52 protein-coding genes (2 of these 52 only partly in view) are annotated in these 54862 nt (G+C 69.0%); 12 read left to right on the forward strand and 40 right to left on the reverse strand.

What is annotated here, in order from left to right:
- The 3 genes from AC07OH_RS00755 to AC07OH_RS00765 form a co-directional block, all read left to right on the forward strand.
- A protein-coding gene (locus tag AC07OH_RS00755) for a tripartite tricarboxylate transporter substrate binding protein (protein ID WP_495299243.1) crosses the window boundary here: on the forward strand, nucleotides 1–917 show its 3' portion. The gene continues 67 nt to the left of window position 1, outside the view; only the last 917 of its 984 coding nucleotides appear in the window; its start codon lies off the left edge, out of view; the stop codon is at nucleotides 915–917.
- A 31-nt stretch (nucleotides 918–948) separates the two neighbouring features.
- Complete coding sequence (locus tag AC07OH_RS00760) at nucleotides 949–2283, forward strand: Rieske 2Fe-2S domain-containing protein (protein WP_495299244.1); 1335 nt, start codon at nucleotides 949–951, stop codon at nucleotides 2281–2283.
- Nucleotides 2284–2366: 83 nt separating this feature from the next.
- Complete coding sequence (locus tag AC07OH_RS00765) at nucleotides 2367–3011, forward strand: phosphoribosyltransferase (RefSeq protein ID WP_495299245.1); 645 nt, start codon at nucleotides 2367–2369, stop codon at nucleotides 3009–3011.
- A 1-nt stretch (nucleotide 3012) separates the two neighbouring features.
- Here the strand turns inward: AC07OH_RS00765 and AC07OH_RS00770 are convergent, their stop codons facing one another.
- The 8 genes from AC07OH_RS00770 to AC07OH_RS00805 all read right to left on the reverse strand — a co-directional run bounded on the left by AC07OH_RS00770 (nucleotide 3013) and on the right by AC07OH_RS00805 (nucleotide 9023).
- Nucleotides 3013–3813, reverse strand: a complete 801-nt coding sequence (locus tag AC07OH_RS00770; RefSeq protein WP_495299246.1) for a hypothetical protein — start codon at nucleotides 3811–3813, stop codon at nucleotides 3013–3015.
- Between the two features lie 8 nt (nucleotides 3814–3821).
- Nucleotides 3822–4748: a hypothetical protein gene (locus AC07OH_RS00775; RefSeq protein ID WP_495299247.1), complete on the reverse strand. Its 927-nt coding sequence runs from the start codon at nucleotides 4746–4748 to the stop codon at nucleotides 3822–3824.
- Nucleotides 4749–4890: 142 nt separating this feature from the next.
- On the reverse strand, nucleotides 4891–5238 hold the full coding sequence (locus AC07OH_RS00780; protein ID WP_095744544.1) for a DOPA 4,5-dioxygenase family protein: 348 nt from the start codon (nucleotides 5236–5238) through the stop codon (nucleotides 4891–4893).
- 7 nt (nucleotides 5239–5245) lie between these two features.
- Entirely contained in the window at nucleotides 5246–5863 is a 618-nt protein-coding gene (locus tag AC07OH_RS00785; protein ID WP_495299248.1) for a DUF4166 domain-containing protein, read from the reverse strand.
- On the reverse strand, nucleotides 5860–6906 hold the full coding sequence (locus AC07OH_RS00790) for an SRPBCC family protein (protein WP_495299249.1): 1047 nt from the start codon (nucleotides 6904–6906) through the stop codon (nucleotides 5860–5862). Before AC07OH_RS00790 ends, AC07OH_RS00785 begins: the two co-directional genes overlap by 4 nt.
- Nucleotides 6907–6929: 23 nt before the next feature.
- Nucleotides 6930–7871, reverse strand: a complete 942-nt coding sequence (locus AC07OH_RS00795) for an SAM-dependent methyltransferase (protein WP_495299250.1) — start codon at nucleotides 7869–7871, stop codon at nucleotides 6930–6932.
- Nucleotides 7872–7921: 50 nt separating this feature from the next.
- On the reverse strand, nucleotides 7922–8353 hold the full coding sequence (locus AC07OH_RS00800; protein ID WP_495299251.1) for a thiol-disulfide oxidoreductase DCC family protein: 432 nt from the start codon (nucleotides 8351–8353) through the stop codon (nucleotides 7922–7924).
- A 67-nt stretch (nucleotides 8354–8420) separates the two neighbouring features.
- Entirely contained in the window at nucleotides 8421–9023 is a 603-nt protein-coding gene (locus AC07OH_RS00805; protein WP_495299252.1) for a GbsR/MarR family transcriptional regulator, read from the reverse strand.
- Nucleotides 9024–9157: 134 nt separating this feature from the next.
- Between AC07OH_RS00805 and AC07OH_RS00810 the strand changes: the two genes are divergently transcribed.
- Together AC07OH_RS00810 and AC07OH_RS00815 are read left to right on the forward strand one after the other, a co-directional pair.
- Complete coding sequence (locus AC07OH_RS00810; RefSeq protein WP_062476694.1) at nucleotides 9158–10252, forward strand: PA0069 family radical SAM protein; 1095 nt, start codon at nucleotides 9158–9160, stop codon at nucleotides 10250–10252.
- A gap of 87 nt (nucleotides 10253–10339) precedes the next feature.
- Nucleotides 10340–10846 carry a gluconokinase gene (locus AC07OH_RS00815; RefSeq protein WP_489057524.1) on the forward strand — a complete coding sequence of 169 codons (507 nt, stop codon included), beginning with the start codon at nucleotides 10340–10342 and terminating at the stop codon, nucleotides 10844–10846.
- 52 nt (nucleotides 10847–10898) lie between these two features.
- On the opposite strand, the gene AC07OH_RS00820 is transcribed toward AC07OH_RS00815, so the two are convergent.
- The 6 genes from AC07OH_RS00820 to gnd form a co-directional block, all read right to left on the reverse strand.
- Nucleotides 10899–11696, reverse strand: a complete 798-nt coding sequence (locus tag AC07OH_RS00820) for a YfaP family protein (RefSeq protein WP_492681200.1) — start codon at nucleotides 11694–11696, stop codon at nucleotides 10899–10901.
- Complete coding sequence (locus AC07OH_RS00825) at nucleotides 11693–13414, reverse strand: DUF2300 domain-containing protein (protein ID WP_495299253.1); 1722 nt, start codon at nucleotides 13412–13414, stop codon at nucleotides 11693–11695. Before AC07OH_RS00825 ends, AC07OH_RS00820 begins: the two co-directional genes overlap by 4 nt.
- A 22-nt stretch (nucleotides 13415–13436) precedes the next feature.
- A complete protein-coding gene (locus AC07OH_RS00830) occupies nucleotides 13437–18143 on the reverse strand; it encodes an MG2 domain-containing protein (RefSeq protein WP_495299254.1) in 4707 nt (1568 codons plus the stop codon).
- 2 nt (nucleotides 18144–18145) lie between these two features.
- Nucleotides 18146–18823 (reverse strand): DUF1175 family protein, encoded by a 678-nt coding sequence (locus AC07OH_RS00835; protein WP_492681194.1) that lies wholly within the window; start codon nucleotides 18821–18823, stop codon nucleotides 18146–18148.
- On the reverse strand, nucleotides 18820–20472 hold the full coding sequence (locus tag AC07OH_RS00840; RefSeq protein WP_495299255.1) for a DUF2138 family protein: 1653 nt from the start codon (nucleotides 20470–20472) through the stop codon (nucleotides 18820–18822). Before AC07OH_RS00840 ends, AC07OH_RS00835 begins: the two co-directional genes overlap by 4 nt.
- Before the next feature lie 137 nt (nucleotides 20473–20609).
- Nucleotides 20610–22031, reverse strand: coding sequence for a decarboxylating NADP(+)-dependent phosphogluconate dehydrogenase (gene gnd / locus AC07OH_RS00845; protein WP_495299256.1), 1422 nt, complete (start codon nucleotides 22029–22031; stop codon nucleotides 20610–20612).
- A 128-nt stretch (nucleotides 22032–22159) separates the two neighbouring features.
- Here gnd and AC07OH_RS00850 point away from each other — a divergent pair, with 128 nt between their 5' ends.
- Nucleotides 22160–23146, forward strand: coding sequence for an AraC-like ligand-binding domain-containing protein (locus tag AC07OH_RS00850; RefSeq protein WP_495299257.1), 987 nt, complete (start codon nucleotides 22160–22162; stop codon nucleotides 23144–23146).
- Nucleotide 23147: 1 nt separating this feature from the next.
- Here AC07OH_RS00850 and AC07OH_RS00855 read toward each other — a convergent pair whose 3' ends face one another.
- Genes AC07OH_RS00855 through AC07OH_RS00880 form a run of 6 tightly spaced genes read right to left on the reverse strand, consistent with a single transcriptional unit; the run spans nucleotide 23148 to nucleotide 28605 of the window.
- A complete protein-coding gene (locus tag AC07OH_RS00855) occupies nucleotides 23148–23933 on the reverse strand; it encodes an SDR family oxidoreductase (protein ID WP_495299258.1) in 786 nt (261 codons plus the stop codon).
- On the reverse strand, nucleotides 23930–24523 hold the full coding sequence (locus tag AC07OH_RS00860) for a cysteine hydrolase family protein (RefSeq protein ID WP_495299259.1): 594 nt from the start codon (nucleotides 24521–24523) through the stop codon (nucleotides 23930–23932). Before AC07OH_RS00860 ends, AC07OH_RS00855 begins: the two co-directional genes overlap by 4 nt.
- Entirely contained in the window at nucleotides 24520–25005 is a 486-nt protein-coding gene (locus AC07OH_RS00865; protein ID WP_159277630.1) for an aromatic-ring-hydroxylating dioxygenase subunit beta, read from the reverse strand. Before AC07OH_RS00865 ends, AC07OH_RS00860 begins: the two co-directional genes overlap by 4 nt.
- The gene (locus AC07OH_RS00870; protein ID WP_495299260.1) at nucleotides 25002–26357 is read right to left on the reverse strand and encodes an aromatic ring-hydroxylating dioxygenase subunit alpha; all 1356 of its coding nucleotides are present in this window, start codon (nucleotides 26355–26357) and stop codon (nucleotides 25002–25004) included. The genes AC07OH_RS00865 and AC07OH_RS00870 overlap by 4 nt, the downstream gene beginning before the upstream one ends.
- Before the next feature lie 23 nt (nucleotides 26358–26380).
- Entirely contained in the window at nucleotides 26381–27346 is a 966-nt protein-coding gene (locus tag AC07OH_RS00875; RefSeq protein WP_495299261.1) for a PDR/VanB family oxidoreductase, read from the reverse strand.
- Complete coding sequence (locus AC07OH_RS00880; RefSeq protein ID WP_495299262.1) at nucleotides 27343–28605, reverse strand: dienelactone hydrolase family protein; 1263 nt, start codon at nucleotides 28603–28605, stop codon at nucleotides 27343–27345. Before AC07OH_RS00880 ends, AC07OH_RS00875 begins: the two co-directional genes overlap by 4 nt.
- Before the next feature lie 188 nt (nucleotides 28606–28793).
- Between AC07OH_RS00880 and AC07OH_RS00885 the strand changes: the two genes are divergently transcribed.
- The gene (locus AC07OH_RS00885) at nucleotides 28794–29990 is read left to right on the forward strand and encodes an ABC transporter substrate-binding protein (protein ID WP_495299263.1); all 1197 of its coding nucleotides are present in this window, start codon (nucleotides 28794–28796) and stop codon (nucleotides 29988–29990) included.
- Between the two features lie 10 nt (nucleotides 29991–30000).
- On the opposite strand, the gene AC07OH_RS00890 is transcribed toward AC07OH_RS00885, so the two are convergent.
- The 5 genes from AC07OH_RS00890 to AC07OH_RS00910 all read right to left on the reverse strand — a co-directional run bounded on the left by AC07OH_RS00890 (nucleotide 30001) and on the right by AC07OH_RS00910 (nucleotide 34240).
- Nucleotides 30001–31026, reverse strand: coding sequence for an AraC family transcriptional regulator (locus tag AC07OH_RS00890; protein ID WP_495299264.1), 1026 nt, complete (start codon nucleotides 31024–31026; stop codon nucleotides 30001–30003).
- A gap of 147 nt (nucleotides 31027–31173) precedes the next feature.
- Nucleotides 31174–31893, reverse strand: a complete 720-nt coding sequence (gene arsH / locus AC07OH_RS00895; RefSeq protein WP_495299265.1) for an arsenical resistance protein ArsH — start codon at nucleotides 31891–31893, stop codon at nucleotides 31174–31176.
- On the reverse strand, nucleotides 31877–32308 hold the full coding sequence (arsC, locus tag AC07OH_RS00900) for an arsenate reductase (glutaredoxin) (protein ID WP_495299266.1): 432 nt from the start codon (nucleotides 32306–32308) through the stop codon (nucleotides 31877–31879). The genes arsH and arsC overlap by 17 nt, the downstream gene beginning before the upstream one ends.
- Nucleotides 32309–32337: 29 nt before the next feature.
- Nucleotides 32338–33624, reverse strand: a complete 1287-nt coding sequence (locus AC07OH_RS00905; RefSeq protein ID WP_495299267.1) for an arsenic transporter — start codon at nucleotides 33622–33624, stop codon at nucleotides 32338–32340.
- Between the two features lie 298 nt (nucleotides 33625–33922).
- Nucleotides 33923–34240, reverse strand: a complete 318-nt coding sequence (locus AC07OH_RS00910) for an ArsR/SmtB family transcription factor (protein ID WP_495299268.1) — start codon at nucleotides 34238–34240, stop codon at nucleotides 33923–33925.
- Between the two features lie 168 nt (nucleotides 34241–34408).
- Between AC07OH_RS00910 and AC07OH_RS00915 the strand changes: the two genes are divergently transcribed.
- Nucleotides 34409–35137, forward strand: a complete 729-nt coding sequence (locus tag AC07OH_RS00915) for an alpha/beta hydrolase (protein ID WP_495299269.1) — start codon at nucleotides 34409–34411, stop codon at nucleotides 35135–35137.
- A 10-nt stretch (nucleotides 35138–35147) separates the two neighbouring features.
- Here the strand turns inward: AC07OH_RS00915 and AC07OH_RS00920 are convergent, their stop codons facing one another.
- Genes AC07OH_RS00920 through AC07OH_RS00935 form a run of 4 tightly spaced genes read right to left on the reverse strand, consistent with a single transcriptional unit; the run spans nucleotide 35148 to nucleotide 37073 of the window.
- Nucleotides 35148–35768, reverse strand: coding sequence for a 3'-5' exonuclease (locus tag AC07OH_RS00920; RefSeq protein ID WP_495299270.1), 621 nt, complete (start codon nucleotides 35766–35768; stop codon nucleotides 35148–35150).
- Complete coding sequence (locus AC07OH_RS00925) at nucleotides 35765–36151, reverse strand: TfoX/Sxy family protein (RefSeq protein WP_495299271.1); 387 nt, start codon at nucleotides 36149–36151, stop codon at nucleotides 35765–35767. The genes AC07OH_RS00920 and AC07OH_RS00925 overlap by 4 nt, the downstream gene beginning before the upstream one ends.
- On the reverse strand, nucleotides 36148–36543 hold the full coding sequence (locus AC07OH_RS00930) for a VOC family protein (protein ID WP_489057503.1): 396 nt from the start codon (nucleotides 36541–36543) through the stop codon (nucleotides 36148–36150). The genes AC07OH_RS00925 and AC07OH_RS00930 overlap by 4 nt, the downstream gene beginning before the upstream one ends.
- A 26-nt stretch (nucleotides 36544–36569) precedes the next feature.
- Nucleotides 36570–37073, reverse strand: a complete 504-nt coding sequence (locus AC07OH_RS00935; protein WP_495300950.1) for a GNAT family N-acetyltransferase — start codon at nucleotides 37071–37073, stop codon at nucleotides 36570–36572.
- 121 nt (nucleotides 37074–37194) lie between these two features.
- Here AC07OH_RS00935 and AC07OH_RS00940 point away from each other — a divergent pair, with 121 nt between their 5' ends.
- Together AC07OH_RS00940 and AC07OH_RS00945 are read left to right on the forward strand one after the other, a co-directional pair.
- Nucleotides 37195–38604 carry a serine hydrolase domain-containing protein gene (locus tag AC07OH_RS00940; protein WP_495299272.1) on the forward strand — a complete coding sequence of 470 codons (1410 nt, stop codon included), beginning with the start codon at nucleotides 37195–37197 and terminating at the stop codon, nucleotides 38602–38604.
- 97 nt (nucleotides 38605–38701) lie between these two features.
- Nucleotides 38702–39697 (forward strand): AraC family transcriptional regulator, encoded by a 996-nt coding sequence (locus AC07OH_RS00945; RefSeq protein ID WP_495299273.1) that lies wholly within the window; start codon nucleotides 38702–38704, stop codon nucleotides 39695–39697.
- A 23-nt stretch (nucleotides 39698–39720) separates the two neighbouring features.
- On the opposite strand, the gene fghA is transcribed toward AC07OH_RS00945, so the two are convergent.
- From fghA to AC07OH_RS00975, 6 genes are read right to left on the reverse strand one after another with little or no spacing between them, the layout of a single operon-like run.
- The gene (gene fghA, locus AC07OH_RS00950) at nucleotides 39721–40599 is read right to left on the reverse strand and encodes an S-formylglutathione hydrolase (RefSeq protein ID WP_495299274.1); all 879 of its coding nucleotides are present in this window, start codon (nucleotides 40597–40599) and stop codon (nucleotides 39721–39723) included.
- On the reverse strand, nucleotides 40596–41525 hold the full coding sequence (locus tag AC07OH_RS00955; RefSeq protein WP_495299275.1) for an alpha/beta fold hydrolase: 930 nt from the start codon (nucleotides 41523–41525) through the stop codon (nucleotides 40596–40598). Before AC07OH_RS00955 ends, fghA begins: the two co-directional genes overlap by 4 nt.
- A gap of 19 nt (nucleotides 41526–41544) precedes the next feature.
- Entirely contained in the window at nucleotides 41545–42651 is a 1107-nt protein-coding gene (locus tag AC07OH_RS00960; protein ID WP_070059685.1) for an S-(hydroxymethyl)glutathione dehydrogenase/class III alcohol dehydrogenase, read from the reverse strand.
- A gap of 52 nt (nucleotides 42652–42703) precedes the next feature.
- Nucleotides 42704–43354, reverse strand: a complete 651-nt coding sequence (locus AC07OH_RS00965) for a glutathione S-transferase family protein (RefSeq protein ID WP_495299276.1) — start codon at nucleotides 43352–43354, stop codon at nucleotides 42704–42706.
- Nucleotides 43351–44196, reverse strand: coding sequence for an aromatic ring-hydroxylating dioxygenase subunit alpha (locus tag AC07OH_RS00970; protein ID WP_495299277.1), 846 nt, complete (start codon nucleotides 44194–44196; stop codon nucleotides 43351–43353). The genes AC07OH_RS00965 and AC07OH_RS00970 overlap by 4 nt, the downstream gene beginning before the upstream one ends.
- Before the next feature lie 19 nt (nucleotides 44197–44215).
- Nucleotides 44216–44899: a Rieske 2Fe-2S domain-containing protein gene (locus AC07OH_RS00975; protein ID WP_495299278.1), complete on the reverse strand. Its 684-nt coding sequence runs from the start codon at nucleotides 44897–44899 to the stop codon at nucleotides 44216–44218.
- Between the two features lie 170 nt (nucleotides 44900–45069).
- Here AC07OH_RS00975 and AC07OH_RS00980 point away from each other — a divergent pair, with 170 nt between their 5' ends.
- Together AC07OH_RS00980 and aroQ are read left to right on the forward strand one after the other, a co-directional pair.
- Nucleotides 45070–46065 carry a LysR family transcriptional regulator gene (locus AC07OH_RS00980; RefSeq protein ID WP_495299279.1) on the forward strand — a complete coding sequence of 332 codons (996 nt, stop codon included), beginning with the start codon at nucleotides 45070–45072 and terminating at the stop codon, nucleotides 46063–46065.
- A 46-nt stretch (nucleotides 46066–46111) separates the two neighbouring features.
- A complete protein-coding gene (aroQ, locus tag AC07OH_RS00985) occupies nucleotides 46112–46552 on the forward strand; it encodes a type II 3-dehydroquinate dehydratase (RefSeq protein ID WP_062470706.1) in 441 nt (146 codons plus the stop codon).
- 162 nt (nucleotides 46553–46714) lie between these two features.
- Here aroQ and AC07OH_RS00990 read toward each other — a convergent pair whose 3' ends face one another.
- The 5 genes from AC07OH_RS00990 to dnaK all read right to left on the reverse strand — a co-directional run.
- The gene (locus AC07OH_RS00990) at nucleotides 46715–48292 is read right to left on the reverse strand and encodes a SpoVR family protein (RefSeq protein WP_495299280.1); all 1578 of its coding nucleotides are present in this window, start codon (nucleotides 48290–48292) and stop codon (nucleotides 46715–46717) included.
- Complete coding sequence (locus AC07OH_RS00995) at nucleotides 48289–49581, reverse strand: YeaH/YhbH family protein (RefSeq protein ID WP_099796127.1); 1293 nt, start codon at nucleotides 49579–49581, stop codon at nucleotides 48289–48291. The genes AC07OH_RS00990 and AC07OH_RS00995 overlap by 4 nt, the downstream gene beginning before the upstream one ends.
- Before the next feature lie 84 nt (nucleotides 49582–49665).
- On the reverse strand, nucleotides 49666–51588 hold the full coding sequence (locus AC07OH_RS01000) for a PrkA family serine protein kinase (protein ID WP_101492107.1): 1923 nt from the start codon (nucleotides 51586–51588) through the stop codon (nucleotides 49666–49668).
- 656 nt (nucleotides 51589–52244) lie between these two features.
- Nucleotides 52245–53384, reverse strand: coding sequence for a molecular chaperone DnaJ (dnaJ, locus tag AC07OH_RS01005; RefSeq protein ID WP_495299281.1), 1140 nt, complete (start codon nucleotides 53382–53384; stop codon nucleotides 52245–52247).
- Between the two features lie 100 nt (nucleotides 53385–53484).
- Nucleotides 53485–54862: the 3' portion of a molecular chaperone DnaK gene (gene dnaK, locus AC07OH_RS01010; protein ID WP_495299282.1), read on the reverse strand. 563 nt of this gene lie beyond the right edge of the window; the window shows 1378 of its 1941 coding nt (coding positions 564–1941); the start codon falls outside the window, past its right edge; its stop codon occupies nucleotides 53485–53487.

The raw sequence follows: 54862 nt of genomic DNA on the forward strand, positions 1-54862 counted from the left end.
CGGCGCTGGCGCAATCGTGGCCCGCGAAGCCGGTCACGCTGGTCGTCGCCTACCCGGCCGGCGGCGACACCGACGCCATCGCGCGCACCTACGCCGAGAAGCTCGCGCAGCGCCTGGGCCAGCCGGTGCTGGTCGACAACCGCCCCGGCGCGAGCGGCATGATCGGCAACGCCTGGGTCGCGAAGGCGCCGGCCGACGGCTACACGCTGCTCTTCACGCCCAGCACCTTCCCCATCGCGCAGCACGTGCTCAAGGCCGGCCCCGGCGTGGCGCACGACGTGGTGAAAGACTTCACCCCGATCGTCAAGACCGGCAACATCCCGGTGCTGATGGTCACCGCGCCCACGAGCGGCATCCAGACCGTGGCGCAGCTGGTGGCCGGCGCCAAGGCCGGCAAGGCCTTCACCTACGGCACGCCGGGCGCGGGCTCGCCGATGCACATCGCGGGCGAGCTCTTCAACAAGGACGCCGGCGTGGCCATTGCACACGCGCCGTACCGCGGCGTGGCGCCGGTGGTCAACGACACGCTGGGCGGCCACGTGAGCGTGGGCTGGATCACGCCCGGCGCGGTGGCGGCCCACATCGCCGCCGGCAAGCTGGTGCCGCTGGCCGTGGCCGAGCGCCAGCGCACGAAGCTCATGCCCAACGTACCCACCTTCCTGGAGCTGGGCTACCGCGACATGGACGTGAGCGCCTGGATGGGCCTGCTCGGCCCGAAGGCCCTGCCGGCCGAGGTCGTGCAGACGCTCAACCGCCACGTCAACGAAATTTTGAAGATGCCCGACGTGCAGGCCCGCATGGCCGCGCTCGGCATCGAGCCCGTGGGCGGCGAGCCGGCCGTGCTGGCCCGCCAGATCGCCGACGACGACCAGCGCTTCGGCAAGCTGGTGCGCGAGTTCGGCATCCGCGCCGACTGACCCTACACACCCGCAGACAAGGAGACGATGCATGTTGAGCGAAGAAAAGAACCGCCTGCTGACCGAAGTGGGTCCGGGCAAGCCCATGGGCGATTACCTGCGCCGCTACTGGCACCCGATCGCCGGCGCCAGCGAGTTCGACGACAAGGCCGTGAAGCCGCTGCGCATCCTCGGCGAGGACCTCGTGCTCTACAAGGACCTGAGCGGCAACTACGGCCTCGTCGACCGCCGCTGCCCGCACCGCAATGCCGACATGTCGTACGGCTACGTCGAGAAGTGCGGCCTGCGCTGCAGCTACCACGGCTGGCAGTACGACACCAGCGGCCAGTGCATCCACCAGCCCTTCGAAGAAACGCTGGACCCCGACGCGCGCATGCGCAAGAACACCAAGATCAAGGCCTACCCCGTGCAGGAAAAGGCCGGCCTGCTGTGGGCCTACATGGGGCCGCAGCCCGCGCCGCTGCTGCCCGACTGGGAGCTCTTCAACTGCAAGAACGGTTTCGCGCAGGCCGTGTTCGCCGAGATTCCCTGCAACTGGTTCCAGTGCCAGGAGAACTCCATCGATCCCGTGCACTTCGAATGGACGCACAACAACTGGACCACGCGCCTGCAGGGCGACGAAGGCCCCTACGTGCCCACGCACCTGAAGCTGGCCTTCGAGGAGTTCGAGCACGGCTTCGTCTACAAGCGCCTGCGCGGCGGCGAGCGCGAAGACAACGTCATGTGGACCACCGGCCGCGTCACGCTGTGGCCCAACGGCTTCTTCCTCGGCCACCACTTCGAATGGCGCGTGCCCATCGACGACCACCACACGCTGAGCGTGCTGTGGGTGCTCAGCCGCGTGCCCACCGAGCAGGAGCCCTATGTGCAGGAACGCATTCCCTCGTGGTACGGCCCCATCAAGGACCCGGCCACCGGCCGCTGGATCACCAGCCACGTCGCCAACCAGGACTTCGTGGTCTGGGTCGGGCAGGGCACCGTGACCGACCGCACGCGCGAGAAGCTGGGCCAGAGCGACAAGGGCATCGTGATGATGCGCCGGCGCTTTTTCGAAGAACTCGAGTCGATGCAGTCCGACCCGTCGCACGAGCCCAAGGGCCTGATCCGCGACCCCGGGAAGAACCGCGACGTGTTCCTGCCCTCGGCCTGCCGCGACGAGATGCTGCACGGCCTGCCGCGCGAGGAGCTGGCCGCGCATCCGCTGCTGGGGCCGTACCTGAAGGACTTCTTCGGGCAGGCCGGGCAGCCTGACGACGTGCGCGCGGCGTATGAGCAGGCCATCGGGCAGAAGGTCGAAGGGGCGCAGTTCTTCAAGGTCCACGGCGGCACATCGGACGCCGAGGTGGAAGCGCAAGAGGCTGCGTAACGCACGCCACGATCCGGGTCTTTGCGCCGGGGCTCGCCTCGACGCGAACGGCGTGTGAACATCCCCTATCGGGAGCACACGCCGTGAAGTTTCGTGATCGCGCACACGCCGGCCGCCAGCTCGCTGCGTTGCTGCAGCGGCGCGGCGGTTTTGCGGACGCCGTGGTGCTGGCGCTGCCGCGCGGCGGCGTGCCGGTGGCCTTCGAGGTGGCCCGCGTGCTGCGGCTGCCGCTCGATGTGCTGGTGGTGCGCAAGCTGGGCCTGCCCGAACAGCCCGAGTACGCCTTCGGCGCGCTCGCGGGCGACGGCGTGCCCGAGATCGACGAACACCTGGTGCGCACGCTGGACCTGCGGCCGTCGGAGATCGATGCCGTGGTTCGTGCCGAGCGCGCCGAGTTGGCGCGCCGCACGCAGGTCTACCGAGGCGATCGCCCAGAGTGCGAGGTGCAAGGCCGCACGGTGCTCGTGATCGACGACGGACTCGCCACTGGCGCCACCATGCGCGCGGCCGTTCGCGGGCTGCGACGGCAGAGCGCCGGCAGCGTCATCGCCGCCGTGCCCGTGGCGTCACCCGAGGCCTGCGAGGCCTTGCAGCGCGAAGCCGACGATGTGCTGTGCGTGCGCTGCCCCACGGTGTTTCGGGCGGTCGGTGCCTGGTATGAAGATTTCTCGCAGACGACCGATGAAGAAGTCTGCGCGCTGCTCGCGCAGGCGCGCGGCGAACCTTGAATCAGAGCGTGGCTTGCAAGGCCTTCAGCATCACGGCGGCACCGCACTGCTGAGAGACGCTGTTCGGATCGAACACGTGGTCTTCGACGAAACGACCCTTGGTGTAGTGAGTCGAGAAGCTCCAGAGGTACGCAGACGGAACACCACGGGGCCGGTAGCCGAAGCCGTTGTAGGCCTCCCAGCGGTAGAGCATGCGGGCCGTGCTCCAGTCGGACTGCTGGTCGAAGCCCTTCATGCGCAGCGCATCCTTGGCGCTGGCTTCCCAGGAAAACGGAGGGTCTCCCTGCACCGGGCGGCCGGCCGGCACGCGGACCGTTCGCTGGGTGAGGGGATCGCCGTTGTGCAGGTGCTTGCCGAAGTGGAAGTTCGACTCCAGCGAATGGATGATCCCGATGAAGAACCAGGGAATGCCTCCCAGCGCGTTGCCCACCGCCCTGTAGATGGCTTCCCCCGCCCGCAGCTTCTGCAGGCGCGCGTCGACGAGCAGGCGCTTGTCGGGGCGGATCGTGCAGCTTTCGAAGTAGGCCAGGTACTCGCCCGACAGGTCCGCGAACGCGGTCGAATTCCGGGGCGGCGGCATGGCTGTGGACGGCGCGATGGCCGCAACGGCAGCGGTGACCTCCGCAGGGTTCTGCGTGGCGAATGGCGAAAGATGCACCGGTTGGTCGAAGGTCGCGATCACCGTGAACATGTTCCCGCCCTGGGGAACGACCTGGGTGGTGGCACCCAACGCATGGAAGTCTTGCAGCACCTGTTCAAGCTTGTTGAACGGGATGTCTCGAAGTTGCTCTTGCGTGCTCATGGCGGCTCCTAGAGGGGAAGGCTCAGAAACGCGATGGCGCGCTGGCGCTCATCGGCGAAGGCGGCGTCGTTCAGGAAGCTGGCGATGCTGACCTTGATCTGGCGCGCCTGCAGATAGGCCTCGAGGCGCTTGCGGTTCGCGGCATTCGCAACGCCCCCGGGCAATGCGAACGTGCGCAGCACGTCGGAGCTGTTGTCGCTTCCGAAGCGGCCGCTGGGCGCCGCGGCGGGGATCGCGTTGGTCACGGAGGGCGGCTGCCCCTTGGCGGGGTCGGCCGCGGTAGTGCCGGGGACCGCCTTCTTGACCGAGAGGTTGACCTCGGCTTCGATGTTGGCGGGAACGCACAGCACCGAGTAGCTGCGGATCACGGCGGAAGCCGCCGGCCAGTTGGTATAGCCCTTCGGGTTGGCCTGGCGAAACTTGCTTTGAAGCTCCTTCACCAGGGCGCGCACCGACGACGGATCGAGGTCATACAGCAGGTTGCTGCTGAGCGTGTCCACCGACGAGCCCGCGAGGCCGAAGGCGATGGCGACCATCGAGACGTCCTTGGCCGCGGATTTGGCCGCGGCCATGAGGCCTGCCGCCGCGCCCCCGAGCAGGCCAATTTCCGCGACGACGGTGTGGCGGTTGCGGTTCAAGCGAAACAGCGACTGCATGTAGGCCTCGCAGCGAGAGTCGGCGTAGCCCATGCCGGCTTCGATGATCTGGTCCCAGTCCGCGGTGCTGTTGGCCGCACTGCCTTGCAAGGCCAGTGATCGCAGTGTGGTCTGTACCAGGGCCTGGTCTCGCGCAAACGCCGCCACTTCGGTGGGTGCAATGTCGACGCCGGGACCGGACTTGAGCCGGGACATGCTCTCCAGCGTCGAGCATGCCGAGAGCAGGCACGCAAAACCCAGCAGCACCCCGCGGGTGCCGATCCGTCGCAACGAAACCATGGTGATCCTCCTCGTTGGCGACCTTCTCGCCTGACGCTTCGAGCGAGCGGTGCGGAGGCCACAACGATGATGCGCCGCGTCGGGCGCTTTGAGAACAGCGGGCCGTCAGATGTTCTCGGGAGGACAGGAGGCTTCTTTTCTGCTATCGCCGGAACATCCGCAGGTCGAGCGCGCTCTCTTCGCCCAGCCACATCGCATGCGCCGTGTGGTCCGCGAAGTCGTCGCCGGTCACGCCGTGCACGAACACGTCCAGGCCGTTGCGGTTGGCGTCGAGCCAGCCGATGACCTCGTCGAACTCGGCGGCGTCGAAGGCGAGCTGGCAGCTCCAGTGCGGGTGCGGGCCGACCAGGCGTTCGTGCACCCGGCCCACCACCACCATCAGCTCGCGGCCGGCGCGCTCGCTGAGCTCGCGCGCCTGCGCCAGTGTGGCGGGGGCGAAGTAGATGTGGGCGTGGTACTGGGCGTAGAGGTTTTCGGGGCGGCGCGGCATGGTGGGCTCATTGTGAACCGAGGCGGAAGCGTCCGCTGTAGCGAAACACATCGCCGAACCAGCGGTGGCGCAGCAGCATCTTCATCGTGAAGTGGTCGGGGTCGGACGGATCGGGCCGCTCCTCGACGTAGGCGGTGCCCAGAAAGAGGCCCAGTGGCAGCGGAATGCGCAGCCCCGCGACGCGCCAGATGTAGCCCCGGTCGCGAAACACCAGCGCGCCGTCTTCCGCGCTCACCGCCAGGCGCATGCCGATGCCGAAGCGCACGTATTCGATCACCTCGCTGCCTTGCGCCGCGTCGTGTTCCATGTGCGAGCGGAAATGAAAAGGCGGCCTGCCCGGGAAGTGGAAGACGCGGTCCCAGTAGAGGTGGGCGTTGTCGGGGCGGCAGCGGTAGTGCACCTCGATCGGCACGTGGGTACCCTGGTGCGGAACCAGCGCGCCGAACAGCCGGCCGAAGGGCATCAGCAGCGCGGCCCAGGGGGCGTGCCAGACCTCGCTCATCGCGCCGCGCACGCAGACGTAGTCGTCGGAGAACGGCGCCATCGTGTAGTGCCGGCGAATCACGTCGCCGAGCCGGTCCCATGCGGCGCCGAGCGCCTGCTGGAAGACGGGCGGCGCGCTCATCCCGCCACCGCCTGGGGGGCTTCGCTGCGCGCCTTGTAGAAGCGCAGGATGTTCTCGGAGGCGTCGCCCAGCAGGAACTGCATGACCGGGTCCGCATACCAGTTGAAGCGCGTGCTCAGCCGCCACGACACCGCGACGCGCAGCTCGGTGCCGCCGTCGCGCGGGGTCAGGGTGTAGGTGGCGTCGCGCAGGTCGAAATACTGGCCGCCGATCATCACGTGGTCGTCGAGCGCGCCGGAGGGGAAGGAGTCGGGCGTGAAGCGGAAGCGCCACTTCAGCAGGCGATCGGGCTGCCACTCGGTGACGATCTCTTCGAAATGCACGTTCTTCTGCCACTGCACCTGGCGCACGCGGCCCTCGGGCGTGTCGACGGTCACGCCCGACACCGGCATCGGCACGCCGGCGCGGTAGGCCCACGCGTCGCCGACTTCGCTGGGGCGGATGTCGCGCGCGGCGTTGAGCTCGTGCCACACGCGCCCGGCCGGTGCCGCGATGAAGAGCGTGCGCGAGGTGTTCGAGAACTGGTCCGGGTTGGGCCATTGCGGCTCGATGCCGCCGAGCAGCAGCGGCACCAGGGCAAAGCTGTAGAGCGCGGGCTTGGGCCAGTTGGTGATGCGGCACACGATGCCCATGGCCAGTCCGCCGACGCTGCCCATCACCGCGAACAGCGGCACGATGAAGGCGGCGCAGATGATGCCCTCGATGAACACCATCAGCGTGCCGCCGACGAACAGCGCGGTGGCCACCCACGGCGCCCAGAGGTAGTAGCCCCAGCTGCGTCGCTCGATGCGCTCGGCCATGTACACCGTGACCGCGCCGCACGCCGCGGGCGCGAAATGGACGAAGGAGCCCAGCATGGCCGAGAAGGGCTGGCCGGGGCCACCGCCGAAGACGATGCGCAGCACGAACGCGATCGCCGCGCCGGCGAACATGGGCCAGAACCAGCCGAAGGGCATGCCGCGCACGGGCTTGGGGGCCGGCACTTCATCGTTGGCTGGCAGGGCGGCGAGTTTGCTTTCTTCGGGCTCGGTGCGCATGGACATCGCTTCTCCTCTTCTTGTGGGTCTCAGCTGGCGCTGCGCCGGGCCGTCACCATGGCGTAGTCGAAGTCGCGCCAGAACATGCCCAGCGCGAGCGCGCAGTAGCTGGCCACGATGTGCTTGCGGCGCCAGGGGCTGAGCCTGCCGCGCGCCTTCCACAGTTCGGCCAGCGTGAAGCGGGTGGCCAGCACGGGGATGTGCAGCGCGCTCGGCGCCACGCGCCAGCGCAGCGAGGTGAACGCGATGTCCTCGAAGCCGTGCGCGCGCAGCGCGGCCGTGAAGTCTTCGCGCACCGCCAGCGTGGGCACGGCCCAGCTGTCGGCCCACAGGCGGTGCAGCCAGCCCGCGAGGCGGCCCGGCCGGCGGCGCAGCAGGAAGCCGTCGACCACCACCAGCCGCGCGCCGGGCTTGAGCAGCCGCGCGGCCTCGCGCACGAAGTCGGCCTTGGCGGTGCCCTCGGCGTAGCAGGCGCTTTCGAGCGCCCAGGCACCGTCGGCCTGGGCGGCGGGCAGTCCGGTGCGGGTGTAGTCGGCTTCGACGTGCGCGACGCGGTCGGCCACGCCGGCACGGGCGTCGAGCCGCGCGGCGATGCCGTTCTGCACCGGCACGTTGGTCACGGTGACGGCATGCAGCGCGGGGTCGTCGCCGACCAGCGTGCGCGAGGTGGCGCCGGCGCCGCAGCCCAGGTCGAGCACGCAGCGCGGGCCGGGTGTGGCCGTGTCGAGCCGCAGTGCGCGGCCGACGGTGCGGTTCATCTCGATCAGCATGCCTTCGCGCCGCAGCGGGTTCAGGCCCAGGCGCCAGAAGCCGAAGTGCATGTTGTAGCTGGGGCTCCAGGCGCGGTAGTCGTCGGCGACCTCGGTGAAGTAGTCCTGCGTGTCCTCGCGGCTCACGTGGCCTTCGACGGCAGGCGGCGCAGGCCGTGCGGTGCCGGGCAGGCGGAAGTCGGGCTGGAAGACGTCGGGCATCGAAAACTCCTTCAGGCGTGAGCGGGTGATGTGTGACAGCGTGAGTTTCTTTAGAGCTTGCAGTGGTCGTCGGCACAACTGGCCGGCGCGATCGCACCGTGCCCCGCGAGCCGCAGGACCAGCCAGCGCGGCAGCCGGTAGCGGTTGCGGGCCAGCACCGCATACGCGCGGTCGGCCAGCCGGCCGACCACCGGCAGGTCGAGCACCGCGCCGCCGGCCGGCAGGCCCACCGCGGCGCGGCAGGCGCGGATGGCGTCGACGCCCACGCGCAGCCGGCCCGCGGCATCGACCGCGTGCAGCGAACGCATCAGCGCCTCGCGCGGCGCCGGGCCGCTTGCGAAACCGGCGGGCGAGCAGTCGATCAGGCGCAGCCGCTTCGCGGCGTCGCGCGCTTGCATAGCGCCCATTTCGGCCGTGCACAGCGGGCAGGTGGCGTCGAAATAGACGGTGAGCGGGTAGGTGGCGGGGGCGAAGCGGGGCATGGTGCTTTTGGTTCTCGATATTTCAGTCAAAACAGAAATAAGAAGGCAAAAAAAGATGCGGCCTTTCTCAGATCATGGGCAGGCTGGCGTGGTGTGCGTCGGGGTCGTCGCCCTTGCCGGCGCCAGGAGGGGCGGGTGGCGGTGCGGTGTCGCCGCGCACGAACTTCTGCACGCTGGCGCCGAGCGTGAGCACCTTGTCGAGCGTGCCGGGCGACAGCCGCAGCATTTCGTCGGCCCAGGTGGCGAGCTTGGTCATGAGGTCCATGGTGGAGCGGATGCGGTCTTGCGCGTCGGGCGGCTCCTTCTGGAAATCGGGGCTGGAAACGATCTCGCGCAGCACGCGGATGGTGGGGTCGAACTCGCGCTCCTTGCGCTCGCGCACCACGGTGCGGAACAGCTCCCACACGTCGACGCTGGTCTCGAAGTAGTCACGCCGGTCGCCCAGCGTGTGGGTGACGCGCACGAGGTTCCAGGCCTGCAGTTCCTTCAGGCTGTTGCTGACGTTGGAGCGGGCCACGCCCAGGGTTTCCGACAGCTCTTCGGCGTGCATCGGCTTGCCGTGCGCGAAGAGCAGGGCGTGGATCTGCGAGACCGTGCGGTTCACGCCCCACATGGAGCCCATCTCGCCCCAGTGCAGGACGAACTTGCGTTGAATGTCGGTGAGTTCCATGGCGCCGAGTTTAGGAATTCCTGAATTTCTGTCAATGCAGAAATAAAAAACTGTGCATGCCGGGATCAAAAGTGAAATACTGTATGAATAAACAGTTGTTAGCCTTGTTTCCTGTTTCCTTCCAAGGACTCGCCATGCCCGCCGCCCAGGTTCCCATCCACATCATCAAGGGCCGAGGCGCGGCCACGCGGCTCGCGCACCGGTTCTCCAAGGACGAGCGCAACGCCTTCGACGACGGCTGGGGCACGCTGGAAGAGGGCGAGGCCGAAGCCGCCGAACTGCTGCCGCTGGCCACCGAGGTGCGCTTCGAAGACGTGAAGTCGGTGCTCAGCAGCAACGAGTCGCCCGATATCCCGTTCGACCGTTCGCTCAACCCCTACCGCGGCTGCGAGCACGGCTGCATCTACTGCTTTGCGCGACCCACGCACAGCTACCTGAACCTCTCGCCCGGCCTCGACTTCGAGACCAAGCTCATCGCCAAGCGCAACCTCGTGGAAGTGCTGCGCGCCGAACTCGGGCGCAAGGGCTACCGCCCCAGCAACCTCGCCATCGGCACCGCCACCGACTGCTACCAGCCCATCGAGCGTGAGCTGCGGCTCACGCGCGGCGTGATCGAGCTGCTGAGCGAGGTGCGGCATCCGTTCGCGCTCATCACCAAGTCGAGCGCGGTCGAGCGCGACCTCGACCTGATCGCGCCCATGGCCGCCGACCGGCTCGCGGCCGTGTACGTCACGATCACCACGCTCGACGGCGAACTGGCGCGCAAGCTCGAGCCGCGCGCCGCCGCGCCGCACCGGCGGCTGCGAACCATCCGCACCCTGGCCGAGGCTGGCGTGCCGGTGGGCGTGAGCGTGGCGCCGCAGATTCCGTTCATCACCGAGGACATGGAACAGGTGCTCGAAGCCGCCTGGGAGGCCGGTGCGCGCAGCGCCTTCTATACCGTGGTGCGCCTGCCGTGGGAGGTGGCGCCGCTCTTCAAGGAATGGCTCGAGCTGCACTACCCGCAGCGCGCCGAGCGCGTGATGGCGCGCATCCACGAGATGCGCGGCGGCAAGGACTACGACGCCGACTTCGCCACGCGCATGAAGGGCAGCGGCCTGTGGGCCGACCTGATCCACCAGCGCTTCCAGAAGGCGACGCACCGGCTGGGCTTCAACCGCGAGCGGATTGCGCTGGACACCGGTGCGTTCCGCCCGCCCGGCGCCGTGGGGCAGGGCAGCCTGTTCTGAACACCGCGCAGACGCGGTAGATTCGTGGCCGTGCCGGCCTCGGCACGCATTCGGCATCGGCTGCTTCAAACAAGGTCAAGGGCGCGCATGAACAGGGTCTGGCTCGTGGTGATGGGGGTTTCGGGCTGCGGCAAGTCCAGCATGGGCGCGGCGCTGGCCACCGCGTTCGGGCTGCCGCTGATCGAGGGCGACGACCACCACCCGCCCGCGAACGTCGACAAGATGAGCCGCGGCATCGCGCTCACCGACGCCGACCGCACCGGCTGGCTGGCCACCTTGGGCCGCGCCCTGGCCGACGCGCCGCAGGGCGCCGTGATGACCTGCTCCGCGCTCAAGCGCAGCTACCGCGACCAGCTGCGCGCCGCCGCGCCGGGCCTGCGCTTCGTGTTCATGCAGATCGACCGCGCCGAGGCCGAGCGCCGCGTGGCCGCGCGCGCGGGCGCTGGCCTGCACATGTTCCCGGCCAGCCTTGTGGCCAACCAGTTCGCCACGCTCGAATCGCCGGTCGGCGAGGCGGGCGTGCTGGCGGTGGATGCGACGGTGCCGCTGGGAGTGCTGGTCGGGCAGACGACGGACTGGCTGGCCGCGGGCTGATCTCCCGTTCCGGGCGTGCCCGTGTCGCCGCGATGCGGCGTTCTCTCCCCGTTCAGGGAACGAGGAATGAATGCACCAGCGTCAGCTCGCCGGGCTTGCGCAGCGGCACGCGAAAGACCTGCTGCTTTTCCTTGGGCGTGCCCTCGTCCTGCAGGATCGCCACCTGCGCGGTCGTGACCTCCTCGCGCTGTTCGCCCGCGCCGAAGTAGTTCACGAACACGTGGTACGCCCCCTGCACCGGGCTGGGCGTGGCGAAGATCTCGGGGCCGAAGCCGGTCGTCACGTCCACGTCCAGCGCGCCGCCGTTCGGTGCCACGCGGGCGCCGTAGAACACATGCTGGCCGTCGGGCGAGACCACGTGCAGGTCGAGGTCGGTGCTGTCGCTGTCCCAGCTGAGCACGACACGCAGCTTCACGGGCACGCGGCTGGCCTGCGTCTCGTAGAACTGGGAGCGCGCCACCTCGCCGTTGGGCGAACGCACTTCCACGCCGTGGCTGCCGCTGCCGAACGACCAGGGCCGCGCGAAATTGCCCTTCTCGTCGGTCAGCAGCGGAATGGCGATGCCGTCCACGATGAGGCGCGCGGGCGTGCGCGGGGCCGTGTCCTTTGTCTTGGGCGTGGCCGCGATGCGGCCACGGATCAGCGAGGCCTCGGAGCGCCCGTTGGCGTTCACGCTGCTGGCCGGGTAGTGCACTTCCTGCACGAAGTCCTGCTGCCGGGCCGGGGCGTTGCGCCAGCCGCCGCGCGGCGTGTCGAGCGTGGTCTGGGCGTGTGCTGCGACGCCGGCAAGGCAAGAGAGCAGGCCGATGGCCGCGAAGGCGGCGCGGTGCGCCAGAAAAGAGTGGTTCATGAGTCTGCCAGTTGCTGCGCAAGCCGTTCGATGAAGGTTTCGTCCTGTCCGTGCGGATGGTCGCGGAAGGCCAGGTGCAGGTATTCGTGGATGAGCGAGACGCGGCCTTCGCGGCTGTGCCACTCGCGCACCCGGATCACCAGCCGCCGCTGGTCGGAATGGGGCACGCCCATGGCGAGCTGGCACACACGCAGCGTGTCGTCCACGGGCTGGAAGCCGGCCTCGGCGCGCAGCACGCGGCGCCAGCGCTGCTGGCGTTCGGCCAGCCATTGCTGCGCCTGCGGCAGGGGCGTGCAATCGGCCTCGGCCCGGAACGACGCCAGGCTGCCGCGCGGGTACGCCGTGCGCAGGATGGCGGCAAAAGGCTGCCCCTGGCGCCCCGCGGCGACCGCGGCCTGCCACGACATGACGCCGGGCGAGGCCTGGTCGCCGTGGTAGCGCACCGCCTGTCCGTCGACCACCAGGCCCTCGGTGAAAGCGGCCACGGCACGCGCCGACGCGCTCGGCGGGTTGGGGCTCACGCGCTGCGTGCGGCTGTCGTCGGCGATCTGGCGGCAGCCGCCGGTTTCGGTGGCGTTCTGCAGCACGTAGGTGCGCGCCGCCACGGCGAGGGCGCGGGCGGCTTCGGTTTCGCGTGCATCGCCTTCGCGATCGAGCACGCGCGCCACGTAGTCTTCCAGCGGCAGGCGCGCGGCGATGCGCGGGCCGTCCGCGCCGTAGCGCAGCACCTGGGCCGGCACGGCTTCCATCACCAGCTGCGAGCCGTTCTGGAACGCGATGCGGTAGCGCCCGCGCAACGGGCCGGCCGGTGCGGCGGTGGTGTTGCCGGCAACCGCGCGCTGCACGCTGGTGATCGGGTAGCGCTGGAAGAAATCGACCGCGATGCAGGGCTGCGCGCTGACGGCCGCGCCGTCCGGCACGGGCGTGGCCAGGCCATGGGCGGCCCACTGTGCGGCCATCCATGTCGCGTCGGCGCGCAGCGCACTGCGGCTGGTGCCGGCATCCCCGAACCAGAAGGGCGTGCCGTCGGCCAGCCAGCCCGCGGCGCCGCCGACGGGCTGTGTGCCTTCGCGCCATGACCAGGTCTTCAGGCGCGGCCCGCCGCCGAGCGCGGCGAGCACCTCGTCGTCGCGCACCGTGACGGGCTGCAGGGCCTGGCGCGCGGCCGTGCGCGCGGACGCGGGCACCTGCCGCAGCGCGGCCAGCAGCTCGGACACCGGCACCCGCGTGTCGGGCTGCATCGCGTCCAGGCGCAGCAGCCAGGCGGGGGCGTCGTGGTCGCGCCAGAAGCGTGCCCAGTCGGCGGCATGGATGCCGAGGCGCGCGGGCTCGAAGTAGGGGCCGCAGGATTGGGCCAGCGCCTGCGCGCGCCCGATGCTGGCGCCGGGGTCGCAGCAGTACTCGTCGTCGGTGCGGCGCTGCGCGCTGGCGCAGCGGTAGGTCGGCTCCTGCGTGGCGTTGACGCTCAGGTAGCTGTAGACGAAGAGCTTCCACACGCTGCCCAGCGGGGCCTGCAAGGTATCCGATGCGGGAAGGCGCGCAGTCGTGCCTTGCGGCGTGCGTTCGAGCGCGACCATGCCTTCGTCGGTGAGCCAGGCCATGCGCGGTTGAACCTTGGACGGTGCCGCCGCGAGAGCGGGCAGGGCCAGCGCGGCGGCAAGCGCGACCGCACTGGCGCCAGTCGCAGCCAGTCGCGAGAACACCCGTGCCGCTTTCATGAAGGCCTTGCCGTTCGCGTCTTCAGCGCACTTCGACACCGGCCCAGCGGCCGTTGCCTTCGAAGGCCTTGGCTTCGGGCTCGTACATGCGCAGCAGGCGCGCCGGCGGCAGCTTGAAGGTGCCGCGCTGCGAGAAGCGGACCAAGTGGCGCACGGTCAGCGGCGTGCCCGCCGCCAGCGTGTCCAGCGGCACGGCGTAGCCCTGCGCGGTGGCCTGGCTCTGTGCGCGCTCCATCGGCTGCAGCTTGCCGGCGCTGTCGGCCATGTCGATGCCCCAGGTGCTTTCTTCCACCGCCGCGCCCGGCGGCAGCGCGGCCTCCGCGAGGCTCCAGCGCATGGCTTTGGGGGCCGTGACGGTGAGCTGGTCGAGGTAGAGCGTGTTGGTGTCCAGCGGCGTGCCGGGTTTCACGGCTTCGAGCTTCACCGTGATGCGGCCGTCGCTGACCACGGGGAGCGGCGCCGGTGCGGGCTGGCCCGGTGCGGCGGCGGCCGGCGGCTCCGGTGCGGGACGCGGCTGGGTGACCACGCGCCACAGCGTGCGCTCGACCTTCGCGTCGAGCGCGGGCGCCTGCGCTTCATTGCTCTCGTAGCTCACGAAGGCCCAGGCCGCCTTCTGCCCGGCGGGCAGTTCCAGCGTGGCCGGTGCGGCGGTGCCCGGGGGCAGGCGCCAGCTCGTGCCGGTGCCGTCGGTGGCGCGCACCCAGGGCGCGCCGAGGGACGGCGTATCGGTGGCGGCGAGCCGGCTGCCGCCCAGCGCGCGGTGCAGCCACAGCAGCGTCTGTGCGCGGTCGATGGAGGGCGTGTCGGCGCGGATCTGGCCCAGCACCGCCGCGGCCTTGTCGGCGCTCGCGCGCTGCGTGGCCATCAGCAGTGCCTGCACCAGCGGCGCGTCGACGCTGGCCAGGCGCGTGGCGGCTTCGTCGGCGGCGGCGCGCGCCTTGGCGCTGGCGACCGTCGGGCCGGCGGTCTGCACGGCCAGCACGAGCGCCATGTCGCGGGTGTCCGGGGCGCTGGGCAGCGTGGCGTCCACCATCGCGAGGCTGCCGCGGCGCTGCGCCAGCTGCGCGGCGTCGCTGGCCGGCAGTGCGGCCAGCTGGTCGGCGAGGCCGCCGGCCATCGAGCCCACGGGCAGGCCCATCTCCTGCATCCACGACAGCGCCAGCGCGCGCTGCAGCGGCGGCAGCTTCTGGCCGTCCTTGGCGTAGACGTCGAGCAGGCGCTGCCAGTTCGAGGCCGGCAGCGTCACGCGCAGCGCCTGGGTGGCGCGCCAGTCGGCGTAGTAGGCGTAGGCGGTCAGGAAGGCATCGTTGGGCATGCCGCGTCCCCACCAGCCGAACTGCGCCTGCGGGCCGGCCATCTGCGCGATCGACAACCGCGCCGTGGCCAGGCGCTGCATCAGCGCCGGCGCCATCGGCTGCTGCGCCGTCGACAGCGATTGCAGCGCGAGCGACAGCGGCAGCATGCGGCTGGCGGTCTGCTCCACGCTGCCGCGCGGGGTGTCGATGAGGGCGTCGATCTGCTGGCTGAAGGCGCCGGCCGCGGCGTCCTGTGCGAGCGAAACGCGCACGCGCGATGCGTCGGCGGGCAAGGCCAGCGGTGCACTGCCCGCCGCGAGATCGAGCGTCTTGTCGCGCGGCGCACGCCACGCCACCGGGAGGCGGCGCACGGGCACGTCGAGCGTGTCGACCACGCGGGCGTCCTGGCGCAGCGTGACGCTGACCGCGCCCGACTTGTCCGCGTCGCCCGCGGCGAGCGGCAGGGCGATGAAGTTGACGCCGGGGCGCACCGTGACGGTGTCCTTGCGCTCCACGCCCGCGCCGCTGGCGCTCCATTCGACCTTGGCTTCGCGCCCGGTCTGGTTGAACAGAGCCAGCGAGGCCTGCGCCTTGTCGCCCTGGCGCTGCCAGTCGGGGCTGGTCCACTTGGCGTAGAAGGCCTTGTCCGAGCGCACCCAGCCCACCTGCTGGCCCACCGCGCCGCCGGCGCTCATGGCGCGGCCGGTGATGCGCCAGCGCGTGAGCGAGTCGGGCATGGTGAAGCTGAAACGCGTGTGGCCGGAGGCGTCGGTCGCCAATCGCGGCTCCCAGGCGGCGGTGTCGATGTTGTCGCGGCGCGGCCGCTCCAGCACCTTCACCGCGCGGTCGTTGACCTGGCGCGCGCCCGGCAGCGTGCCCAGCTTGCTGGTCGCGAGGTCGTAGCCGATGAAGGACAGGCTGGCGCTGGTGCGCACGTTGTTGCGGCGCGGGTGATAGAAGAAGTCGCCGATGGCCGGCGCGATCTCGGGCTGCAGCACGTAGATCATTTCGTCGACCACGCCCACCGCCAGGTCGGTGGCCACGGGCTTGCCCGCCAGCGTGGCGCTCACGTCGATGGTGACGGTGTCGCCGGGCGCATACACCGCCTTGTCGGGCGTGAAGGCCAGCGCGATGCGCTCCTGCTCGACCATGATCCCCTGGTTCTGGAACACGTAGTCGCCGTTCTTCACGTAGGCCACCGACAGCGTCATGTTGGGGCTCATGACATCGCGCACGGGCAGCGTGAACTTCCACTGCGTGGGGGCGAGGCGCTCGCTCTGGATCCAGTCGGTGTTTTTGCCCATCAGCGCGGTGGCTTCGACGCGGTCGCGCTCCAGCGTGAGCAGGGCGTTGTCCACCGGCTCGGGAAAGCTCACCAGCACCTGGGCCGTGTCGCCCGCGCGGTAGCTCGTGCGGTCGAGCACCATGCCGACGCTGCCGGCGGGCGCCTTCACGCCATCGCCGCTCACCCAGTGGCTGGCCGCGCCGACGATGCGGCCCTTGTCGTCCAGCAGCGAGAGCGTGTAGCTGCCCGGCGTCGGGAAGCTGACCGACAGCGTGTCACCGGCCGGCAGGGGGCCGGACTGCTTGGTGCGGTCTTCCAGGCGCACCCATTGCCAGGTGGCGGGGCGCGCGGGCGTGGCGGGTGTTTCGGCTGCCGCCGTGGCGCCGGCGCGCTGGCTGGCCGCGAGCTTGAAGCCCACCGCCTGTCCCGGCTGGGAGAACTGGCGGTCGGCCGCGAGGCGGAACGAGGCCGCGCCGCGCTCCACCAGAATCTCGCGCGAGGTGCGCACGCGGTAGGCCGCGCCGTCGGTGGCCAGGGCAGTGAGCAGGTAGCGGCTGGGCTCGGTGGCCGCGGGCAGCGAGAACTTCGCGATGCCGTCGCCGTCGGTCTCCAGCTCGGCCTGCTGCAGCTTCACCGGGAACTGGCCGGCGTAGTCGAGTTCGCCGTTCACCATGGCCAGCTTCTGCGAGCGCGCCGTGAGGCTCACGCGCGCACGCGCCACCGGCTTGCCGTCGGGGTAGTTCAGCTGCAGCTTGCCGCCGACGGCCTCGCCGGTCTTGAAGTCGGCCTTCTCGGGCAGCAGCACGATGTCGAAATGCGGCTTCTGGTAGTCGGCCACGCGAAAGGCCGCGGTGTAGGTGTCGCCGCCCATGGCCAGGCGCAGCTCGTAGCCGCCGGCCACGGCGTTGTCGGGCAACGGAAAGCGCGCGTCCGCGCCCTTGGTGCCGGAGAAGGCGAGCTTCTGCGCATGCACCACCTGGCCGGCCGGGTCGAGCACGGCGAGCGCCAGGTCGGCGTCTTTCAGGGCGACGGATTCGCGGGCGCTGCGGAACTCGCGCCCGCTCACCTTCACGTTCACCCAGTCGCCCGGGCGGTACAGCGGGCGGTCGGTCACGGTGTAGACCTTGGCGTTGTAGATCTCGCTGTCGTAGTAGAAGTTTTCGGAGATGAAGACACCGCCTGCGGGGTCCTGCCCGAACACGTAGGTCTGCTCGGGCGATTGGCGCTCGAGCTTCACCAGGCCCTGGGCATCGGCCTCGCCGCTCTTGAGCACGCCGACGCCGTCGGTCCAGACCACCTTGGTGCCCGCCACCGGCGCGCCGGCTGCGCGCTGGGCCGCCCACACCAGCATCTGGTCGCCCGAGACCTTGGTGATGGCCACGGTGTCCGACACGAACAGCAGCGTGGTCGCGCGGAACTGGCCGCTGATGGCTTCCACCAGGTACAGCCCCGGTGCGCGCTTGCCCACCGGCACGAACACGTTGCCTTGGGAGGCGTTGATGAATTCGCTGCTCGAGCCTTCCAGCTTCACGCCCTTGGGCAGGCCGATCGGCTGCGCCTTGTGCACCGGGTAGCGAAAACGCTCCACGACCGGCAGGCCCGGGATCGGGCGGAACTGCCGGGGCTCCTCGAAGACCGAGGGCTGCTTGAGCTTGGCGGGCGTCTTCAGTTCGGGCGCCTGCTGCGTCACGGCGCGGCGCGCGTTGACCGAGAACATCTGCTGCCAGGCCAGGCGCGCCTTGACGACCCAGCTGTCCCACAGGTGGGTGAGCGTGTTGGCCAGGCCTTCGTCGGCGGCGCGCGCACCCACCTGCACGCGGTGCAGGTTCTTCTGCTTCTGCAGGAAGGCGAGGGCGTCGGGAATCCTGTAGACCAGCACGTCCACGCCGCCCACCTGTTCCAGCGCCGAAGGCTGGTTCACTTCCAGGCGCACGCGGGCCGTCTGGTCGCTGGCGAAGGTGGCGTCGGAGAGCAGGAAGAAGGGCTCGCCGGTGTAGGCCGAGCGGCTGTTCTCCAGCGGCTGGGGTGGTGGCTCGTCCGCTGCGTTCGTCGCCAGCGGCTGCATCGCCGTGAGCGCGGTGGCCGCTGCGAGCGCCAGTGGAACAAGACGCCGCCACAGGGGCCACGGGGACGGGACAGGTGTGTGCATGGTCATCGTGCGAGAAAGGCGAGCCGGTAGACACCGGCGAAATTGGGGTTGTCGTCGGTGGGGCGCCAGCGCGTGTCGCTCCAGCCGAGCAGCTGGGTGGCGCGCACGGCGCGCAGGCCGTTGTCGCCGGGCAGCACGCGGCCCGTGTGATAGGCGATGTAGTTGCCCATCCACACCATGAGGTGCTGCTCGTCGCCCTGGTCGTAGAACAGCATGTCGCCCAGCAGCGCCTGCTGCAGCTGGCGCGTGACGAAGCGCGTGTTCTCCTGCACCAGCTCGAGCGCGCCGACGTAGGCGTCGCGCGTGCCGTCGGCGCGCCGCCACGTGTTGCGCAGCGGCGTGGCGGCGGCCGGGTCGATGTCGGGTGGCAGGCGGCGCGCGAGCAAACCGTTGGCGCGGCGCCAGGCCACGTCGTGTTCGCGCAGCGACTCGGCCACCGAGAAGCGCACCAGCCCCGCGCAGTCGCGGTGCGTCCAGCGCGGCGTGGGGCCGCGCTCGATCTGCTCGTGGATCAGCAGCGTCATCCAGTCGCGAAAGTGTGCGGACTGTTCTCGGTTGAGCGCGGGTGTATCGGCTGCCAGGACGGGCAGCGCCGGCATCGCGGACGCCAGCGCCAGCGCCGCGCCACGGCCGAGTGCCGTCCGGCGATCGATGCCGGCGGTGGTGGCGCGGTGCGTCACTTGGACTGCGGCGCCGCCGACATCGCCTGCCACTCGACCGGCACCCAGCCGTTGCCGTCGCCTGCGCCCTGCGCCACGGCCCGTGCCGGCGGCAGCTTGCGCAGCGCGTTCAGGCGCGGCACCAGGTGCTGCTGGGCCGCCTGGCGCAGGATCTCCTGGTCGGCGGGCAGCACGGCCATGGCCTCGCGCTGCAGCAGGTCGGCGATCTGCGTGGGTGCGCCGACCACCAGCGTGGTACCGCCACCTGCCGGCGGTAGCGTGTCGGCCACGCCCGGGTAACGCTTGGCCTGGGTGTTCAGCGCCAGCTCGACCAGCTTGTCGTCGGGCGAGAACGCGACCCAGCGGCCTTGCCGGGCCAGGGTGGGCCGGTAGGCCTTGTCGTCGCCGTCGGCATACGGCCCCCAGGGGCCGGTCACCTGGCTTTGCCACTGGCCGACGCCGGGTTTGGCCGCCGGGTCGGTGCGCGTGGCGTCGGTCGAGATCAGCCACTGCGCCAGGCCGGCGAGCGTGGCATCGGTCTCGGGGCCGGCCGATGCTTTCATCTGCGCGACGAACAGCGGCGTGTGCAGTTGCGAGCGGGCGTACCAGCAGACGGCGGCGGGGCCGTCGAACTGCGCGGCCAGGGCCTTCATCGCCTCGGCGTCCGGCGCCGCCGGGGCGTCTTTCATCAGCGGGACCATCTGCGCCCATTCGACCGGCAGCATGACGCAGGCCGCGGGGTTGGCCGGCAGGGCGGACCACAGCTCGCGGTCGCCCGGTGCGGCGGGCAGGGTGCCGGCCGCCTTCACGCGCACGGCCGTGCGCAGCGCGGCGCCATTGGGTGCGACGTCGAAGCGAACGGCCTGCACGCCCGGAAAGAAATGCTGGTAGCCGAAGGACAGCAACCGGGCATCGGCCACGATCGCCGAGCTGCCCGGGGCGGCGGCGCCTTCTTCACCGAGCCCGAAGCCGCGGCGCCAGGCCGATTGCGAACGGGTGTCGCCCGACAGCAGGCCCTCGACCACCTCCAGGGCCGGTCCGCTGGCCTGGCTTTCGTTGTTGAACAGCAGGCCCGGGTCGCTCAGCACCACCACGCGGTTGCCCTGCGACAGCAGCACCAGCGTGCGGCGGGGCGACAGCACCAGCGCGTAGGCGTTGACGTCATGGCCGTTGGCGCGCAGCGTGCCGATGATGCTCAGTTGCGAGTCCTTGGCGGCGATGCCCGCCAGGCCCTGCAGGGCGGTGGCCACTGCGCCGCGGGTCATGGTCAGTGCCCAGTAGCGCGGGGCGCCCTTGGCATCGGGCCACCAGGCCATTTCGGCGGGCTCGTCCAGGGCCGTGGCCAGCAGCTGGTCGGTCCAGGTGGTGTCGCGCTCGTACGCGATGCGCTTGATCGCGCCGCGCAGGCTCAGCCGGTCTTCCTGGTCTTCGTAATAGAAGGCGAAATCTTCGGTGAGCACGTCGCGCACCACCGGTGCCTGCACGATGTCGCGCGGCAGGCGCGAGAGCGCGGGGGTGGCGATGTAGGCATACGGTGCCGACAGGTCCACGTTGAGGGCGTTGATGTCGCCGTCGAAGTGCGAGCGCCGCATCTTGACGAAGGCCACGCCCGCACCCACCAGCACGATGGCCGCGACGCCCGCGACCATCCATTTTTTTCTTGTGTCCATGAATCCCTACCCTGCATGAAGGCAGCGCCGCCCCCCGGCGGCGCATGGCCTTGATTCTGGCAGGGTCCATGGGGGCATCCCATGAAGTCCGGGTGAAGTCGCCGTGAAGCGACGCCACCGCGGTCACCGGCGCGCGTTCAGCCGATGACTTCGGGCCAGTCCGTATGGAAGAACTGGCCTTCGGGCTTGTCCACGCGCTCGTACGTGTGCGCCCCGAAGAAATCGCGCTGCGCCTGCAACAGGTTCGCGCTCAGGCGGGCCGTGCGGTAGCTGTCGTAGTAGGCCAGCGAGGCGCTGAAGGCCGGCACCGGAATGCCGTTGCTCACTGCCAGCGCCACCACCTCGCGCCAGTTCTGCTGCGTGCGGTTCAGCAGGTCCTGGAAGAACGGGTCGAGCATCAGGTTGCCCAGCGCCGGGTCGGTGCGGAAGGCGTCGGTGATGCGGTTCAAAAATCGTGCACGGATGATGCAGCCACCGCGCCAGATCGACGCGATGCCGCCCAGGTCGAGTTTCCAGCCCTTCTTCTCGCCCATCGTCTGGATGAGGTCGAAGCCCTGCGTGTAGCTGATGACTTTCGAGGCGTAGAGCGCGTCGTGCACCTTGGTCACCAGCGCCTTTTTCTCCAGCGACAGTTCGATCTTCGGCCCCTGCAGCAGCTGGCTGGCCGCCACGCGCTGCTTCTTCTGCGACGACAGCACGCGCGCCTCGACCGCGGCGTTGATGGTGCTGATGACCACCGCGTTCTCGGCCGCGTTCAGCAGCGTCCACTGGCCCGTGCCTTTCTGGCCGGCCTTGTCGAGGATGAGGTCGACGATCGGCTGGCCGGTTTCCGGGTCTTTCTGTTCGAGCGCCTTGGCGGTGATCTGGATCAGGTAGCTCTGCAGCTCGCCCTCGTTCCATTCGTTGAAGATGGCGGCCATCTCGTCGGTCGTGAAGCCGGCGGCCTTGAACAGGCTGTAGGCCTCGCAGATCAGCTGCATGTCGCCGTACTCGATGCCGTTGTGCACCATCTTCACGTAGTGGCCCGCGCCGCCCGGGCCGATGTGGATCACGCAGGGCTCGCCGTCCACCTTGGCCGCGATGCTCTCGAAGATCGGCTTCATCACCTCCCACGTGGAGAGCGGCCCGCCCGGCATGATCGACGGCCCCTTGCGCGCACCTTCCTCGCCGCCCGACACGCCCGCGCCGATGAAGCGCAGGCCTTTGCTGCTCAGGTAGGCGTCGCGGCGCTCGGTGTCGGTGTACAGGCTGTTGCCGCCGTCGATGACGATGTCATCCTTGTCGAGCAGCGGGATCAGCTGTTCGATCACCTGGTCGACCGGCGCACCGGCCTTCACCATGATCTGGATCTTGCGGGGCTTGGCCAGGCTCTGGACGAACTCCTCGAGCGTCTTCGCGCCCACGAGCTTCTTGCCGGGGTTGGCGGCAAGGAAGGCCTCGGTGGTGGCCTCGGTGCGGTTGTAGACGCTGACCTGGAAGCCGCGGCTTTCCACGTTCAGCACCAGGTTCTGTCCCATCACGGCCAGGCCGATCAATCCGAAATCGCTTTGCTTGCTCATGTGTGTCAGGCCCTTCGTGCGTGTGCGGTGGATGAAGCGGGCCATTGTGCCGGGCACCCGCGCGGTGCGGCGTCGGAGGGCGTCTATACCCGCTTGGCAAACGGGCCCGGGCTGGCTATGTTGGCGGGATGACTTCCGCCGCCATGCCCGCAGCCCCTGCTGCGATCCACACCTGGTCGACCGACACCGTGCCGCCGCCGCAGCGGCTGGACTACTGGATCGGCGCGGTCTGCGAAGGCTTTCTCGAGATGGACGTGACCAGCCCGCTGGCCGGCCGATTCGGCGCCTCGCTCGAATCCGCGCCGCTCGGGCCGCTGCACGTGAACCGCGTGCGCGGCAGCGCGCAGGACGTGTACCGCACCCGCCGCGCCATCGCCCACAGCCGCCACAACTTCTACTACCTGCTGTGCAAGGCCGACTCGCCCTGGGTCGCGGTGCAGGAAGAGCGCTCGGCGCGCCTGCTGCCCGGCGACGCGGTGCTGGTCGATTCGCGCCGCTGCTACGCCTTTCACCTGCAGCAGTCGGCCGACACCGTGTCGATCGAGCTGCCGACCGCGTGGGTCGAGTCGTGGCTGCCCGATGCCGGCGACCACGTGGCGCGCCGCATCGACGGCCACAGCGGCTGGGGCGCGGCGCTCAGCGGCTTCGCGCAGGCGCTGTCGCCCGAGGTGGCCCTGCGGCCGCCGCTGCCGGCGGCGCTGCTGGCCGACCAGCTCGGCGGCCTGCTGGCCTTAGCGCTCGGCCCCGGCGTGGCGGTGCCCGACGCCTGTGGCCGCGCCGCCTTGCGCCAGCGCGTGCTCGACGCCACGCGCGAGCGCCATGCCGAGCCGGGCCTCACGGCCGCGGCCGTGGCGCAGGGGCTCGGCATTTCGGAGCGCAGCCTGCACCGCTGCCTCGCGGAAGGGGCAGGGGATGGCACCACCACTTTCGCCAACGCGCTGGCCGCCTGCCGCATGCAGGTGGCGCAGCGCATGCTGGCCGATGCGCGCTTCGACCGCCTGAGCGTGGCGCAGATCGGCCTGCGCGTCGGGCTGGCCGACGCCTCGCATTTCGTGCGCTTGTGCCGCCGCCATCTGGGCGGCACGCCGGGCGCGCTGCGGCAGTCGCGCGGCTGAACTACGTCTCGAACCAGTCGCGCGCCGACCGCCCCTGGTCGGGCCCCAGCATCGAGAAGCCGCCGTCGACCGGGATGTCCGCACCGGTCACGAAGCGCGCCGCGTCCGAGCACAGGAACAGCACCACCTGCGCCACGTCGTCGCCGTCGCCCACGCGGCCCAGCGGGTGCATCGGCGCGCCGACGCGGTCGGCGCGTGCGCGGTCGCCGTCCGTCATGCGCGACAGCGCGTCCGACCACGTCCAGCCCGGCGACACCGAGTTCACCCGCACGCCTCGCGGCGCCAGCGTGGCGGCCTGGTTGCGCGTGAGCTGCAGGATGGCGGCCTTGGCCGCCGGGTACAGCGCCCGGCCCGCCGCGCCGAACTTGCCGCCGACGCTGCCCATGTTCACGATGGCGCCGCCGTGCGCGGCCAGCGCGTCGGCAGTCTTCTGCACCAGCATCGCGCCGGAGACCAGGTTGACGTTCAGCGCGGCCAGCCAGTCGGCGCGCGCGGCATCCAGGCCTGCATCGCCGTAGACCACGGCGTTGTTGATGAGGAAGTCGATGCGGCCTTCGGAGCGCAGCGTGCCGGCCACGAGCGCATCGAGCGCGTCGTCCGAGGCGATGTCGCAGGCGACGAAGCGGCAGCCCGCGCCCACGTCGGCGGCCAGTGCGGCGCCGCGCGCCGTGTCGATGTCGACCGCCACCACGCGCGCACCGGCCTGCACGAAGGCGCGCACGATGGCGCTGCCCAGCAGCGCGGCGGCGCCGGTCACGACCGCGACCTTGCCTTGCAGCGGGGTCATGCGCGGCCTCCCATCTGCGCGACGGCATCGTCGACGCGCACCACGTCCGCGAGCATCGCCAGGGTTTCCAGGCTCGCCGCCTGCAGATGCGCCTGCGCGGTGCTGCAGGCGTCGGCGACCACCGCCACGTCGTAGCCCAGGTCGCTCGCATGGCGCGCGCCGTGCTCGACGACGTGGTTGGTGGCGATGCCGGCCACGTACAGGCGACTGGCGCCGGTGGTGCGCACCGCCTCTTCGAGCCCGCTGGCCCAGAAGGGGTTGTTGCGCTTGTGGGTGACGACGGCCTCGCCCGGTCGCGGCGCGAGTTCGTCGTAGAAGCCCGCGCCCCAGCTGCCCTCCTGCACCGCGCCGCTCTCGGCCACGCGGCGGAACAGCGTGCAGTTGCGCAGGCAGTCCGCGTAGTCCGGCGCGAAGGCGATGCGCACGAAGATCACTGGCACGCCGTTCGCGCGTGCCCCGGCGATGAGCCGCGCGGCCGAGGCGATGAGGCGCGGGCGCGCCGGGTCGTCGGCGGCCACGCCCACGCGCACCTTGCCGTCGACGTGCAGCACGTCGTTCTGGTAGTGCATCGCCAGCAGTGCGGCCTTCACAGGAACACCTGCAGGGCTTCGTGCGGCGCGTCGCAGTTGACGAGGTCGACGCGCTTGGTCTGGATGCGCCAGCCGTCGTCGGCGCGGCGCAGCGTGTGCAGCACGCTGCCGCCGAAGGTGCGCTGCTCGGTCTTGCGCCACTCCAGCAGCAGGAAGGTCGAGCGCACGGTGCAGCCCGCGTCGTCGCGTGCTTCGAGCGCGATGTTGCCCAGCACGTGCACGGTGCGCGTGGGCGGCTGTTGCGAATAGGCGCGGGCCTGCTCGAGCCGCCGCGCGCGCATCGAGCGCAGCAGGGCGTCCTCGCAGAACAGCGAGGCGTGGTTCAGGTGGTCGGCCTGGCCGTGCACCAGCGGCACCCAATACAGGCCGTCGGGCGTGAAGAGCTTCTGCCATTCGTCCCAGCGGTGCTCGTCGAGCAGGCGTGCTTCGTGGTGCAGGAACTGCGTGAGGTCCTGCTGTTCGTTCCAGTCGCGGAAGTTCATTCGGCGCTCCCGGTCTGTGCACCCGTGTCGACGCCCATGTAGCCGGCCCACGCCGCGAACATGTTGCGCGAGGGCATCTCGCTGTTGCCGTTGGACGCGCGCCCGCCCGGCAGCGGCTGGTCGCGCCCCGCAGCGCGGTGCATGCTGACCCAGTCGCCGCCGTCGGAGCCCAGGCCTTCCTGCACGCGGTTGTAGGCCTCCAGGTCGTCGGGCATCACGTTCGACGAGGGCGAGTTGACGATGTTGGTGTACTTGAGCGTGCGCTGGAAGGTGGCCTCCGGTGCGCCCTTGAGCCGGAAGCTGAAGATCTCGACCAGCGTGCGGTCCACCGACAGCGGCCGGATCACGCGGATCTGCTGGAACGAGGTGTGCGGCGAGCAGCTCGGGTAGACGATGGTGTTGTGCCGGTTCACGCGCAGGATCGCATCGGCCTCTTCGGCGCCCTTCGCGGCTTCGAGCGAGGCCACGTAGGCCAGGCTCACCGGGTCGGTCGGCGGCACGAAGATGCCTTCCATGAAGCCGTGGCCGTGGTCGTAGCCCTTGAGCTCCAGCTTCTCCCAGAACTCCAGCGGCTCGCCGTTGCCGTCGACGATCACCACCTCGAAGGGCTTGGGCGTGCCGGCCGGCATGGCCTCGTGCTCTTCCTTGGCCGCGCGCCACGACGACTCGTGCGTGGCCACGGCATGGATGGTGTCGTGCAGGTTCTCGAAGAAGATCTTCCAGTTGTTGCGCTGGATCACGCGCTGAACGCCCCCGGCCACCTCCACTTCGCCCTCCGGCGCGCGGTCGCAGAAGTTATCGAGCGACGTGGCCACGCCGCCCAAAAAGTCTTTCAGCTCGGGCCCGTCTTCCGACAGGCTGGCGAACACGAAGCCGCGGTGCGAAGCCACGCGCGCCACCTTGCGCACGCCGTACTGCGGGTCTTTCAGGTCGAGCGCGGTGCATTCGTAGCCGCTGCGCAGCGGCACCGACAGCAGGCTGCCGTCGCACTTGAAGGTCCAGCCGTGGTACAGGCAGCGCAGGAACTTGCCGGCGCTGCCGCTGCCGTCGGGCACGAGCTTGGCGCCCTTGTGCGGGCAGCGGTTGAACATCACGTGCACCTGGCCGTCGGTGTGGCGCACCATCACCACGGGCTCGCGGCCCAGGCGGGTGGTGAAGTAGTCGCCGGGCTTGGGCACCTGGCTTTCGTGGCCGACGTAGATCCAGGCCTGGCCGAACACGCGGTCCATTTCCAGCTCGAAGATGGCGGGGTCGGTGTAGACGCGCTTGTGCACGCGGTCGGGCTGCACGAGCGACTGGATGTCGATCGGGCTTGTCGCCGCGATGGGGATGATGGGGATCACGGAATTCATCGGGTGGGTCTCCTGAAACGTCATCAGATGTCGAGCACCAGGTGCGGCGTCTTGGCGCGCGACACGCAGGTGCACAAGGTCTTGCCGTCCGCCTTCTCGCGCGGACTGAGGTTGTGGTCGCGGTGGTCGGGCACGCCCTCGACCACGTCCACCACGCACACGCCGCAGTCGCCCTGGCGGCAGTCGTACAGCGGGTCCAGGCCGGCGGCGATGAGCACGTCGAGCAGGCTCTGGTCGGGCGCCACGGTCAGCGTCTTGCCCGAGCGCAGCGTGCGCACCTCGAAGGGCGCATCGCCCGCCTGCTCGATGGCGCCGGCGAAGAGTTCGAAGTGCACGTGGTCGTCGGGCCAGCCGAGCGCGCGGGCGGTGTCGACCACGGCCTGCACCATGCCGCGCGGGCCGCACACATGCAGGTGGCGACCGGGCACGGGCGCGGCCAGCAGCGCGCGCAGGTCGAGGCCGCGCGCCGGGTCGCCGCCGTCGTGCACCACCATGCCACCGAGCGCGCGCACCTCGTGCAGGTAGGCCGTGGCTTCTTCGCTGCGCGTGGCGTAGACGAAGTCGAAGGGGCGGGCTTCGGCCGCGAGCGAGCGCGCCATGCACAGCAGCGGCGTGATGCCGATGCCGCCGGCGATGAGCAACGGCGGCGCGCTGCCCGCGTGCAGTGCGAAGTCGTTGCGCGGCGCGTGCGCGGCCAGCGCGGTGCCGGGTTGCAGCGCGTGCATCCAGGCCGAGCCGCCCGCGCCCTGCGGTTCGCACAGCACGGCGATTTCGCAGCGGTCGGAGCCGTCGTGCGGCTTGGCGAGCGAATACGCGCGCTGGCCCGGATGGCCGTTGGCCTGCACCACCTGCACGCCCAGGTGCGCGCCCGGCGTGAACGGCGGCAGCGGCTCGCCGCTGGCCGAGCGCAGCACGAAGGCCTTGATGGCCGGGGTGAGCGGCGTAACCGCGTCCACGACCAGCGCCAGCATGTCGGAGGCGCTGCTCATCCCAGGGGAAGCGCCGGGTCGGCGATGGTGAGGCCGGTCGATTTTTCCCAGCGCGGCATCAGCGTGTTCGACGGCTGCGTTTCGTCGACCAGCTTGCGCGCCGTCTCGGCGCCGGCCACGGGCAGGCCCTTCGGATCGAGCAGGCCGATCTGCACCAGCACGCTGGCCTGGTCCCAGTAGATGTGCTCGTGGTACAGCTTGTCGCCGCGGAACTTCACGATGGCCACGAGCGGAATCTCCACCGGCTTGCCGGTGGGCGCGATGCCTGGGAGCAGCCAGTCGATCTCGACCGTGTGGGTGAAGCTGAACAGCATCTCGTCCACGATCTGCGTGGCGCCCACGGTGCGCGAGATGGGCGTGAGCCGCGTGTCGGGCGGCGTGCTCGGAATGAAGTGGTGCTTGTAGAAGCGCGACAGCTCCTTGGCGCCCACGCCGCCGGTCATGGTCGGGATGTGGTTCACGTAGGGCTCGCTCACCATCGTGGCCATGGTGGCGACCACGTCGCGCGTGGCGAACTCGTACTCGCAGTGCTTGTCCCACAGCGCCGAGAGGTCGTACACAGGGCCGATCGCCTCCTTGAACAGCGCCATCGAGCGCTGGTGCGCCATGAGCGTGGAGGGCTTGTCGAAATGGTCGCCGCCGGTGCGTGCAAACGCATGGTCGACGCCGGGGTAAACGTACATCTGCGCATCGGGCTTGCCGGCGAAGGCTTCGAGCACCTGGGCGCGGGCCTCGGGCGGGCAGAACTGGTCGAGCTCCGCGAAGTGCAGGGCGATCGGGCATTTGATTTGCGGCACGAGGTCGAGCGCACCTTCGATGCCCACGCCGTAGTAGCCCACGGCCGCGTCCACGCCCGAGTGGGCGGCGGCCAGATAGGCCAGCTTGCCGCCGAGGCAGAAGCCCAGCGCGCCGACCTTGCCGGTGCAGGCCGGGTGCGCGCGCAGCGCCTTCACGCTCGCCGTGACGTCGGCCACGCCGGCCTCGATGTCGAACTTCTGGAAGAAGCCGAAGGCGCGCTGCCAGTCTTCGGGCGAGTAGCCCAGATCGACACCGGGCTCCATGCGCCAGAACAGGTCGGGCGCGAGCACCACGTAGCCTTCCTGCGCATAGAGGTCGGCCACCTCGCGCACGTAGGCATTGACGCCGAAGATCTCCTGGCACAGCACGATGCCGGGGCCGCGCCCCGAGGCCGGCAGGGCCAGGTAGCCGCGAAAGGTCTGGGTGCCGTCGCCGGCCGGGATGTCGATGGTGTCGCTCATCGGTTCGTCTCTTGAAGTGGTGGGGTCGGCGGCGATTCTGGGGAGCGCGCCGGCCTGTTGTCTGTCCATTTCGTGCAGCGGTTTGCGCCGCACGAAACGGATAGCGGGGCGTCGCTGCCGCACAGAGACTGCGCCCTGCATTTGCTGCCCCCCCCACGTTCAACGAACTCACCCCGAGGAGACCTTTCATGTCGCAGGCCACGCCCCGATCCGTCTTGTGCGCGCTCACCCTTCTGGTGGGCGCGCTGGCTTTACCCGCGCAGGCGCAGACCGCGCAGACCGTGAAAGTCGGCCTGGCGATGGACCTGTCCGGCCCCTTCGCCGTCGGCGGCGCCGAGGCCAAGGCCGGCTTCGCCGTGGCGATGAAACAGCTGGGCGGCAAGCTCGGCGGCGTGCCGGTGGAGTTCGTCGAGGCCGACACGGCCGGCAACCCCGAGATGGCGCGCCAGGTGGTCGAGCGCATGCTGCTGCGCGACAAGATCGATTTGTTCACCGGGCCCGTCGGCTCGTCGGTCGCGCTGGCCGTCGGCCCGCCGCTCTTCGCCGCCAAGGTGCCCTACCTGTCGAGCAACACCGGCCCGAGCGACTATTCGGGCGCGCGCTGCAACCCGTACTTCTTCGGCGCCTCGTACCCGAACGACGCGTACTACGAGTCGGCCGGCAAGTTCGCGAGCGACAAGGGCTTCAAGAAGGTCGCGATGATCGCGCCCAGCTACCCCGGCGGCAAGGACGCCATCAACGGCTTCAAGCACACCTTCAAGGGCGCCGTGGGCGACGAGCTGTACACCAAGCTCGGTCAGCTCGACTACTCGGCCGAGCTGGCGCAGATCCGCGCCTCGAAGCCCGATGCGCTGTACTTCTTCCTGCCCGGCGCGATGGGCGTGAGCTTCATCAAGCAGTTCGTCGGCGCGGGGCTCTCGAAAGACGTGGCGCTGATCTCCACCGCCTTCTCGGCCGACGAGGACATGATCCCCGCCGTCGGCGAGCCGATGCTGGGCCTGTTCAACACCGCGCACTGGTCGTTCGACCTCGACAACCCGGCCAACCAGCGCTTCGTGGCCGCGTTCCGCCAGCAGAACAACGGGCGCAACCCGTCGTTCTATGCCGGCCAGGCCTACGACGTGCTCATGGCGATGGATGCGGCCGTGCGCGACGTCGGCGGCAAGGTGGCCGACAAGCCCGCGCTGCTCAAGGCGATCAAGGCGGCCAACTACAAATCGGTGCGCGGCGATTTCCGCTACGGCCCCAACAACTTCCCGATCCAGAACTACTACCTGCGCGTGGTCGCCAAGGACGGCAGCGGACGCATCGCCAACAAGGTGATCGGCACCGTGCTGGAGCGCTACCAGGATCGCACCGCCGCGCAGTGCGCGATGAAGTCCTGAGGATGCGTGTTCAGTGCCGCGCGGCGGGCAGCCGCGCGGGGTCGCGTGAGGTGTCGCGCGGCAACTGCCCGAAGCGCTCGCGGTAGCAGGCGGCAAAGCGGCTCAGGTGCGAGAAGCCGCAGTTCAGCGCCACCTCGGTGACGCTGGCGCCGTCGTGCCGCGTCAGCAGTGCGTGCGCGGCATCGAGCCGCATGTTGCGCAGCACCTCGCCGGGCGACAGGTCGCGGTGGCGCCTGAAGAGCAGGGCGAGGCCGCGGCGCGTGACGCCCGCGGCCTGTGCCACGTCTTCGAGCGAGAGCAGCGAGTCGAGCCGCTCGCGCATGAACTCTTCGGCCCGCCGCAGCTGCCGCAGGCTGGTTTCCTCGGTGCCGCGCTGCGCGTCGGCGTGCCGCTGCAGCACCGAGTTGGGCCGGTGGCACAGCAGGTAGAGCATGAGGTTGTCTTCGCAGTGCGCGAGCCAGCGCGGGTCGTAGCGCTCGAACTCGGTGGGCGGCAGCAGCGAAGCCAGGCTCGCCACCATGCGGCACCACTGCGTGCCCGCCGCGTCGTCCAGGCGCAGGGGCATGTCGAAATCGATCTCGCCCACGGTGTCGCCGCCACGCAGCGCGAAGGCATGGCGCGCCACCTCCTGCAGGCGGCTGAGCTCGATCTTCAGCATCAGCTGTTCGCAGTCGGCGTGCCAGCGCAGTCGCACCGGCTTGTGGGCGGAAATGATGGCGCCCTGGCCGGGGTGGATCTGCAGAGTCTGTCCGCCGGTGTGGATGTCGGCGCGGCCGCGCAGCGGCATCTGCACCAGCACGAAGTTGCCGAGCGCGTCGGGCTCGATGTCGACGTCGCAGCCATAGCGCAGGATGCACAGCGACAGTGCGCTCATCTCGGCGCGGCAGAAGATCGCGTCGACATCGCCCGAGCGCCACACGCTGCGGTGCGGCTTCAGCTCATGGGCCACGCGCGCGTGCGTCTCTTCGGCCTCGCGCGAGCGGAAGACCTCGCGCCTGTACAGCGGGGACAGTTGCTGACTCGACCATGCGTCCATGGACACTCCTGCGGGGCCAAAGTGGGGAAAGCGACGGAAACGGACGCTCTTTTCTACGCTGGAATCTACGTGGGTGCGCCGCGCGCCGCCATGGGAGTTGCCCGGGCAACGGGCGTCCCCGTTGCAAGAAGCTTGCCGGCCCTGTGTCTAAATGCTGCGCAGGTTGACCCGCTTGGACAGGGCCTCCGCACTCTCGCGCCGCTCGCTGTAGCGGTCGACCAGGTGGTCCGCGCAATCGCGCGTGAGCAGCGTGAACTTCACCAGCTCTTCCATCACGTCGACCACGCGCTCGTAGTAGGGCGAGGGCTTCATGCGGCCCGCGTCGTCGAACTCGAGGAACGCCTTGGCCACCGACGACTGGTTGGGGATGGTGATCATGCGCATCCAGCGGCCCAGCACGCGCAGCTGGTTCACCGCGTTGAACGACTGCGAGCCGCCCGACACCTCCATCACCGCGAGCGTCTTGCCCTGGGTGGGCCGCACCGAGCCGACGGCCAGTGGAATCCAGTCGATCTGCGCCTTCATGATCCCGGTCATCGCGCCGTGGCGTTCGGGCGAGGTCCACACCATGCCCTCGGCCCACTGCGCGAGATCGCGCAGTTCCTTCACCTTCGGATGGTCTTCGGGTTCGCCGTCGGGCAGCGGCAGGCCGCGCGGGTCGTAGATGCGGGGCTCGGCGCCCATCGCGCGCAGCAGGCGCGCGGCCTCTTCGGTCAGCAGGCGGCTGTAGGAGCGCTCGCGCAGCGAGCCGTACAGCAGCAGGATGCGCGGCGCGTGCGTGGCGCGTTCGGCGGGCAGAAGCTCCTGCAGGCGGGGGACATGGAACGCATCGGCGTCGACATGGGGCAGATCAGGGCTTGGCGACACGCTGGCCTTTCGCGTCGATCACGGCTTCGCCGTCTTCCTTGGCGAACGCGCCTTGCTGCGGCTTGGGCAGGATGTCGAGCACGGCTTCCGAAGGGCGGCACAGGCGCGTGCCCAGCGGCGTGACGACGATGGGGCGGTTGATGAGGATCGGGTGCTGCAACATGAAGTCGACGAGCTGGTTGTCGTTCCACTTGGGATCGCCCAGGCCCAGCTCGTCGTACGGCGTGCCCTTCTGGCGCAGCACCTCGCGCACGGGCACGCCCATCGCCGCGATCAGCTGCGTGAGCGTGGCGCGGTCGGGCGGGGTCTTCAGGTACTCGATGACGGTGGGCTCGTCGCCCGTGTTGCGGATCAGCGCGAGCACGTTGCGCGAGGTGCCGCAGGCGGGGTTGTGATAGATGGTGATGTCGCTCATGGCAAGCTCTTTGAGAAGAAAAAAATGGGTCAGCCGAGGCTGAGCCGCAGCGCCAGCGCGGCGAGCGTGGCGGCCAGCACGGGCAGGGTCAGCACGATGCCGATGCGGAAGTAGTGGCCCCAGGTGATGGTCATGCCCTTTTTAGAGAGCACGTGCAGCCACAGCAGCGTGGCCAGGCTGCCGATGGGCGTGATCTTCGGGCCGAGGTCGCAGCCGATCACGTTGGCGTAGACCATGGCCTCCTTCACGAGGCCCACCGCGCCCGAGGCCTCGATCGACAGCGCGCCGACCAGCACGGTCGGCATGTTGTTCATGACCGAGGAGAGCACCGCCGCGAGAAAGCCGGTGCCCATGGCCGCGCCCCAGACGCCGCCTTGCGCGAACAGGTTCAGCAGCGTGGCGATCTGGCCGGTGAGCCCGGCGTTGCGCAGCCCGTAGACCACGAGGTACATGCCCAGCGAGAAGACGACGATCTGCCAGGGTGCGCCGCGCAGCACCTGGCGTGTGCCGATCACCGGGCCGCGCGCCGCCACCGCGAGCAGGATCACAGCGCCGAAGGCGGCCACGGCGCTCACCGGAACGCCCAGCGGCTCCAGGCCGAAGAAGCCCACGAGCAGCAGCGCGAGCACGACCCAGCCGGCGCGGAAGGTGTCGCGGTCGCGGATCGCATCGGCGGGTTGCTTGAGGCGGGCCATGTCGTAGTGCGCGGGAATGTCGCGCCGGAAGCACCACAGCAGCACGCCCAGGCTCGCGAGCACGGCCGCGACGTTGACCGGCACCATCACCGAGGCGTAGGCGTTGAAGCCGATGCCGAAGAAGTCGGCCGACACGATGTTCACGAGGTTCGACACGATCAGCGGCAGGCTGGCCGTGTCGGCGATGAAGCCCGCCGCCATGACGAAGGCCAGGGTGGTCGCCGGCGTGAAGCCGAGCGCCACGAGCATCGCCATCACGATGGGCGTGAGGATCAGCGCCGCGCCGTCGTTGGCAAAGAGGGCCGAGACCGCGGCGCCCAGCAGCACGATGAAGGCGAACAGCCGCCGGCCGTTGCCGCGCCCCCAGCGGGCCACGTGCAGCGCAGCCCACTCGAAGAAGCCGGCCTCGTCGAGCAGCAGGCTGATGAGGATGACGGCAATGAAGGTCGCGGTGGCGTTCCAGACGATGGCCCAGACGACGGGGATGTCGGTGAGCTGCACCACGCCGAAGAGCAGGGCGATGACGGCGCCCAGCGAGGCGCTCCAGCCGATGCCGAGGCCGCGGGGCTGCCAGATGACGAGCAGCAATGTGCCGGCGAAGATGAGGAGGGCGGTGGTCATTTTTTCAGGGCGCGTGCACAGGCCACCGGGTACTTCCCTCCGCGAATGTCCCCCGCCTTCGGCTCCTCCTTGATTTCGCTGCGGGAAGCACCCAGTGCCCTGTGCACAGGGGCACGCTGCTGGTAGTGCTCGCCGATCAACGACTGCACTGCCCAACGCTCACGTCGATGGGGTGCCTTGCGCAGCGAAATCAAGGGGGAGGCCGCAGGCCGGAGGACATTCGCGGAGCAAGGTGCCCCGTCGGCGGGAGCACGCCAGAGCACACGCACTCGGCGTGCAACAGCACAAGCTTTCATGGTCAGCAGTCGCAGGTGCTCGCCGGAAGACAAGGCTCCCCTTGGCAGCAGTTCTCGGTGAGGTAGCCGAGCAGGCCGTTCATCCGCTCGAACGACGCGCGGTAGATGAGGTTGCGCCCCTGGCGCTCCTGCGAGACGAGGCTCGCGTTCACCAGCTCCTTGAGGTGAAAGGACAGCCCCGTGGCCGACACCGCCAGCGCTTCGGTCAGCGCACCCGGCGTCAGCCCGTCGGGCCCGGCGACCACCAAGGCACGGAACACCCGCAGGCGCACGGGTTGCGCGAGTGCGCCCAAGGCGCGTACCACATCGTTTTCTTCCATTATTCAAGTATCTTTGAATTATTGAATCGAGGCAACCCACGGCACAGAAAGACCGGTGGCGCGAATCGGCCATCGCCCTGGCAGGCAACGGCCATCCGCGATGCATCGCTTTTTCTACAGTCGCCCTCGGCTCATCCCCCAACGAAGCATCCAACGAAGGAGACACCCATGTCCGACACCTATGTTCTGGTTCACGGCGCCTGGCACACCGGCGCCGAAATGGAGGCCGTGGCCGACGGCCTGCGCGCGGCCGGCCACACCGTGCATTGCCCCACCGTGGCAGGCAACAACCCCGGCGACGACCGCGCGAGCACCGGCCTGGCCGACGCCATCGCCTCGGTGGTCCGCTTCATCGAGGGCAAGGACCTCACGCAGGTGCGGCTCGTGGGCCACAGCTACGGCGGCATGGTGATTTCGGGCGTGGCCGACCGCATCGCGGCGCGGCTGCGGCGGCTGGTCTACATCAACGCCTTCGTGCCGCTCGATGGCGAAGCGCTCAACGACATGGTGCCGCCGCACTACGTGACCATGTTCGACGCGGTGGCGGCCGCCAACAACAACGCCGTGATGCTGCCCTTCGAGATCTGGCGCGAGGCCTTCATCAACGACGCCGACCTCGCGCTGGCGCAGTCCGCCTACAACAAGCTCAACCCGCACCCGTACCGCACATTCACCGACAAGATCCAGTTGAAGCAGCCGCTGGCGGCGCTGGCGCTAGGCAAGTCGTACGTCAATTGCCAGCAGGACACGGCGCTGCCGCACAGCCTGCCGTGGCATCCGCGGCTGTCGGAGCGGCTGGGGTTGTTCCGGCTCGTGGAGTGCCCCGGCAGCCACGAGATGTTCTTCTCGAACCCGCTGCGGCTGGCGCAGGCGATCCTCGAAGCGGGGCGCGACTGAGGGCGGAGGTTCAGTCGTTCGGAAAGAGCGCGTCGAACACGCGCAGCGACGCATAGGCGTCGTTGGCCGCGTAGCGGATCTGCGACTCGGTGAGCTGCTTGTGCGCCCAGTTCGAGGTGGTCGCCTTGCGCGACTTGGCAAAGCGTCGGTTGAACATCAGCGCCACCGCCGTCTTCACGCCCACCGAGCGGCGGTAGCCGCGCCGGCGGAACTCGTCGTCGATGTCGAACACGGCCTGCGGCGCAATGGCCAGCCGCAGGCGGATCAGCGACAGGTCGCTCGAAAGCCCGAAGCCGACCTTGCGCAGTTCGGTGGACGCGAGCAGGCCCGCGACCACGGGGTTGCATTCGTCGCGGTGCAGCTGGAACAGCCAGGCCGTGTCGCGCGTGGCGAACTGCACCACGTGCGGGCCGGTCGACACTTCGTTCTTCGCGAAGGTGGGGCGCGACTCGGTGTCGAAGCCCGCCACGCCGGCGTCGAGCAATTCGTCGGCGGCGCGCTCGGCTTCGGCGAGCGAACTGACGACCACGATGTCTTTCAGGTCGAGGCTGTCGAAGGGGGCGAGCAGCGCGATCTGTTCACGTTCGGGAAGGGGCGGGAGCCGGTGGCTGTTGTTGTGGGGGGCGTTCACCGGGTCTTCGCTTTCGCGGCCTTGAGAGTTGTCTTAGGTTTGGGCTTCTTCGGCTTCGGCGGCTGGCCCGAACGCAGCGCGGCCTCGTAGGCCAAGCGGCCCCAGCGCGCCGCTTCCTCGCGGTCTTCGAACAGGTCGGCCGGCGCCAGTCGGTACGACATCGGCATCTCCTTGCCCGCGCGCACGTAGGTGAAGGGCGGCAGGTTCAGTGCATCGAAGTGCGCGGCGCTGCCGGCATCGGACTTGAGGTACAGCGTGTCCTTGGCGACGAGCGCGATCATGCGGCCCTCGTGCCACACGCCGTGGCCGCCGAACATGCGACGGGTCTCGATGCGGCCGAGGCGTTCGAAGGTCTCGTGCAGGCTCTGGACGAAAGCGCTCATGACGTGATCTCGATGCGGTTGCCGTCCGGGTCGAGCACCACGCTCTCGTAGTAGCCGTCGCCGGTGCGGCGCGGGCCGTCGAGCAGCGGATAGCCGTCGGCCTTCAGCCGCTGCGTGAGCGCATCGACCTCGGCGTCGGAGCCGACCGAGATCGCGAGATGCGTCCAGCCCATGCGCTGCGCGCCGGCCTCGGCGACCACGGGCGATTGGGTGCTCGTGGTCATGGCCTCGATGCGCGCGCCGTCGCCCAGGCTCAGGAAGCACGAGGCGAAGCCCTTGGCCGGGTTGACGTAGCCGGCGCCGGCGGTGGCGCCGAAGTAGTCGACGTAGAAGCGCTTGCAGCGTTCGAGGTCGGTGGTCCAGAGGGCGATGTGGTCGATGCGGATGCGCATGGGGCAGGAAGGAAGTGCGGAGGGTGTCAGCCCGTGCGCCAGGGCGCGCGGCTGGGCGACCAATGGTAGGCGATGCGTTCGCGTCCGCTGCCGGGGTGGCGGTCGACCGCGCCGCGCACGAGGCCGTAGCGTTCGTAGAAGCGCTGCGCCTCGGTGTTGGTGACGGCCACGTGCAGCCGCCAGCCGTGCGGCATGCGCACGCAGGCCTCGTCGAGCAGCGCCTTGCCCAGGCCCTGGCTGCGCAGGTGCGGTTCGACGAACAGCTGGGCCACGTACTCGCGCGCCGTGAGCAGCACCATGAAGGCCAGCACCTGGCCGTCGCGCTCGGCCAGCACCACGTCGGCGGGCGGGATGAATTCGGTCTGCACGCGCCGCAGCCAGTGGCCGATGGGCTCGACGTGGACGGCGCTGCGGTTGGCCGACACCCAGGCACGGCGCCAGATGCCCGCGAGCACCATGTTCTCTTCGGCGCCGCCATCGCGCGAGCGCAGCTGGAAGGCAGGAATCTGGGCGGCGGGCATGCGGACCATGATAGCCACGCGCAGCGGTTCCGTCCGGCGACAGCGCGGGTCCGCGGGGCGGTAGACGTCGCCGCCACGCCTTTTGACACTGCCTCGCACTCGCCCGTTTGAGGCGAGGTTGGAGACACGGATGACCGACACCTCGACCGCCAGCCGGCGGCATTTTCTTTCGCGCGGCGGCGCCGCGCTGCTGGGCGCCGCCGCCGCCGGTGCGCTGAACGCCTGCGGCGGCGCGTCCGCCGGCGAAAACCCGATATGGATCGCGCCCGTCAACCCGCCGGTGGTTCAGCCGCTGCCCGACGGCGGCCTCGTGAGCGGCCATGTGGCGCCGGCCTACCAGCCGGTGCTCGACGCTTTCGTGGCGAACTTCCGCGACCGCCGCGAGATCGGCGCCTCGCTCGCCGTCACCGTCAAGGGCGTGCCGGTGGTGGACCTGTGGGGCGGCCACTCCGACACGCTGGCCGCCAGGCCCTCGGTGCCCTGGGCGCGCGACGACGTGTCGCTGGTGTTCTCGTGCACCAAGGGCGCGACGGCGTTGTGCGCGCACATGCTCGTGACGCAGGGCCAGCTCGATCTCGACAAGTGGGTCGCCTACTACTGGCCCGAGTTCGCCGAGAAGGGCAAGGATGTCATCACGGTGCGGATGCTGCTGCAGCATGCGGCCGGGCTGGCGGCCATTCCGTTCAGCACCCCGGTGCGGCCCGGCGGCTGGGCCGATCCTGACTACATGAGCGGCCTGCTCGCGGCGGCCACGCCCTGGTGGGAACCGGGCACGGCCCACGGCTACCACGGCATGACCTTCGGCTGGCTGGTCGGCGAGCTGGTCAAGCGAGTGAGCGGCCTGTCGCTCGGCACCTTCTTCGCCAGGCACGTGGCGGCGCCGCTGGGGATCGACTTCTGGATCGGCACGCCGGAAGCCGTGCTGCCGCGCGTCGCGCCGATGATGGCGGCCACTGAAGTGCTGCCGGTCGATCCAGTGGCCCAGGCGATCGCGCGCGACCCGGCCTCGATGCAGGCGGCCATGTTCTTCAATGTCGGCGGCTGGCTCGGCCTGCCGCCCGACACGCCGCCCGCGTACAACACCAAGGCGTCGCTGCAGGCCGAGATTCCCGCGGCCGGCGGCGTGACGAACGCGCGCGGGCTCGCCACGATGTATGCGGCGCTGGCCAACGGCGGTGCGTTGAACGGCGTGCGCCTGCTGCCGGAGGACTACACGGCCCAGCTGGGCATGATCCAGTCCGCTGCGCCGATCGAGCGCATGGCCTTGCTCGCGAGCCGCTTCGGGCTGGGCTTTCATGGCGGCATGGACAACCGGGCGAGGGCGCCCGGCAACTCGGCGATCCTGGGGCCCCAGGCCTTCGGCCACGCCGGCTTCGGCGGCAGCCTGGGCTTTGCCGACCCGCAGGCGCAGATGTCGTTCGGCTACCAGATGACGCGCATGGGGCCGGGTACGCTGCTGAACGACCGGGGCCAGTCCCTGGTCGATGCCGTCTACGGGGTGCTGGGCCGCACCTCGAACCGGTACGGCTTCTGGGTGTGACGCAGGCGACAGCGGCGGTGGCCTGGCGCATTGACGCCGGCGGGCCTGGGGATCAGCATGCGCCTGTTGCCATCCCCGGCCTCCGCCCGCCATCGCCATGCCGTCGCCCCTGCCGTTGCCTGTCGCCGCCGAAGGACCGCCGCCCGGACGCTGGCGCGCCGCGTTCCGCACGCACGACCCCGATGCGGCTCGCCAGCATGTGGCGCAGCTCTACGGCGCGCATGCGCTGGAGCTGCGCCCGCGCGCCGAGATCGACCTGCGGCTGTCGGGCTTCGACCTCGGCGGGTTGAACGTCTCGCGCATCCAGTACGGCTGCCCGGCGGTGGCCCGCAACATCACGCAGCGCGACTTCTGGGCCTTTGCGCTGCTCGTGCAGGGCCGCAGCGCGGTGGGCAGCCAGCCGGCGCAGGTCGGCGACGCCAGCGCCCTCGACCCGGACGACCTGCGGCGGATTCCGATGTCGAGCGACATGCGGCTGGTCAACCTGCGCGTCACGATGGCCGACATGGACGAGGCCTGCCGCGTGCTGCTCGGCAGCGACCGCCCGCAACGCCTGCGCTTCGACGCCTACGTGCCCGGCGGCAGCCCGGCCGCGCAATGGCTGGCCGGCCTGGCGCCGCGGCTGGCCGCCGTGCCTGCCGTCGCGCACCCGATGCGTGCCGTGCTGGAGCGTCGCTGGCAGGAGGCGGCATTGCTCGAGCTGCTGATGGTCTGGCCGCATGCGCAATCGCCGCAGCTGGCCCGCACCCAGGAGGCGCCCGGGGCGGTGCAGCGCGCCATCGACTACATCGAGGCGCACCTCGACCAATTGCCCACGCTGGGCGACATCACGCGGGCGGTGGGTGTCGGGGCGCGTGCGCTGTCGCGCGGCTTCGACAAGCGCCTGGGCGTGTCGCCGATGCGCTTCGTGCTGCAGCGCCGGCTCGACCGCGCGCGGGACGAGCTGCTCGATGCCGTGGGCGGCGCGAGCGTGGCCGACATCGCCTGCCACTGGGGCTTTGCCAACCTGGGCGACTTCGCGGCGCACTACCGTGAGCGCTTCGGCGAGTTGCCGCGCGAGAGCCTGGCGCGGGCGAAGTCGCGCCGCCCCTGAGCCGGTCGCTCGCGGTCAGGCGTTCAGCCGTTCAGCGTCTGCGCGTGGTGCGCGATGTGGTCCGCCATGAAGCTCTGGATGAAGTAGTAGCCGTGGTCGTAGCCCGCGTGGCGGCGCAGCGTGAGCGGCTGGCCGGCGGCGAAGCAGGCGGCCTCGAAGGCCTCGGGGTGCAGCTGCTCGGCGAGGAATTTGTCGGCCAGGCCCTGGTCGATGAGGATGCCCTGCGGATAGGGCGCCACGGTCTGCGATTGCATCAGCGCGCTGGCGTCGTGCGCGAGCCATTGCGCGCGGTCGTCGCCGGGCTCGCCCAGGTAGCCGGCGAAGGCCTTCTGGCCCCACGGGCACTGGGTGGGCGCGCAGATCGGCGCGAAGGCCGAGAGCGACTTGAAGCGCCCCGGGTGCCGCAGCGCCAGCGTGAGCGCGCCGTGGCCGCCCATCGAGTGGCCGAAGATGCCGATGCGCTCGCCATCGATGGGAAAGTGGCGGGCCACCAGAGGCAGCAGCTCGTGGACGATCCAGCTTTCCATGCGCCAGTGCATGGCCCAAGGCTCGGCGGTGGCGTCGAGGTAGAAGCCGGCGCCGATGCCGAAGTCCCAGCTGTCCTTGGCGCCCGGCAGGCTTTCGGGTTCGGCGCCGCGCGGGCTGGTGTCGGGCGCGATGAGCGCAACGCCTAGGCTGGCGGCCATGCGCTGCGCGCCGGCCTTCACCGCGAAGGTCTCTTCGTTGCAGGTCAGGCCTGCAAGGTAGAGCAGGGCAGGCACGCGCGTGTGCGCGGCCTGCGGCGGCAGGTAGACCGAGAAGCGCATCGGCAGGCCGATCTCGTGCGAGCGGTGCTCGACGAAGCGCTGCACGCCGCCGAAGGCGTGGTGTTCGGAAAGAAGTGTCGGGGTGGTGTCGGTCATGAAGAAGAGGTCGTCTGGCCGCGCAGCGCGGGCACGAGTTCAAGCACGGCGTCCGCGAAGGTGCGCGGCGCTTCCTGCGGCAGGTTGTGGCCTGCGCCGGGCACGAGGCGGTGCGAACGCGGTCCGCTGAAGCGGTGCGCGTGGGCCGAGGCATCGGCGGGCGGTCGCACGCCGTCGTCGATGCCGTCGAAGGTGATGGCGGGCACGGTGATCGTCGGTTGCGCGGCGAGGCGGCGTTCGATGTCCGCATAGGCCGGGTCGCCGGGCACGAGGCCGAAGCGGTGGCGGTACGAATGGATCACCACGTCCACGAAGTCGGGGTGGTCGAAGGCGGCGGCGCTGCGCGCGAAGGTGGCGTCGTCAAATTGCCATGTCGGCGACCACAACTGCCACAGCAGTTTGGTGAGGGCCTTGCGGTCCTTCGCGAGACCGGCGCGCCCGCGTTCGCTGTGGAAGTAGTACTGGTACCAGAGGCTGTGCTCGTTGGCGGGCGTGTCCGGTTCCATCGCCTTGGCGATGTTCTGGATGTTGTAGCTGTTGAGCGAGACCAGCCCCGCGCAGCGCTCGGGCCACAGTGCCGCGACCACGCAGGCGGCACGGCCGCCCCAGTCGTAGCCGGCCAGCACGGCGCGGTCGATCTTCAAGGCGTCGAGTAGCGCGAGCAGGTCGGCGCCGAAGGCCGCCTGTTCGCCCGAGCGCGGCGTGGCCTCGCTCAGGAAGCGTGTGGCGCCATAGCCGCGCATGTACGGCACGATCACTCGGCAGCCTTGGGCGGCCAGCATCGGCGCGACCTCGGCGTAAGTGTGAATGTCGTACGGAAAGCCGTGCATCAGCAGCACGGGCGGGCCGTCGCCGGGGCCGGCTTCGTAATAGGCGATCTCGAGGACGCCCGCTTCGATGGTGCGCAAGGGTTCCATGCGGTTCATGGCGGGCGCCTCCTCGGCCTCAGTACAGAACGACGCCGCGGATGGACTCGCCGCGCTTCATCAGGTCGAAGCCCTTGTTGATGTCTTCCAGCGGCATGGTGTGCGTGATCAGGTCGTCGATGTTGATCTTGCCTTCCATGTACCAGTCGACGATCTTCGGCACGTCGGTGCGCCCGCGCGCGCCGCCGAAGGCCGAGCCTTCCCACTTGCGGCCGGTGACCAGCTGGAACGGGCGCGTGCTGATCTCGGCGCCGGCCTCGGCCACGCCGATGATGATGCTGCGGCCCCAGCCCTTGTGCGTGCACTCGAGCGCCTGGCGCATCACCTGCGTGTTGCCGATGCACTCGAAGCTGTAGTCGGCGCCGCCGTCGGTCAGCTGCACGATGGCGTCGACCACGTTCTCGGTGGTCTTGGGGTTGATGAAGTGGGTCATGCCGAACTGGCGGGCCATGGCCTCGCGCTCGGGGTTCAGGTCGACGCCGATGATCTTGTCGGCGCCCACCATCTTGGCGCCCTGGATCACGTTCAGGCCGATGCCGCCCAGGCCGAACACCACGACGTTCGCGCCGGCCTCGACCTTGGCCGTGAAGATCACCGCGCCGATGCCGGTGGTGACGCCGCAGCCGATGTAGCAGACCTTGTCGAAGGGTGCGTCTTCGCGGATCTTGGCCAGCGAAATTTCGGGCGCGACCGTGTAGTTGCTGAAGGTGCTCGTGCCCATGTAGTGGAAGATGGGCTTGCCGTCGAGGCTGAAGCGCGAGGTGGCGTCGGGCATGAGGCCCTTGCCCTGCGTGCCGCGGATCAGCTGGCACAGGTTGGTCTTGCGGCTCAGGCAGAACTTGCACTGGCGGCATTCGGGCGTGTACAGCGGAATGACGTGGTCGCCCTTTTTCAGGGTGGTGACGCCGGGGCCGACGTCGACCACGATGCCCGCGCCTTCATGGCCCAGGATGGCGGGGAAGATGCCTTCGGGGTCGGCGCCCGAGAGCGTGTAGTAGTCGGTGTGGCAGATGCCGGTGGCCTTGATCTCGACCAGCACTTCACCGAACTTCGGGCCTTGAAGGTCCACGGTTTCGATGGTCAGGGGTTGGCCTGCTTGCCAGGCGACGGCGGCTTTGGTTTTCATGGGATTCGGTTCTTCAGAGAGCGGAAGGGGACAAGGATACTCAGGCGAGCCTTCAGGCGGGGCCAGCCGGGAAGATACCCGACATGCCCACAAAGCCCGGCAGGTGACGAAAGTCCCAGACCCAGCGGCGCAGCGCGGGAAACTCGTCGAGCGAGATGCCGCCTTCGCCCGCCAGCGCCACGTACGGAAAGCAGGCGAGGTCGGCAATGGTCGGCTCGGGCGCGGCCACGAGCCAGCGCAGGCCGGTGGTGGCGTGTTGCTCGGCCAGGTGGTCGTCGAGCACGCGGAAGGCCGCGCGCGCGCCGCGCCGGCAGGCGTCGATGTCCAGGTGCGTGTAGCCCAGCGCGTCGTGCAGCCGGGCGGCCGAGGCGGTGCGCGTGATCTCGTCGGCCATGGCGAGCCACATCGCGACCTGGCCGCGCAGCTTCGGGTCGGCGGGGTACCAGCGCTGCCGTGCGTCGTCGTAGCGGCTCGCCAGGTAGACCAGGATGGCCTGCGCGTCGCGCAGCACGAAGCCCTCGTCGTCGATCACCGGGAGCTGGCCGAGCGGGTTGACCTGCTCGAGGAATCTGGCGGACTTGTGTTCGCGGCCCGGATGGAAATCGACCGGCACGCTTGCGTGGTCCACGCCGAGCCACAGCAGCATCTGCCGCACCTTGAAGCAGTTGCCCGAGAGCGGGTAGTCGTAGAGCCTGACGGTCATGCGGCGGCCCTCGCGGTGCCGAAACGCATGCCGCGCTCGCGCAGCCAGCGGCGGTAGGTGACGGAGGTGGTGTCGCCGCGCGTGGGCGTCTCGGCGCGGCCTTCGAGCGGCATGCGCTTGAAGGCGTGGTTCTCCAGGATCGGCTTGTCCTGCCCGAAGATCGTGTGCTGGAAGGCGATGAGCTCGGCGTCGCTCGACACGTCGTCGAAGTAGGCCAGCAGCGTGTGGGCGATGACGTGCTCGTCGTCCACCGGCTGCAAGAAGAGGCCGATGGCGTCGAGCTTGTCGGGCCGGTGGCTCGACTTGTAGAGCATGGCCGAGAAGGGCTGCATCACGCGGTACTTGTAGAACACCTCGCTGCCCGTGTCGTGGGCGGCCGAGGCGCGCGGCTGCCAGAAGCGGCAGTCGGTGGCCCAGATCTCGTCGGTGGCGGCATCGACCTCGACGTTGTACTTGGCCACTTCGGTGTGCGGCACCTTGCCGAGGTAGTCGGGGTGCACGAAGGGAAAGTGCGCCATGTCCAGGAAGTTCTCGATCACGCGCAGGCCCGACACGGCCACGCCGAGCCCGCCGCAGTCGACGATGCGGCGGCCGGGTTCGTCGTATTCAGGGAAGGCGAACAGCGGCCGTGCGGGGCGACCGCTGGGGCAGACCCAGAGGAAGCCGTAGCGCGATTGCACGGTGAGTGCGTCGTTGCCGAGCAGGGCGTGCGGCGTGCCGTCGGCGTCGGTGTGCAGCTGCAGGGTTTCGCCGAGCAGCCGCGTCGTGCGCGGCAAGCCGCTGGCGGGGCCGACGACGAGCCAGTCGTCGAGCATGTTGGGATCGTCGGTGACGAAGGGCATGTTGCTTCTTTCTTCTTGTTCAGTGCGATGCAGCGGCTTCGATGTCGCTGCGCAGCTGGCGCGCCGCGCGGTGCACCCGGGCCATCGCGTCGGAGCCGGGGGCCGCGTCGGTCCACAGGTGCAGGAAGCTCAGCTGCGGCTGGGCGTCGAGCAGCAGCGCGGCGACGGGCGATTCGCCCAGCGTGCCTTGCCATGCATCGGGCGTTCCCGTCGATGCGAAGCCATGCGGCGCCAGCGCAGCGCGCACCTCGGACGCGGCCACGCGCAGGGTCAGCGTGCGGGCGAGGTGCCAGCCGGCGGGCACGGCGTCGGCCAGTTCGGGCGGCGCCTCTGCGCCGTCGGCCGCGAGGCGCACCCACAGCATGCCCGCGGCATCCGCCGTGGCGAACACCTTCGCGCAGACGTTGCGCGGCGCGGGCATCGCCGGGTGCGCCGGGATGCGCACGCACGCGCCGCTGCCGGCCTCGTACTGCCAGCCGTGGTACGCGCAGGCCAGGCGGTCGCCGCCGGTCACCTGGCCGAGCGTGAAGCGCACGCTGCGGTGCGGGCAGCGGTTCTCCCAGGCCTGCGGCGAGCCGTCGGCCGCGCGCCACAGCGCGAGCTCCTGGCCTTGCGCAAAGCCGGCGACGATGTTGGCGCCGGGGCGCACCTCGGCGGAGGGGGCGACGGGGTGCCAAGCCTGTGATGCGGCGGAAGGATTCATGGGTCTTGATCGTGGGGCAGCGGGGAAGGGCGCCGCGAATCGGCATAGCATCGGCCATGCCCTTGTCGGCGGTGCCGCCTACCGTAGCGTGTCCGCCGCACCGATGAAAGCCCCATGCCAAGACGCTCCTTTTCATTCCTGCAACGACGACTTCCACAGCGGGGGCATTCATGAGCGCAGGGCGCATCGACCTCGCACTGGTCGAGGCCTTCGTGCTCGTGATGAAGAGCGGCAGCCTCACCAAGGCCGAGAGCTTGTCGGGCGTGTCGAAGGCCACGCTGAGCCGGCAGCTCACGCGGCTGGAGGAGCTGCTGGGCGCCCAGCTGCTGCTGCGCAGCTCGCGCCGCATCGCGCCCACGGAGGCCGGGCGGGCGTTCTTCGCACGCTGCGAGGGGCTGCTCGGCGAGGTGAGCGGCCGGCTGGAAACGGCGCGCACCGAGGTGCAGGAGCTCACGGGCGGGGTGTCGGGGCGGCTCACGCTGCTGTCCGACACGCAGTTCAGCACCTCCTTCGTCTGCCATGTGGTGCGGATCTTTCTCGAATCGCACCCGAACGTGCGTTGCCAGCTCGACGTGGCGAACGGCTTGCAGGCCCCGCGGATCGGCGAGGTCGACTGCTATGTGGGCTCGGCGCCGCCCGACCTGCCGGACCTGGTCGCCAAGCTGCTGGGCCGGCTGGCCTACGGCTTGTACGCCAGCCCGCAGTACCTGGCGCGGCACGGAACGCCGCAGACGCCCGAGGCGCTGGCGCAGCACCGGATGATTGCGATGCGCGAGCCCTCGGGCCCGCCGTCGCCGCTGCGGCTGGTGTCGCAGCAGGCTTCGGGGCGCCATGTGGTGCGCACGGAGCCGGCCTTCGAGACCAACGACCACTGGGTGATGAAGACTTTCTGCATCGACGGCCTGGGCATCGCGCCGCTCCCGGTGTTCTTTGCCGGCCCCGAGGTGGCGCAGGGCGTGCTGGTGCCGGTGCTGCCGCAATGGCCGCCGGAGGCGCGGCGGCTGTACTGCGCCTACCAGCGGCAGCGCTACATGGGGCAGAAGCTCCGGGCCTTCGTCGACCTGATGGCGCGCTGCGTGGCGGACATCGGGTCGTACAACCATTACGTGGGGTCGACGGCGGCGTCGTCACCTGCACGGCGGGCGCGGTCGGCGGCGCGCCCATAATCTTGGCCATCTGCCGGTATCCGGTTGCTTCCTTCTCCGATCCATCATGAAGAAAATCCTCGTCCTCAACGGCCCCAACCTCAACCTGCTCGGCACGCGCGAGCCCGAACAGTACGGCCGCGACACGCTCGCCGACGTCGAACGCCTGTGCAAGGAGACGGGCGCGAAGCTCGGTGTCGAGATCGAGTGCCGCCAGTCGAACCACGAAGGCGTGCTGATCGACTGGGTCCAGGAAGCGGGCCGCGAAGTGGCCGCCGGCAACATGCTGGGCGTGGTGATGAACCCGGGGGCCTACACCCACACGTCGATCGCGCTGCACGACGCCATCAAGGGGGCGAGCGTGCCGCTGATCGAGCTGCACATCTCTAACGTGCATGCGCGTGAGGAGTTCCGCCACCACTCGTACATCTCGCCTGCGGCGCGGGGGATCATCGTGGGGCTGGGGGTGAAGGGGTACACGCTGGCGATTGCGGCGCTGGTTCCCTGAGCTTGTCTTCGGGGGGGCGTGCGCAGGACACCGGGTACTTCCCTCCGCGAATGTCCCCCGGCCTGCGGCCTCCTCCTTGATTTCGCTGCGGGAAGCACCCAGTGCCCTGCGCACGTGGTCACGCGTCGGGTGAACGGCTGATCAACAGCCGCTCTGAGCAGCTCAGTAGGTCTGCTTCGGGGCTGCAGCCTTCCAGCTGCGGCTGACCCGGCCTGCGCTGTCGACGCTTTCCAGGTGCACGTCGAAGCCCCAGAGCCTTGCGACGTGCTTCAGCACTTCTTCGGCGTTGTCGTTCAGCGGCAGGTTGTTGCGCTGCGTGTGGCGCAGCGTGAGCGAGCGGTCGCCGCGCGTGGCCACGCTCCAGACCTGGATGTCGGGCTCGCGGTTGCCGATGTCGTACTGGCGTGACAGCGACTCGCGCAGCGCCTGGTAGCCGCTGTCGTCGTGGATGGCCGACACCTCGAGCTCCGATTCGCTCTGGAAATCGCGGATCGAGAACAGGCGGAAATCGCGCATCGTCTTCGGGCTCAGGAACTGGCCGACGAAGCTCTCGTCCTTGAAGTTGCGCATCGCGTAGTCGAGCGTCTTGACCCAGTCGGTGCCCGCGAAGTCGGGGAACCAGCGGCGGTCTTCCTCGGTAGGCTTTTCACAGACGCGGCGCAGGTCGGTGAACATCTTGAAGCCCAGCGCATACGGGTTGATGCCGCTGTAGGCGCGGTGGCCCACGGGCGGCTGGAACACCACGCTGGTGTGCGAGCTGAGCCACTCCATCATGAAGCCGTCGTCCAGCTGGCCGCGGTCGTACATGGTGTTGAGCAGCGTGTAGTGCCAGAAGGTGGCCCAGCCTTCGTTCATGACCTGGGTCTGGCGCTGCGGATAGAAGTACTGCGCGATCTTGCGCACGATGCGCACCACCTCGCGCTGCCACGGCTCGAGCAGGGCGGCGTTCTTCTCGACGAAGTAGAGCAGGTTCTCCTGCGGCTCCGACGGAAAGCGGCGCGCGGATTCCGACTCGGCCGTCTGCTCGCTCTTGCGCGGCAGCGTGCGCCAGAGGTCGTTCACCTGCTGCTGCATGTGACGCTCGCGCTCGGTGCGCTGCGCGCTCTCTTGTGCCAGCGAACGCTTCTGCGGACGGCGGTAACGGTCGACGCCGTAGTTCATCAGCGCGTGGCAGGAGTCGAGCAGGTCTTCCACCGCATCGAGGCCGTGGCGCTCCTCGCACTCGGCGATGTAGTGCCGCGCGTAGACGAGGTAGTCGATGATCGACGACGCATCGGTCCACATGCGGAACAGGTAGTTGCCCTTGAAGAAGCTGTTGTGCCCGTAGGCCGCATGGGCGATCACCAGGGCCTGCATGGCCATGGTGTTTTCTTCCATGAGGTAGGCAATGCACGGATCGGAGTTGATGACGATCTCGTAGGCCAGCCCCATGTGGCCGCGCTTGTAGTTCTTCTCGGTGGAAATGAACTGCTTGCCGTACGACCAGTGCCTGTAGATCATGGGCATGCCCACGCTGGCGTAGGCGTCCATCATCTGCTCGGCCGTGATCACCTCGAGCTGGTTCGGGTAGGTGTCCAGGCCGAAGCTCCTCGCGGTCTTGGCGATCTCGGTGTGGTACGTCTCGATGAGCTCGAAGGTCCAGTCGGAGGGGCTGGGCAGGCGTTCGAGGCGGGAGGTGGGGAGGTCGGTGCTGCGCGGCAGGACAGGCGCCCCGGGCGCGCGTTCGGTGGTGGTGATCATGCGGGCACCCCTTCCTTCTTGAACAGGTCGCGGAACACCGGGTAGATGTCCTGCGCGTCCGATACCTTGCGCATCGCAAAGTTGGGCGCCACGCCTTCGAGCTGCTGGTACTCCTGCCACAGGTTCTGCTCGGTCTCGGCCACCTGCACGTAGGCGTAGTAGCGCACCACCGGCAGGATGTTGTCGACCAGCAGTTCGCGGCAGCGTCCGCTGTCCTGGTGCCAGTTGTCGCCGTCGCTGGCCTGGGCGCCGTACACGTTCCATTCGCCGCTGGCGTAGCGGGCCTTGACGATCTCGTCCATGAGCACCAGCGCGCTCGACACCACGGTGCCGCCGGTTTCGGTGGCGTGGAAGAACTCTTCCTCGGTCACTTCCTGCGCTTGCGTGTGGTGACGCAAAAACACGAGGTCGATGCGCTCGTAGTGCCGCGTGAGAAACAGGTACAGCAGCATGAAGAAGCGCTTGGCCATGTCCTTGCGCGCCTCGTCCATCGAGCCCGAAACGTCCATGAGGCAGAACATCACGGCCTTGGCGCTGGGCACGGGCGTCTTCACGCGGTTGCGGTAGCGCAGGTCGATCGGGTCGATGTAGGGCACGTGCCGCATGGTGCGGCGCAGCTCGGCGATGAGGTCCTCGGTCTCGCGGATTTCCTTCTGGATCAGCGCGGTCTCGGCCTGCGGATGCGCTTTCAGGACCAGGAGGTGCGCCTCCAGGCGCTTGAGCTCCTTGCGCGGTTCGCCTCCCAATGCAATGCGCCGCGCGAGCGCGCCGCGCATGGAGCGCACCACGTGCAGGTTGTTGGGCGAGCCGTCGCTGGTGAAGCCGGCGCGGTGGCTCTTCCATTCGGGCACTTCGGCGATCTGGGTGCGGATGAGGTGCGGCAGCGCGAGGTCGTCGAAGAAGACGCGCATGAACTCCTCGCGCGTGAGGCGGAAGACGAAGTCATCCTCGCCTTCGCCGCTGTCGCTGGCCTCGCCGCTGCCCGAGCCACCGCCGCCCTGGCCCTCGGGGCGCGCGATGCGGTCGCCCTTGAGGTATTCCTGGTTGCCGGGGTGCACGTACTCGCGGTCGCCGCCGCGCGCATGGCCGAACACCGGCTCGGAGACATCGTGGCGCGGCAGGGTCACGTCTTCGCCTTGCTCCAGTTCGCGGATGTTGCGCCCGCTGACCGCGCGCCGCACCGCCTCCTGGATCTGGCCCTTGTAGCGCCGAAGGAAGCGCTCGCGGTTGCCGATGGACTTGTTCTTGCCCGAGAGCCGACGATCGATGATCTGCTGCAGGATGGCCACGATGTTTTCAAAGCTCCTTGCAAAACGGTGGACGGTGCGTTGGTTGTTAGGTTCTTCGCACGCGCCCGTTGTTCCCGCTGTCCGCTATGAACTCTTGCGCACGCGCAGGTACCACTCGCACAGAAGCCGGACCTGCTTGGCCGTGTAGCCCTTCTCGACCATGCGGGTCACGAAGTCTTCGTGCTTCTTCTGCTCGTCGGCACTGCTCTTGGTGTTGAAACTGATCACCGGCAGCAGCTCTTCGGTGTTGGAGAACATCTTCTTCTCGATGACTGCGCGCAGCTTCTCGTAGCTGGTCCACGCCGGGTTGCGCCCCGCGTTGCCGGCCCGTGCGCGCAGCACGAAGTTGACGATCTCGTTGCGGAAGTCCTTCGGGTTGCCGATGCCGGCGGGCCGCTCGATCTTTTCGAGCTCGCCGTTGAGCGAGGCCCGGTCGAACACTTCGCCGGTGTCCACGTCGCGGAACTCCTGATCTTGAATCCAGTAGTCGGCGTAGGTCACGTAGCGGTCGAAGATGTTCTGGCCGTACTCGCTGTAGCTCTCGAGGTAGGCGGTCTGGATTTCCTTGCCGATGAACTCGGCATAGCGCGGCGCCAGCAGCTCCTTGATGTAGCTGATGTACTTCTGCTCGGTTTCCGGCGGAAACTGCTCGCGCTCGATCTGCTGTTCGAGCACATACATCAGGTGCACCGGGTTGGCGGCGACCTCGGTGCTGTCGAAGTTGAACACCTTGGAGATGATCTTGAAGGCGAAGCGCGTGGAGACACCGCTCATGCCCTCGTCGACGCCCGCGTAGTCGCGGTACTCCTGGATCGACTTGGCCTTGGGGTCGGTGTCCTTCAGGTTCTCGCCGTCGTACACCTGCATCTTGCTGAAGGTGCTGGAGTTCTCGGGCTCCTTCAGGCGCGTGAGCACCGACAGCTGCGCCATCATGCGCAAGGTGCCGGGCGCGCACGGGGCCTTGGCCAGCGACGAGTTGCGCACGAGCTTCTCGTAGATCTTGATCTCTTCGGAGGCGCGCAGGCAGTACGGCACCTTGACGATGTAGATCCGGTCGAGGAAAGCCTCGTTGTTCTTGTTGTTGCGGAACGCCTTCCACTCGCTCTCGTTGCTGTGGGCCAGCACGATGCCGTCGAAGGGAATGGCGCCGAAGCCCTCGGTGCCCTTGAAGTTGCTTTCCTGCGTGGCCGTGAGCAGCGGGTGCAGCACCTTGATGGGCGCCTTGAACATTTCCACGAATTCGAGCAGGCCCTGGTTGGCCAGGCACAGGCCGCCGGAGTAGGCGTAGGCGTCCGGGTCGTCCTGGGCGTAGGTTTCGAGCTTGCGGATGTCGACCTTGCCGACCAGCGAAGAGATGTCCTGGTTGTTCTCGTCGCCCGGTTCGGTCTTGGCGACCGCGATCTGGCGCAGCACCGAGGGGTAGCGCTTGACCACCTTGAACTGGCGGATGTCGCCGCCGTACTCCTCGAGCCGCTTCACGGCCCAGGGCGACAGGATGCGGTTCAGGTAGCGCACGGGGATGCCGAATTCCTTCTCGAGGATCTCGCCGTCCTCGAGGGTGTCGAACAGCCCGAGGGGCGATTCGTTCACCGGGGAGCCGTGGATCGCATAGAAGGGCACGTGCTCCATGAGCTGCTTCAGGCGCTCGGCGATCGAGCTCTTGCCGCCGCCGACGGGGCCCAGCAGGTAAAGGATTTGCTTCTTTTCTTCCAGGCCCTGTGCGGCGTGGCGGAAATAGGACACCACCTGCTCGATGGCATCTTCCATGCCATAGAACTCCTTGAACGCCGGATAGATCTTGATGACCTTGTTCGCGAAGATCCGCGAAAGCCGGGGGTCATTGCGGGTATCTACCAGTTCGGGCTCGCCAATGGCCTGAAGCATTCGTTCGGAGGCCGTTGCATATGCCGTCGGATCGCGTTTGCAGATATCCAGATATTCCTGCAGCGAGAGAACTTCCTCGCGGGTGCGTTCGTAGCGGGCTGCAAAGTTGCTGATCACGTCCATGGTCGCGCCTCCTTCAGGTCGGCGGGGCTTTTGACCCCGATGCCTACAGCCAGAGACTGCGTCGCTCCTCTTGGAAGAGGGGCCCCGCCCATGGCCGTATGCCGTGGAAAACTCCCTTACACACTATCTACACAATCGGTTCAATCAGCATAAAGCAAAGAATGAACCGGGCAAATGTTTTATTTATTCTGAACCCCTCTGCCGAGTAAAGTTCCTCGGAAAACAAGGAACTTCTATTCGTGTTTCTGTTAAATTGAAAAGCTCGCGCTCGCGTAATTGTCCCCGGATGAAATGACTATGCCGAATGGCTATCGTCCTCATTGAAATTCTGTGGCGAACACCTTTCCTAATTGAACCCGGGTTCAATAAAGCCGATGCCTTTCAGCAATAACGCGCGACCTGTCGTTTGGTTTATTGCATATCCAAAAAAACATTAAAGCAATCCCCGCGCCACTCCTGTGGCGGGTGGCTGGCGCATGGCAACGTGGGAAGGCAACGCGGGCGCCGGTCGGCGGCGTTCCGCAACGGTGCGGGGAGCACCGTTCGCGTGCCTGGCGCGCCGCCGGAGGGCGGAGGCGGCCGAAAGAGGGCACGCTGCGGGCCGACAGGGCGTCGGCCCGGCGCTGACGAAGGCCGTCAGCGCGTCAGCATCATCATCAGCTGAAGAATTCCTTGGCCTTGTCGAACCAGCCCTTGTCGGTCGGGCTGTGCTTCTCGCCACCCTTCTTGAGCGATTCGTCGAGTTCCTTGAGCAGCTTGCGCTGGTGCTCGGTGAGCTTCACCGGCGTTTCCACGCGCACGTGGCAGTACAGGTCGCCCGGGTAGCTCGAACGCACGCCCTTGATGCCCTTGCCGCGCAGGCGGAACTGTTTGCCGCTCTGGGTGCCGTCGGGAATGTCGATGGCGGCCGCGCCCTTGAGCGTGGGCACGTTGATCTCGCCGCCGAGCGCCGCGGTGGTGACGCTCACGGGCACCACGCAGTGCAGGTCGTCGCCGTCGCGCTCGAACAGGTCGTGCTTCTTGAGGCGGATCTCGATGTACAGGTCGCCGGGCGGCCCGCCGTTGGTGCCGGGCTCGCCGTTGCCAGTGCTGCGGATGCGCATGCCGTCGTCGATGCCGGCCGGAATCTTCACTTCGAGCGTCTTGTTGTTCTTGATCTTGCCCTGGCCGTGGCACACGGTGCACGGGTCGGGAACGATCTTGCCGCTGCCGTGGCAGGTCGGGCAGGTCTGCTGCACGCTGAAGAAGCCCTGGCGCATCTGCACGGCGCCCGCGCCGTGGCAGGTGGTGCAGGTGATGGGCTTGGTGCCGGGCTTGGCGCCGGAGCCGTGGCAGGTGCCGCAGTCGTCCCAGCTCGGGATGCGGATCTGGGCGTCCTTGCCTTCCGCGGCTTCCTCGAGCGTGACTTCCATCGCGTAGCTCAGGTCGCTGCCGCGGAACACCTGGCGTCCGCTGCTGGTGCGGCCACGGCCGCCACCGCCGAACACGTCGCCGAAGATGTCGCCGAAGGCTTCCGCAAAACCGCCGAAGCCTTCCGCGCCCGGACCGCCGTGCATGTTGGGGTCGACGCCGGCATGGCCGTACTGGTCGTAGGCCGCGCGCTTCTGGCCGTCCGACAGCATCTCGTAGGCTTCCTTCACCTCCTTGAACTTGGCCTCGGCGTCCTTGCTGGTGTCGCCGTGGTTGCGGTCGGGGTGATGCTTCATCGCAAGCTTGCGATAAGCCTTCTTGATTTCGTCCTCGTTCGCGTTCTTGGGAACGCCGAGGGTTTCGTAGTAGTCGCGTTTGGTGGCCATGGCAGCAGATTCGGTCGGGCGGCGGGAACTCGGGGAACTGGAAGCGAGAAAGGCTGGAGCACCTGTTCAGGTGTTCCAGCCTTGCATGAAGGGCAGGGGATCAGCCCTTCTTCACTTCCTTGACTTCGGCGTCGACCACGTTGTCGTCAGCCTGGGCATGCGCCGCAGCTTCCGCGCCTGCCGGGCCGGTGGCTGCCGAGGCGCTGGCCGCGGCGGCCTGCGATTCGGCATACATCTTCTCGCCGAGCTTCTGGCTCGCGGTCATCAGCGTGTTGGTCTTTTCCTCGATCACGGTCTTGTCTTCACCCTTGAGGGCTTCCTCGACGTCCTTGATCGCGGCTTCGATCGCGTCCTTCTCGGCGGCTTCGAGGCTGGCCCCGTGCTCGCCGAGCGACTTCTTCACGCTGTGCACCATGGCTTCGCCCTGGTTGCGCGCCTGCACGAGCTCGAGCTTCTTCTTGTCGTCTTCGGCGTTCAGCTCGGCGTCCTTCACCATCTTCTGGATCTCGTCTTCGCTCAAGCCCGAGTTCGCCTTGATGGTGATCTTGTTTTCCTTGCCGGTGCCCTTGTCCTTGGCGCCCACGTGCAGGATGCCGTTGGCGTCGATGTCGAAGCTCACCTCGATCTGCGGCGTGCCGCGCGATGCCGGCGGAATGCCCTCGAGGTTGAACTCGCCCAGGGCCTTGTTGCCCGAAGCGATTTCACGCTCGCCCTGGAACACCTTGATCGTCACGGCCGGCTGGTTGTCTTCGGCGGTCGAGAAGGTCTGCGCGAACTTCGTCGGGATCGTGGTGTTCTTCGTGATCATCTTGGTCATCACGCCACCCATGGTCTCGATGCCCAGCGACAGCGGGGTCACGTCGAGCAGCAGCACGTCCTTGCGGTCGCCCGAGAGCACTTGCCCTTGAATGGCGGCGCCGACAGCCACGGCTTCGTCGGGGTTCACGTCCTTGCGCGGCTCCTTGCCGAAGAAGGCCTTCACCTTTTCCTGCACCTTGGGCATGCGGGTCATGCCGCCGACCAGGATCACGTCGTTGATGTCGTTCACGCTGATGCCGGCGTCCTTGATGGCCAGGCGGCAAGGCGCGATGGTGCGCTCGACCAGCTCGTCGACCAGGCTTTCCAGCTTGGCGCGGGTGAGCTTGATGTTCAGGTGCTTCGGGCCCGACGCATCGGCTGTGATGTACGGCAGGTTGATGTCGGTCTGCGCGCTGTTCGACAGCTCGATCTTGGCCTTTTCAGCGGCTTCCTTCAGGCGTTGCAGGGCGAGCACGTCCTTGCCCAGGTCGACGCCTTGTTCCTTTTTGAACTCGCCGATGATGTAGTCGATGATGCGCTGGTCGAAGTCTTCGCCGCCCAGGAAGGTGTCGCCGTTGGTCGACAGCACTTCGAACTGCTTCTCGCCGTCGACGTCCGCGATCTCGATGATCGACACGTCGAAGGTGCCGCCGCCCAGGTCATACACGGCGATCTTGCGG

This window comes from Variovorax sp. GW821-FHT10C12, from assembly GCF_059415405.1.

What these genes read in the sequence shown, in the direction of transcription:
- AC07OH_RS00760 (WP_495299244.1), top strand. Translation starts at nt 949, where the DNA reads ATGTTGAGCGAAGAAAAGAACCGCCTGCTGACCGAAGTGGGTCCGGGC.
- AC07OH_RS00770 (WP_495299246.1), bottom strand. Translation starts at nt 3,813, where the DNA reads ATGAGCACGCAAGAGCAACTTCGAGACATCCCGTTCAACAAGCTTGAA.
- AC07OH_RS00775 (WP_495299247.1), bottom strand. Translation starts at nt 4,748, where the DNA reads ATGGTTTCGTTGCGACGGATCGGCACCCGCGGGGTGCTGCTGGGTTTT.
- AC07OH_RS00780 (WP_095744544.1), bottom strand. Translation starts at nt 5,238, where the DNA reads ATGCCGCGCCGCCCCGAAAACCTCTACGCCCAGTACCACGCCCACATC.
- AC07OH_RS00785 (WP_495299248.1), bottom strand. Translation starts at nt 5,863, where the DNA reads ATGAGCGCGCCGCCCGTCTTCCAGCAGGCGCTCGGCGCCGCATGGGAC.
- AC07OH_RS00790 (WP_495299249.1), bottom strand. Translation starts at nt 6,906, where the DNA reads ATGTCCATGCGCACCGAGCCCGAAGAAAGCAAACTCGCCGCCCTGCCA.
- AC07OH_RS00795 (WP_495299250.1), bottom strand. Translation starts at nt 7,871, where the DNA reads ATGCCCGACGTCTTCCAGCCCGACTTCCGCCTGCCCGGCACCGCACGG.
- AC07OH_RS00800 (WP_495299251.1), bottom strand. Translation starts at nt 8,353, where the DNA reads ATGCCCCGCTTCGCCCCCGCCACCTACCCGCTCACCGTCTATTTCGAC.
- AC07OH_RS00805 (WP_495299252.1), bottom strand. Translation starts at nt 9,023, where the DNA reads ATGGAACTCACCGACATTCAACGCAAGTTCGTCCTGCACTGGGGCGAG.
- AC07OH_RS00810 (WP_062476694.1), top strand. Translation starts at nt 9,158, where the DNA reads ATGCCCGCCGCCCAGGTTCCCATCCACATCATCAAGGGCCGAGGCGCG.
- AC07OH_RS00815 (WP_489057524.1), top strand. Translation starts at nt 10,340, where the DNA reads ATGAACAGGGTCTGGCTCGTGGTGATGGGGGTTTCGGGCTGCGGCAAG.
- AC07OH_RS00820 (WP_492681200.1), bottom strand. Translation starts at nt 11,696, where the DNA reads ATGAACCACTCTTTTCTGGCGCACCGCGCCGCCTTCGCGGCCATCGGC.
- AC07OH_RS00825 (WP_495299253.1), bottom strand. Translation starts at nt 13,414, where the DNA reads ATGAAAGCGGCACGGGTGTTCTCGCGACTGGCTGCGACTGGCGCCAGT.
- AC07OH_RS00830 (WP_495299254.1), bottom strand. Translation starts at nt 18,143, where the DNA reads ATGCACACACCTGTCCCGTCCCCGTGGCCCCTGTGGCGGCGTCTTGTT.
- AC07OH_RS00840 (WP_495299255.1), bottom strand. Translation starts at nt 20,472, where the DNA reads ATGGACACAAGAAAAAAATGGATGGTCGCGGGCGTCGCGGCCATCGTG.
- gnd (WP_495299256.1), bottom strand. Translation starts at nt 22,031, where the DNA reads ATGAGCAAGCAAAGCGATTTCGGATTGATCGGCCTGGCCGTGATGGGA.
- AC07OH_RS00850 (WP_495299257.1), top strand. Translation starts at nt 22,160, where the DNA reads ATGACTTCCGCCGCCATGCCCGCAGCCCCTGCTGCGATCCACACCTGG.
- AC07OH_RS00855 (WP_495299258.1), bottom strand. Translation starts at nt 23,933, where the DNA reads ATGACCCCGCTGCAAGGCAAGGTCGCGGTCGTGACCGGCGCCGCCGCG.
- AC07OH_RS00865 (WP_159277630.1), bottom strand. Translation starts at nt 25,005, where the DNA reads ATGAACTTCCGCGACTGGAACGAACAGCAGGACCTCACGCAGTTCCTG.
- AC07OH_RS00870 (WP_495299260.1), bottom strand. Translation starts at nt 26,357, where the DNA reads ATGAATTCCGTGATCCCCATCATCCCCATCGCGGCGACAAGCCCGATC.
- AC07OH_RS00875 (WP_495299261.1), bottom strand. Translation starts at nt 27,346, where the DNA reads ATGAGCAGCGCCTCCGACATGCTGGCGCTGGTCGTGGACGCGGTTACG.
- AC07OH_RS00880 (WP_495299262.1), bottom strand. Translation starts at nt 28,605, where the DNA reads ATGAGCGACACCATCGACATCCCGGCCGGCGACGGCACCCAGACCTTT.
- AC07OH_RS00885 (WP_495299263.1), top strand. Translation starts at nt 28,794, where the DNA reads ATGTCGCAGGCCACGCCCCGATCCGTCTTGTGCGCGCTCACCCTTCTG.
- AC07OH_RS00890 (WP_495299264.1), bottom strand. Translation starts at nt 31,026, where the DNA reads ATGGACGCATGGTCGAGTCAGCAACTGTCCCCGCTGTACAGGCGCGAG.
- arsC (WP_495299266.1), bottom strand. Translation starts at nt 32,308, where the DNA reads ATGAGCGACATCACCATCTATCACAACCCCGCCTGCGGCACCTCGCGC.
- AC07OH_RS00905 (WP_495299267.1), bottom strand. Translation starts at nt 33,624, where the DNA reads ATGACCACCGCCCTCCTCATCTTCGCCGGCACATTGCTGCTCGTCATC.
- AC07OH_RS00910 (WP_495299268.1), bottom strand. Translation starts at nt 34,240, where the DNA reads ATGGAAGAAAACGATGTGGTACGCGCCTTGGGCGCACTCGCGCAACCC.
- AC07OH_RS00915 (WP_495299269.1), top strand. Translation starts at nt 34,409, where the DNA reads ATGTCCGACACCTATGTTCTGGTTCACGGCGCCTGGCACACCGGCGCC.
- AC07OH_RS00925 (WP_495299271.1), bottom strand. Translation starts at nt 36,151, where the DNA reads ATGAGCGCTTTCGTCCAGAGCCTGCACGAGACCTTCGAACGCCTCGGC.
- AC07OH_RS00930 (WP_489057503.1), bottom strand. Translation starts at nt 36,543, where the DNA reads ATGCGCATCCGCATCGACCACATCGCCCTCTGGACCACCGACCTCGAA.
- AC07OH_RS00935 (WP_495300950.1), bottom strand. Translation starts at nt 37,073, where the DNA reads ATGGTCCGCATGCCCGCCGCCCAGATTCCTGCCTTCCAGCTGCGCTCG.
- AC07OH_RS00940 (WP_495299272.1), top strand. Translation starts at nt 37,195, where the DNA reads ATGACCGACACCTCGACCGCCAGCCGGCGGCATTTTCTTTCGCGCGGC.
- AC07OH_RS00945 (WP_495299273.1), top strand. Translation starts at nt 38,702, where the DNA reads ATGCCGTCGCCCCTGCCGTTGCCTGTCGCCGCCGAAGGACCGCCGCCC.
- fghA (WP_495299274.1), bottom strand. Translation starts at nt 40,599, where the DNA reads ATGACCGACACCACCCCGACACTTCTTTCCGAACACCACGCCTTCGGC.
- AC07OH_RS00955 (WP_495299275.1), bottom strand. Translation starts at nt 41,525, where the DNA reads ATGAACCGCATGGAACCCTTGCGCACCATCGAAGCGGGCGTCCTCGAG.
- AC07OH_RS00960 (WP_070059685.1), bottom strand. Translation starts at nt 42,651, where the DNA reads ATGAAAACCAAAGCCGCCGTCGCCTGGCAAGCAGGCCAACCCCTGACC.
- AC07OH_RS00965 (WP_495299276.1), bottom strand. Translation starts at nt 43,354, where the DNA reads ATGACCGTCAGGCTCTACGACTACCCGCTCTCGGGCAACTGCTTCAAG.
- AC07OH_RS00970 (WP_495299277.1), bottom strand. Translation starts at nt 44,196, where the DNA reads ATGCCCTTCGTCACCGACGATCCCAACATGCTCGACGACTGGCTCGTC.
- AC07OH_RS00975 (WP_495299278.1), bottom strand. Translation starts at nt 44,899, where the DNA reads ATGAATCCTTCCGCCGCATCACAGGCTTGGCACCCCGTCGCCCCCTCC.
- AC07OH_RS00980 (WP_495299279.1), top strand. Translation starts at nt 45,070, where the DNA reads ATGAGCGCAGGGCGCATCGACCTCGCACTGGTCGAGGCCTTCGTGCTC.
- aroQ (WP_062470706.1), top strand. Translation starts at nt 46,112, where the DNA reads ATGAAGAAAATCCTCGTCCTCAACGGCCCCAACCTCAACCTGCTCGGC.
- AC07OH_RS00990 (WP_495299280.1), bottom strand. Translation starts at nt 48,292, where the DNA reads ATGATCACCACCACCGAACGCGCGCCCGGGGCGCCTGTCCTGCCGCGC.
- AC07OH_RS01000 (WP_101492107.1), bottom strand. Translation starts at nt 51,588, where the DNA reads ATGGACGTGATCAGCAACTTTGCAGCCCGCTACGAACGCACCCGCGAG.
- dnaJ (WP_495299281.1), bottom strand. Translation starts at nt 53,384, where the DNA reads ATGGCCACCAAACGCGACTACTACGAAACCCTCGGCGTTCCCAAGAAC.